Below are 44,507 nucleotides of genomic sequence, written 5' to 3' on the forward strand. Positions count from 1 at the left end.
CGTGATGGTGCCGCTCGCGGACCCTTGCGTGATCACCTGCCCGTAGGCGTCAGCGGCGGTGTCATACACACCCGACGGCCCACTGACCTGCTTCAGGGTGCCGCGGCCGGTGTAGGAGTACGAGATGCCGCCGCTCTGCCCGGTCAGCCGGTTGCGCTGGTCGTAGGTGAACGTCTTCGAACCGTTCTGGGTGCGGTTGCCGGACGCGTCGTAGGAGTAGTTCGTGGTCGTCGATCCGGTTGTCCACGTCTGGATCCGGTCCGCCCAGTCGTACGTGTACGTGTTGCTCGACGCGCCGGCGAACCCGGTCGTCACCTTCGACGTCAGGTTGCTGTTGTTGTCGTACCCGTACGCGATCGAACCCTGGATGATCGACCCGTCGAACGACGTCACCGTGTCCGTCTTCAGCCGGTGCAGCGTGTCGTACTCGAACGTCCGCTTCTTGTTGTTGATGCCGTACGTGATCGTCGCGGGCTGGTTCAGGGTGTTGTACGCGACGCTGAGGTCGATGTTCGTCGTCGCGTTCGACATCGTCTTCAGACGGCCGGCGGTGTCATAGGTGAAGTTCGTCGTGCCGGCCGCGTCGGCCCGCGACGTCAGGTTGCCGTCGCTGTTGTACGTGTACGACGTGTTGTCCGCCGGACCGGTGATGCTCAACGGCAGGCCACGGTCGTCGTAGCTGATCGTGTTCGTGCCGCCCGGCACCGACAGCGACGTGATCCGGCCGGCGTCGTCGTACCCGAACGTCCGCGCCGCCGTCGGCACGGCGGTGCCGCTGCCGGTCTGCCCAGTCACCTGGCCCAGGTCGTCGTAGGCGTAGTCGATCTGCACGCCGGACTGCAGCTGCTGGGACGTCAGCCGCCCGCCGAGGTCGTACACGTTCGTCGCCTTGCGGTCCGCCAACGCCGTGTGCGCGGTGGTGGACGGTTCGATCTGCGACTCGGGCAGACCCCACGTGTTGTAGGTGCTCCAGAACTGGTTGCCGCGCCCGTCGGTGAACCGGGTCCGGTTGCCGGCGGCGTCGTACCCGAATGACGTGTTGGTCGACAGCGTCGACGTCACCGGCTGCGACTCGCCCACGATCTGGTCGAGCGGGTTGTACGTGAACGTCGTCGTGTGCCCACGCGCGTCCGTCGCCGTGGCGAGGTTGCCGTTGTTGTCGTATGTCGCTGACCGGGTGGTCAGCACCGCACTGGTGGCGTCCAGCTGCTGGGTCTTGATCGATCGCCCGGCACCGTCGTATGTCGCCGTCGACTTCGTGTTGTCCGGGTTCGTGACGAGGACCGGGCGGCCGAGACCGTCGTAGGCGGTACTGGTGACGTTGCCTGCGCCGTCCTTCTGCGTCAGCACCTCACCGAGGGTGTTGTACGTCATCTCCGCCGTCACACCGCCCGGCGACGTGACCTTCCGCAGCCACGGGCCCGCCGCCGGATCGCCTCCGGCGTACACGCCGGTGCCGTAGTCGTACGTGGTCGTGTTGGCCACGGAGGTCGGCTGCCGCACGATCTGCGTTCTGGTCAGCTTCCGGCCGAGGTAGTCGTAGGTCGCGGTGGTCTTGGCGCCGGTCGGGTCGACCGCCTCGGTGACCTGCCCGACCGCGTTGTACTGCGCGGTGGTGATCTTCCCGGTCGGGCCGGTCACCTTCGTGACGTTGCCGAGCGTGTCGTATTCGTACGACGTCGTCTTGTTCCGCGGGTCCGTCGTCGACGTCGTGCGGCCCAGCTTGTCGTAGACGACGGTGCTGTTGGCATCGACGATCGGCGTCCCGCCCGGCGGCGTGTACGACGGCAGGATCGTCTTCCACACCCGACCAGCCGCGTCGTACCGGGCCTGTGTGACGTTGCCGAGCGGGTCCTGGTGCTCGACGGGCTCGCCGAACGCGTTGTAGCCCACGATCGTCGTCGGCCGGGTCTGGACCGCCGTCGTGTTGTACACCTCGGTGCTCACCGTCGGGGCGAGGGTCTTGGTGAGGTTGCCGGCCTCGTCGTACACGTACGAGGTGGTGTTGCCGTTCGGGTCGACCATGTCGGTGGTGAGGCCGCGCTGGTCGACGGTGTAGCTCGTCGTCAGTTCGGTGGAGGTGAGGACGGTGTTTGCGGTGCGGCCGTTGCCGGTGCTCCACAGTGTCGCGACGTCCGCGTCGGTCAGCGCACGCTGGTAGACCTGGACGTTGTCGATGGAGCCCTGGAAGTGGTCGACGAAGTCACCCCAGTGAGAGCCGCCGATCTCCAGACCGTTGACCGAGGCGAACGGGGTGGTGTTCGTGCCGTCGGTACCGCGGACGTTGTTGACGTAGAGCGACATCCGTTTCGTCGGCGCGTCGAAGACGCCCACCAGGTGCACCCAGGTGTTGGTCGCCAGCGCGTTGGAGGAGGTGGCGATGTTGTACGACACCGCGCCGGTCGTGTCGGCGGACGGTGACTGCAGCGCCCACTTGTTCCAGTCCTTGTTGTACTGCAGGAAGAACGCGCCACGGTTGGAGCCGGTCTGGGATACGGCGGTCTGGGTCGACGTGAAGTTGTTGACCTTGACCCATGCCGACATGGAGTACGACTTCGTCGTGTCGAGCACCGACGTCGTCGTCTGCATGTTCTCGTCGGTGAAGGTGGCGTACCCATTGCTCAGCGAGGGGTATGTGCCTCGGAACGCCTGCATCTTGTGATACGAACCGGACGAGTCGGCGAGGGGCTGAAACTGGCCGGACGGCACCTCACCGTCGAGGTTCCACCACCCGACCGGGCCGACGCCGGCGTCCAGCGCCACCCGCTCCGAAGTCAGTCGGTTCATCGCGTCGTAGGAGTTGCGGGCGTCGCGGAGGACGGTCTGCTCGCCGGACACCAGCGGGCGCGCAACGTTGCGGGTCTGTACCACCCGGTCGTCGACGTCATAGACGTAGTTCGTCGTCCGGACCAGGTCGCCGATAGCAACGGACTGCGAGATCAGCCGGCCGGCGTTGTCAACGTTGAAGGAGGTCTTGGTGGCGCCGTTGTTCTCGGTGGTGTCCTGCGGGTTGCCCGCCGAGTCATAGTACGTTTCCTTCAGGACGGTCGTCTTCACGCCGTCGGTACGGCTGATGCGTTTGACGGCGTTGTCGTCGAAGTATTCGTACTTAGTAGTCCAGTTCATCGCATCGGTGGTCGCGGCGAGTGCACCGTTGGCGTAGTAGGCGTTGGACGTCTCCTGGACGCTGGTACCGTCCTTGCCGGTGGTCGTGCTGGTGAGCAGGTGCCCTTCGGAGTCGAAGGTCTGGTTCACCACCTGCAGCCGGTCGCCGGTCGGGCAGGGCGAGCCGACGGCCGGATTGCTGTCGCAGGTCACCACGCTGTTCTGGCGGCCGTAGGCGTCGTAGCCGTACAGCGTGACGACACCCACCGGATCGACGCTCTTGACCAGCTGTCCGTAGGAGTTGTAGGCGCTGGTGACGGACCGCGGGCTGTCGCCGCCGGTCAGATCACTCACCGTTCGGGACGTGACGTTGCCGTCCGCGTCGAACTCATCGGTGGTCCGGGTGGTGTGTACCGCTCCCGTGACGGCGTTCGTGACTGCCGGCTCCGTGGTCTGGACCAGTGTGCCGTCGGCGTCGTACAGAGAGGTCGTCACGAGGCCGGCCGGATAGCCGGGGGCCAGCACTTTCTGCTGTGCGACCCGGCCGAGCCCGTCATAGGAGACCTCGGTGACCAGCCCGCCGGGGTCGGTCACACGCACCGCGTCACCGGCTGCGTTGTAGTCGGTGCGTTGCACCCGCCCGCCGGGGGACGTGACCGTGAGCGGCAGGCCGGCCGGTGTGAAGCCGCCACCGATGGCCGGCGTGGTCGCCGTCGTGTAGGTCGTGGTGGTGGTGCGGCCGTTCGGGTAGCCGGGCACCGACGGCGAGACCATGGTCAGCCGGTTGCCGGTCGAGCTGTACGTGAACGTCGTGACGGCCGTGTCAGTGGTACGGAACGACCCGGGATTCGCGGTGATCGTCAGAACCTGATCATTCCGGGCGTCCGGGGTCAGGACCGCGGTCGTCGAGTCGGGGAAGTAGGTGTACAGCGTGTCCTGGCACGGCGCCCACATCGTGGCGTTGGAGCACGTCGAGGTGCGCACGGTGTTGCCGCGCACGTCCTTGGCGGTCTCCATCTTCTGGCCGAGCGGGTCGTACACCACGCTGACGAAGCCGCCGACGTCATAGCCGTACGTCGTGGTGTTGCCGAGGGTGTCCGTGCTGGCGATCTGCCGGCTGCCGTTGACGACGTCGAACATCTTCTGCGACGGCTTGCCGCCGGGATCGGTGACCGTGACGGTCGTGACCGGGGTGATGATCGGGCCGGTGGCGCCGGGGGGCGGGGCCAGCGCGCTCTTCGACGCCTTGAAGTGGGCATCGACCTGCGCCTCCGTCAGGGCGTGGTCGTAGTAGGCGAACTCGGTGATGTTGCCCTTGAAGTAGCTGACGTCACTGGAGGCGCCCGGCCAGAACTTCGTCGTGCCGGCGCCGATGTAGGCAAGCGACGAGTCGACCCACACCACCTCGGCGGTCTTCGACCCGACAGGGACGTTGTCCAGGTACAACGTCTGCTTGTCGGTACCGATCGGATCCAGGTTGGTGGACAGCACGACATGGTGCCAGTTGCCGTCATTGACCGTCTTCGTCGAGGTCATCGGCGACACGCTGCCGGTCCACAACCCGCCGCGCAGCAGGCCGTCGTTGCCGACGTAGAGCGCTGGGGTCCACGACGGCGATGCCGGGTTGGATCCGTCGACGGGCTGAGTCTGATATGCGTAGAGCACGGCGCTGCTGGCATGACCGGCAGGCATCTTGAACCACATCTCGATGGCCGACGACGCGTACTGCGGCGCGACGATGAACGCATCGTCGTAGCGCACGTACGAGCTCGTGCCGTTGAAACCCGCGCCGTAGGAGTCGCTGAACGGACTCGTGGTGTTGGGTTGCGTGGTGTCGAACGTGACGTTGTTGTACCAGGCGTGCAGAGCGTCGGCGACCTGGTTCTTCGGCTGCGCCGGCAGACTGATGTCATTGAGCCGGAAGTACTCCCGCGGCTGGGAGCCGAGCACGGTGGAGGCGTAGACCTGACTGGAGCCGGACAGCGTCGGCTGACCGACCTGCCAGACACCGCCGACCTCGTCGGTGACCTGGTTGACCCGGCCGGAGACGGTGTCGTAGCCGATGACGGCGCGGACCCGACCGGCGTTGCTCGTCACCTTCGTCATCGCCGAGGACGGGTTCTTGCCGGAGGTGTACAGCGACGACACCAGCTGCGCGGTGAGTGGCTTGTTGAAGTAGGCCACGTCGGCGATGGAGCCGTTGAAGAACGTGGCCGTCGGGGTGGTGATCGTGTTGCCGGGCCACGCGTTGCTGAGGAAGCCGGCACCGATGTACAGCTTGTCCATGCCCGAGTTGTGCAGCTGGATGGTGCCCGTCACGGACACCGGGACCAGGGCGCCGTCGAGGTACAGCTGCTGGTTGCCGCCGTTGCCGACGAGCGCGGCGTGGTGCCATTGACCGTCGTTGACAGCATTGGCGGACGTGATGACGTTGCCGGTGCCACCGTTCCACAGCGAGCCGCGAAGCTTGCCGGCGTTGTCGATGTACAGCGCCGGGTTGTAGCTGGCGGTGGTGGTCGCGCCCTGCGTGACCAGGTCCTTCTGGTAGGAGAACAGCACGCCGGTCGTCGCGGTGGTCTTGAACCACATACTGATCGACTGGTAGGAGCTCTCGTTCGCAAGCTTCTCCGGCACCTTCACCGACGAGTTGGTGCCGTTGAACCCGGCGGACTTCGACGTCGAGTTCGGCAGCGCCGCGGGCTGTTCGAGCGTGACGTTGCTGTAGATGCCGTTGTCGATGCCGTCGTTGGACAGCACACCGCTGCGGGCCTGGGTTCCGCTGCCGACCGGGTCGTTGAACCGCCAGAACGAATACGGGCCGGTGTTGAGCACGGTTCCGTTGTGCTGGTTGACGGTCTGGTACTCGTACCTGGCGCAGTCGGTCGTAGTGCCCGGCGGGCACACCTTCGTCAGCTGGTCACCGGTGTACGTGTAGGTGTAGGTCAGCGTGCTGCCCGGCACGGCCGGGTCGGTCGGGTCGGTGACGACCGTCGCGACGTGCGCCACGGAGGCACCCGGCGGCGTCGACCAGGTCAGGTTGAGGGTCCGGTTCGACGCGAGCGACTTGATCTGATCGGCGCGGCCGTTGCCGTCGTAACGCACAGTCAGCGCGCGGCCGTTCGGGTCGCTGATCTTCGTCAGGCCGAACACGCCGGTGCCCGCGTTCTGGGTGAACTCGTAGACGGAGCTGTCCTTGTCGGTCAGCGAGTAGCCGCCGGTGATCGCCTTGAACCCCGCGTACCGCCCGGACGGCGGGGTCCAGCTGCCGTCATTGTTCCGCCCGAACGTGACCTCCTGCCCGTTCGGGTACCGGATCGCCGCGGTCTGCAGCGCGTTGTCGGCGTCCCTGCCCTCACGGACCTGCATGTCGACCAGCGACGACCAGCCCTGCCCGAACGCCGACTTGCGCAGGTCGAGACTGTTGTACTCCCTCGCGATCGACAACGCCGGACCCACGGTCGTCACCTGCGCGTCGACGTCACGAGTCGTGTAGTTGCCGACGGAGCCCTCGAAGCCCTTCCCGCCGTTCTGCGCCAACGAGGAGGACACCAACTGCTGCGGCACAGTCGTACTGAACACGAACGGCACCGGATTCACCGGCCCGATCGAGGACCGATCGTCGACCTGGACCTGGTACAGGTAGTTCTTGCCCCAGGTCAGCGTCCCGGCCGGGACCTTCCAGTAGCCGTCGGTCCACGGCGAGGACGGCGTCGTGGTCAGCGGGGCACCCTGGTCGTCATAGAGCAGGAACTTGTACCGCAGCCCATAATTCGGGTAGTTGTCCGGGTCGCTGCCCTTCGCCGACAGCTCCGGCGTCAGGGTGTTCACCGCGGTGTTGTTCGCCGGGTACCGGTAGTCCAGCTGCGGCGCCACGTTCGCCAAGTAGTTGACCTCGATGAACGGGTCGCACTCGGTGTTGCCGAAGTAGTTGGGGCAGATCAGGCTGGTGTCCGAGGAGGTGAACCGCTTCCACGCCGCGGTGTCCGTCTCTGACGCGGTCAGCGCCAGACCGTAGATGCCGCCGACGGTCGCCCAGTCCACCATGTACTGCGTGTTGAGCCACGGCGTCGACCACATGCCCTGGTTGCGTACCCCACCGGAGTTGGAGCAGGCCTGTGAGCTGCTCGGCGAGTCGGTGGCCATCAGCTTGTTGGTGTCGTAGCCGGGCATGTTGTTCCACGTCGCGGTGGCGGCGTTCCAGGCGGTCGTCACCGGGTATACGTTGTACGCCCTGGCCACACACGGGTTGCCATCGGCGTCGCCCTGGTAGGTCATGAACAGGTACAGCCGGGCCGAACCCAGTCTCTGCCCGGCCATCATCGCCGGGAATCCGTCGAAGTTGATGAACGAGCGGGCCTTCTCGGTGCCGTTCCACGAACCGACCGCGAGGCTCGTCTCCAGGTTGCGGGCGCTCGTCGGGGCGGTCGAGATCGCGTACGTGTCGTACTGGGTCACCACCCGGGTCTGCGGATCCAGCACCACCGGGAACTTCCGCTTGGGGTCCCGCAGCCAGGCACCGTCGATCGACACCTTCACCGCCGGGCCGCCGTCGACCTGCACCAGGTCATACCTGACACCGTTGGAGATCTCACCGGCGCCGGCGTGGCTGTTGGAGGCGTCCTCCATGTACCCGGCCGGCATCGTCAGCCCGACGGTGCCCGTCGCGGTCACGAACTCGACCTCGCCGGCCGCGGTCAGCCGCGGCGTCAGGCCCTTGAGCTTCAACGGGTACACGTACTCCGTCGGCACGTCCGCCGAGCGCAGCACCAGGTTCTCCTTGGTGCCGGACGCCTTCGCCCCCAGCTCCAGGTCGACGCCGGGATACACGTTGCGGTACCTCGCCACCGACCGGTCCACGGTCGCCTTGTTCAGCGACGCACCGACCAGCGAGTACGCGAGCTCCACCCCCGGCTCGAGCGTCATCCGGACCAGGTCCTCGGACACCGGGGCCGCCGCGCCTGCGGCGGACGGGATCTCCACGCCCTCCGCGTCGACCTTCTTCGCCGTGCCGGGCGCGAAACTCACCTTGAACGCGTTCGCCGTCGACTCCAGCCGCCGGTCGCCGCCCGCCCGCCCGCAGCTGACTGTCGATCGGCTTCCAGCTGCCGTCCGCAGCCTTGAAGTTCACCGGATTCCGGTACACCCGCCGCGTGTAGGAGCCGTCGGCGTTCTGGAACACGTCAGCCTTCGCGTCGCTCATCGACGCGACCCGCTTGCTGGTTCCGGCGTCGAAACCCTTCCGGGCCGGGCCGGTGCTCTTGTTCGTCACCGTCGGCTGGAACGCCTGGTACTTGCCCAGCTCGCCCTTGACCTTGTGCTTCGACTCGCTGTCGCGGGCCGTCGGCGCCTTGACGTAGTGCCCGTCGACGCCCATGCCACGCTGCTGCTGCGGCACCTTCGGGTCCTTCGCCCACGACGGCGCGGCCACCAGCCAGTCCCGCAACGCCGCCCAGCCCACGAGACCGTGACCGGACGGGACCAGCGCCGGCGGCAAGCCGACGCTGAGCGTCAGCATCACAACGGTGATGACACTCGTCCGGCGGATGAACCGACCGAATCCAGGAACAGCAGAACGACCGCGCACGGCCAGCCTCCCCCGTGATGCTGAGCTGCCAAGTCAGGTGCGAGCTAGTGTGCGGGGAGCGACCGTGCATGTACAAGGTGCAAGCGAACATCGGCGAACTTCATCGTCTAATGTCCACTTTGAGCGTCGGTGATCTTCCCCACCGATCTTCCATAGATCGATGCGAGGCGCTATGTTCGAGCCGCGAGCCTACGGGGAGGTGAGGCCGTGACCGCACCGATCATTGCCCGGATCAAGGAAACCGTCCGCTCATGGACCCGCAGTCAGCGCATCGCAGCGACGTCCGCCGTCCTGCTGGTGCTGATCGGCGCCACCTGGCTGCTGTGGCCGGACGATCCACCACCGCCCCCGCCCCGCGAGCGGCAGTACAAGGCGACCACCGCCTGCCTGCTCACCGACGACCACGGCCTCAACGGCGACCCGGCCAAGGCCGCCTGGGCCGGCATGCAGAAGGCCTCGGTCGAGACGCTCGTCAAAGTCCAGCACCTAGCTATCTCCGGCCCGCAGAACGCCGCCAACGGCGTCACGTACTACAACACCCTCGGCGTGCAGAAGTGCACCGTCATCATCGCCGCAGGCCCAGTCCCGGTAGCCGCCATGGTCGACGGACTCGGATCATTTCCGGACATCAAACACTTTGCCATCGCCGGCGACACCAAGGGCAAGCCCATCACCGCCGTCGACCCGACAACACCCGAGACCATCCAGGCGGGCACCCACACAGCCGTTGCAAGCGCCGCCTAAAGATCTTTCGGTATTTGAGTGATGGCGTCAGAGGCATGGGCCGGCATGGGTCAGGAAGTTGAAGCAGAGGTCGTAGCTGCTGCCGATACAGTGCAGCCCGGTGTGTGCGGTGTCGGCTTCGTCGATGTGTTCGGGGCAGAGGTTGACCAGTTCGGTGGCCTTGAGGTTGCCCCAGACCAGTTCGGTGGGATTGAGCTCAGGGGCGTAGGACGGCAGTGCTTCCACGCGCAGCCAATCTCGTTGGGTGGCCAGGAAGCGCAGCATGGCGCCGCTGTGGTGGGCGGCGAGGCTGTCCCAGACGAGCACGGTCGGCTCGCCGTGCAGGAAGCGGCGCAGCCGGGGCAGGACCTCGATCAGCGCCGCGGTGTTCCAACTGCCACGCCGCGCGTAGTAGGCCAGCCGGACCCGGCCCCGGTCGGGCCGGTAACAGATGCACGCCAGCAGACTCAGCCAGGTCCGCCGGGCCGGCGCCCGGACCGTCGGGGTCCGGCCCCGCGGCGCCCAGGTACGCCGGGCCGACGGGGTCAAGCAGATCCCGGACTCGTCGGCGAGCACGATCCATGCCCTACGCCGCCGGGCGTCGTTTCCGGATTCGGGGCCAGTCCACCTTCACCCATGGGCAATGCGGGCCTCGTCACGCTCAGCTGCCTGCCGGGCCGGACACTGCAATGTTTACCCCCGCCGGCGCAGCAGCCGCCACACCCCGGACTGCTCATACCGCACCCCGGTCAGGTCCTTGATCACCCGGGCGACACGCGGCCGTGTTATGTGCGTCCTTGGACCCGGCAGAACCCAAATGCCACCGGGCGGATGGAGCCGGGCGTGCCGGCGGCAGCGGCGCCGGGGTGAGCCAATCCCCGGTCCTTTGGCCGGCGGTCGTCGCGGCCGATCGAGACTGGTATGCCTGGCGCATCGGCGCGGTACCGCTTCGGGGCGTTGGTGTGGGCGGCGCGGCACGGAGGCTGACGGGGCGATCGTGCAGCGGTACAGCGCGGAGTTCGCCGAGCACGTCGGTCGGCAGCCGCGGCACGTGCATCCGCTGCGCCGCAGGCGCCGCGACGACGACAGCACGGGCAGGCCATGACGCGGAAGGGGCTCTCAGGGGCGCTGTTGCCGCGTGGGCAGGGCGGGGGCGGGCGGGTCCAGAGGCATGGCGTGTAGTAGGCCGGCGACGCCGAGCACTCGGAGCACGGGTGGGCTCGGCCGGATGATCATTGTGCGGTTCGCTGCTTGGGCGTCACGGTGGGTTCGCATCAGCGCGCCGACGCCGGTGGGGTCGATGAATGTCACGGCCGTGAGGTCGAGCACCAGCATGCGCGGCCCGGTGGACCAGCAGGCCGCAACGGCAGCGGCGAAGCCGGTGACGTCCGTGACGTCGGGCTCACCGGATACGGCCAGCACCGTCGATCCGTCGGCCTGCGGGTCGGTGTTCGTCGTCAGGTCTGCCACGTCACCCTCGCACTATCGGTGGTCTGTTGCCATTGTCGGACGCGACCGGCGCCGTGCGCGAGGCGATGGACGGCGTGAACCGGTCCCCGCGCGGTTCGCGTCGTCCGATGGATCGGCCGGGCGGGCGTCCGAAGCGGCGGCTGAACCGGCCGACCTGTTACGTCCCGCAGGCGGGGACAGGCTCCCCGTTGGGGTGGTTCGGTGCCCTACCGGCCTGTATGGGGATGACCGCCTGGCGGACCCGTCGGCCGGATCGCCCGGTCCCTGTGGAGTGGTCGCGGCGTTACGTTCAGGTGATGGACGACCTGTATGACGGTGCCGAGTTGCGGTGACCGCGTCGTTGTCCGGGGGCACGCTGCGCGTCGGTGTGGCTGGTGACGTCGGCCTGGAGAGCGCACCACGGCTCGAGGCGATGCTGGACTTGTCGCGGTTGGACGGGGTGTTCCGGCTGGAGTTGGATCTGTCCGGTGTGACGTTCTTCTCCTGTGCCGGGATCGCCGCGGTAAGTGACGTGCGCCGGGACGGCCTCCGCGTGCTGCTGGTGGCCGCTGCACCGTCGGTGAACCGGGTGCTGGCGTTGTTGCCGATGTCGGGTCGGCAGTGCCAGACGGCCTGACCGTTTGGCCGCTGCCAGAGGGTCAGTCTCAAGCCGCCGTCGGCATGCGGGTGCTGCATCGTGTACCTCGTTGGTGAAGACCCGTACCGGACGGGAGTACAGCTGTTGATATCGAGAGGGGTCCGGCAGGTCTGGCCGGTGGTTACGGATCTGCGGGGGCGAACCTGCCAGCGCGGCGGTGCGAGGTTACCGACGATGAGGTCGGTCAGCGCTTCGTCGTCGGCTCGGTCGGCGAGGCGGTTCGCGATCTCCTCGATCACTTCCGACCTGGGCCGGCGAGCGCGGGGCAGTCAGGTTGTCATCCGAACACCGGCCGGTCCGTCGTCGGCATTCGGGGATGCTCCTCACCCCGGAGTCTGCCTGAAGGGTGAGATGCCCACGGTCTCGCGATCGTCCATGGGGGTTACCGCTGCGGTGCGTCGGCACAATCCGACATGGCGCGGGTATGGTCGGCAACGCCGTGCGGATGCTCCCCGGCCGACAAGGAGATCCGGTGAGCCAGCCGCACCAGCCTCAGCTGACCCTGACCGAGCACACCGGCCTGAACGGCGTCGTCACGGTCTCCGCAGCCGGCGAGATCGACATGAGCACCGCGGGCCGGCTGACCGCTGTTCTGACCCGCGTGCTGACTGGCACCCGGCCGAGCCGGCTCGTCGTCGATCTGGCCGGCGTCCGGTTCATGGACTCCACCGGCATCGGCGCCCTCGTCCAAGCCCGCCGTCTGGCAACGACCACCGGCACTGCGCTGCGCGTGACCAACCCCAGCCCGATAGTCACCAAGGTTCTGCAGATCACCGGCCTGTTCGACGCGCTCACTGCCGACGATTGAGTGCAGGCCTCCGGGCCCCACCCGCTCGCACGGCGGCGGCGCGTGCGCCGCGATACGTGGTTGAGCCATCGACGCACTTCTACCGTGCGCTGTCGGTGTGGCCACGGGCGTTGTACCGTCGGCAACAGATTCCGGCCCGATTGATAAGCGCTACGGTCCGAGCTATTGCGCGCCGTCGGCGCCAGCTCGGTGATTGCTCGGCGCCGCTGCGGTGTGGACGCGGGCGAGCACCCTTTCACGTGCCTGTGTGTCAATGGGAAGGTCCGTCACGGATGACCGGCACCGACGCACCTCGTACTGCCGCCGCGTCCTGTGCGGGTGATCTCTATGGTTTCTACCGGTCCGCGGACCGCAGGATCCTCAAGAGCGCCGGACGTGGTCAGCACCACCACCGGGATGCTCGCCACCGCGGCGTCGCTCTTGATCTGCCGCAGCACCTCACGGCCGTCGACGCGGGGCAGGTTCAAGTCGAGCAGGATGAAGTCCGGCCGCGGCGCGTCGACGTGCTCGCCCCGCCGGTACAGGAAGTCCAAGGCCTGCTCGCCGTCGCGGGCGACGTGCAGATGGCTGTCGAGCGCGTCGTCGGCGAACGCCTCCCGCGCCATCAACTCATCACCGGCGTCATCCTCGACGAGCAGGATGGTCGCGGTCAGCGCACGGTCGGTCAACGCCACGGCAGAGTGTCCCTTCCGCCGAGTAAGCCGCTCGGCCCGGCCGACACCCCGGCCGGGATCGGTTGCCGGTAACTGTACGGCCCGACGGCGCCCACCGCGCTTGGGTCGACACCGCGGCCGACGGCAGCAAGCCGCCCTTCAGGTCGCAGCCGTCCCGAGCGCACCGCCGCGTCCCGGTCGCGGGCCCCCAGCGTCGTGCGTAGCGCTCGATCGGATCGAGCGCCGCTGCGCGACATGCGCTCAGGTCATGACTGTGATCCGGCGTCGGGTGGACGGATCGGTCAACTGGTGCGCGGCCTGAAGCCCGCCGCTATTGACGATGCGGGTCTGGGTTGTGGAGTGTCATTGTGCGGGTGACGCTGGCCCCTTGGAATTGCACGTCCACCCGGAGGTGGGTGATGGGTTCGCGGGACGGGCGTTGAAACGTCGCGTACCGAATCAATGCTGTGTCGGTGCCGCCGCCGCCGTTGGCGGTGCTTCGACATTCCGTCCAGCGTTCCCCCGACAGTCGGGCGGCCAATGCGACGGTCGGCCTGGCTGCCGGGGTTGTCAAGCTGAGCAGGTCGGCGCCTTCGACCATCAGGGACACGAGCATCGTGTCCCCCAGGGCACTGACCGGAGAAATCCACACTCGCATCTCGTCATCGGCGATGAGGAGATCGGCCTCGCCGTATGTGTCAGTGTCTGCCATGGCCTCGCGTCCCTGGGCCGTTGCGGGCTAGCTGATGTCGCAGTTTACGGTCGTTGTGGCGCTGACTGCAGGGTAGGGACTCAGGTGCACCCCGCTGGCCGTCCCCCAAGAACGTCACCCGGCTCAGGTCGACCTCGACCGGACCGTTCGTGGCGGTCGCCGCGTGCCGCAACGCGTCCCGGAACGCAGGAGCCGTCGCCGGTAACCGCCACAGCTGCACACCTCAGGAAACCTCAGCGCTACCCTCACGGTAGATCTTCGCTGATGCGATGTGCCCGTCGCGCAGCTGGTAGAACCCCGCAATGAAGAAGATCCGCTCTTCGCCGGCCACCGTCAGCGTCTCGGTCATCTGACAGGCAGCCCGGTCGCCGTCGGCGATCAGGTCCTGGACCACCAACGTCGGCAGCAACCCCGTCATCGCACCAGCGAAAAGTTCGGCCAGCTCACCACGCCCTCGGGCTATGGAAGTGCCAGTGATCCACAACGCATCCTCGGTGAAACCGGCCATCAGTGCGTCAAGGTCACGGGCGTTGAAGGCATCCACGTGCCTGCGCACGACAGCGATTGCATCCACTTCGATCACCATCGGAGTCTGGCAGACCCCCACCGATCCCGCCCTGGACTCGGTCCGCATCTCGCCGACCAGCCGGACCTCCTGCGGCTGCGGGATGCTGAGTGGTTGGACGGAGTGCTGTGCCGGTCCGGTGTTGCCGCCGCTGCGGGTCGGATGGCGGGTAGCGGATGGGGTGCGGGCGATGACGGCGTATCCGGCGGCTTTCGCGGGTTCGGCGAGGTTGTTGCCGTCGGTGTTGAGGTCGGGCCGCCAGTGGCTGATCGGGACGAGGCCGGGTGGGACGAGGTCGAGTCCGTCGACGATCGCGCCGACCTCATCGGAGGTGCGGGCGTGGAAGGTTCCGTGCTGGTTGGGAGGTAGCGCTTCGAGCTTGGCGCGGAGCTCGGCTGGCAGGGGGTCGAAGGTGGTGTGGGAGATCGCGACGTAGCTGCCGGGCGGTAGCCCGTCCAGCAGGGCGCGGACGAGGTCGGCTGGGTGCTGGTCGTCGGGGATGAAGTGCAGGACAGCCAGGATCAGCAGGCCGGCGGGTTGGTTGTGGTCGAGGCTGCGGATGGCTGGGCTGGTGAGGATGCTGTGGGGGTTGCGGAGGTCGGCTTGGAGGTAGTCGATGGGTGCGCAGCCCGCGCTGGGGGTGAGCAGGGCGCGGGCGTGGGCCATCACGATCGGGTCGTGGTCGAGGTAGACGATGCGGGTGTCCGGCGCGTGCTGGTGGGCGATGTCGTGGACGTTCGGCGGTTTGGGGATCCCGACGCCGACGTCGACGAGTTGACGGACGTCGGCCTCGGCGACCAGGTAGCGCACGGCGCGGTGCATGAACCGGCGCAGTTCCTGCACGGCGGTGCCGATGTCCGGGAACGCCGCGGCGAGCGCTTCGCCGGATGCGCGATCGCTGTGGAGGTGGTCTTTGCCGCCGAGGAGGAAGTCGTATCGGGCCGCGGTCCGGGGGCCGTCCGGCAGCACGAACCTCCCGGCAGAGTGGTCTGGGGTTGGATGGGTCATGGTGTGTCCTGGACGGCGGCGAAGGCGGCGAAGTCGGCGGTGTGGGCGGGGATGCCGCTGATCGCCACGGCGATGGGGACGTCGATGTGTTCGTGCTGGTCACGGCAGGGGTCGGTGGCGTGGTAGGTGGTGCGGTGGTGGTCGCTGCGGTGGATGAGGTCGCGGTTGGCGCGCTGCCAGCGCTGCTCGCGGGCGTCGGCGTCGGCCTCGGGGTTGGTGTTGTGGGTGCCGTAGGTGGTGACGGCACGTGCGAACGTGGCGGCGGCGTCCTCGTGCTGGTGGCAGTCCCCCAGGAGATGCATCAGGTTGATGCCGGCGAGCAACCCGGTGAGCCGCTGGTCCGGGTCGGCTGGATCGAGGTGTTCCAGGGTGTCGTGCCAGGCTGCGGTGGCGTGCTGGCGGGCTTCGGCGCAGTGCCCGGCGGCGTGCACCGTGTTGGCGTACTCGAACTGGGCGGTGAGCGTGGCGGGGATGTCGCCGCGGTCGGTGCAGTGCTCGCTGGCCTCGGCTGCGGCCTCGATCGCCTCGGTGTACGCGCCGTACAGCGTGGCGGCCCGCACGAACATGGAGGTCAGGGCGGCCCAGCCGTTGCCCCGGTCGGGGTCGAGGACGTCGGCGGCGCGTCGGGCGTAGCGGCCCCACGGTAGGACGGTCTCGTCCCGTTGGTCCGGGAAGTGTTCGACGGCGTTGGTGAGGTGGCAGAGTGCGATCTGGGCGAGGCCCTGTGAGGGTGGGCTGGTCTCGGGATCGTGCCGGGCGAGGTGCTGCCGGGTCGCTGCCACGGCGTCGTCGAACCGGTGCGCCTCGTACAGGTACAGGATGTGGTGCAGGGCGCGTTGGTGCGGGATGTCGGCTGCGGCGGTCAGGCGCTTCGCGCACTCCTCGTGGGCGCAGGACGTGTCGGCGTGGAACGTGCGAGCGTGTTCGAGCATCGACAGCCGCGACTCTTCGAAGGTCACGAGCCAGTCGGTCACGACGTCGGGCTGGTCGTTGAAGTACGCGCCGTCGAACGGAGCGCTGAGGCCGAGCGTGTCGATGTCGTCGTGGCGGTGGCAGCCGTCGAACATGGCGGCCACGGTGAAGTAGTGCGTGACGCCGGTGGCGTCGCGGCTGGTGCTGACCGCGTCGTAGGCGGTGAGCGCGGCGGCGGCTTCGGCGAGCGCGTCGTCGCAGCGCCCTGCGCGGTGCAGCCGCTGCGCCAGTTCCAGCCGTGCGTTGGTCACTGCGCCGACGTCGGCGCGGCCGGTGAGCGCGGTGACCGCGGCGCGGCTCGCGTCGATCCCAGCCTGCCGGTCGACGTGCCGGTCGGCGACGGCGAGGGCGAGCTTCGTGGCTACGGTGATGTCCTCGGTGCTGCTGGCGGGATGGGTGAGTGTGGCGCGGTGGGCGTATTCGGCCCACGCCGCCGTGTCGGCCGTGTCCTGCTGGTCGGTGTCGGGGAACAGCACGAAGCGGGACGCGACCCTGATCAACGCGACGTCAGGGTCGGCGGTTGCCGGGTGGTAGCCGGACAGGGCGGCGCTGTAGAACCTGACGCCGACCGCGCCGTCGTGCGCGAGCGGGCAGTCCTGCTGTGCGCAGGGTTCGCCGTGGTGGTGCTGTGCGGTGTGCGTTTGGAAGGCGGGTGACAGGACGGTGAGCAGGTCGTCGTTCTCCGGTTCGAACGCGAAGGTTGCCGCGAGGGCCAGGCCGATCGGGTGCCGGCCGAGCCGCGCCGCGAGCTGGGTTGCGGCGTCGTGGCGGTGGCATGACTCCAGGCTCATGAAGATCCCGACGGCGGCGCTGATGTCGTGCAGCGTGGCTGGCGGGTCGGCGGCGAAGATCGGTTCGAGTGCGGTGAGACCTTCGTCGGCGGCTTCGTCGCACCGGCCGATCGCATGCAGGTCCGAGGCGAGGTATGCGTGCCGCTTTTGGGCGCCGGCGGTATCGCGTCGCGCGGCGGCGATCTGGATCGACTCGCGGCGCACCAGGATGGCTTCCTCGTGCTGGCCGGCTCGCAGCAGCGCATGGTTGAGCGTGTCCACGGTGCTCTGCAGCAGGTCCAGGTCAGGGTGCGCGGCGTGCAGGCGATGGGCGGCGGTGCGGGCCCAGCGGGACCATGCGAGGGGGTCCGGGACGGCTGCGGGGTCGGCGTCGATCGCCTGCACGTACCAGCCGACCGCGTCGATGCGGTCCTCGTCCGGTGCTGCGGTCTGCGGGTTGTGGCCGCGCAGGTAGGTCTTCACCATCAGCCGTGCGGCCTCGGCCGCACGGCCGTCGCCGATCAAGCGCTCAGCGCGGATCAGGGGGCGGCGGCCGGTCAGCTGCAGCCGCACGGGGCGGCGGGCGCGGCCCATCAGCACACCCCGCGCAGTCCGGACGCGGCCGTTGCCGTGGAGTTCTGGCGGGCGCAGACCGGTCGATGATGGACCAGCATGGCGGGCACCGTAACGATGAACGCGTCGTAGCCAGCTTTGATCGGATCTTCGCTGGTCGGCAGCTCGAATTTGGCGAAACTCCGCAGAGCTTGGGCTTCATCGATCCGGTGGCAGGCGATGATCATGCTGACGAACTGCAGCATGATCCACCGCAATTCGGGGCCGGTCGGGTCGTAACGGTTGATCCAGTCCCGCCACGTCGCCTCGGCCTGCCGCACCGCCTCGTCGCAGCAGCCCTGGGCATGAAGCTGCTCGGCCAGTTCCATCCGCTGGATCAGGTGCGCATCGATGTCGCCGTGGTCAAGGTGGATCTGGATCAGCTCGCGCCCGTAGCGTGCGCGCGCCGCCCGGTCCGCGTACTCGGCCCAGGCGACCTCGTCTGGCACCAGGTCCGGAGTCGGTTCGACGAGGCGGGAGTACAGCATCGCCGCCTCGATGACCTGCTCGTCCGGCAGCTCGGTGGCCGGGTCGAGCCCGCGAAGGACCCCTGCCAGGACAGCGGCAGCCGGTCCGTCCTCATCGATCTCGGCGAGCAGTCCGGCAAAGTTGATGCTGACGTTCCAGTGAGGCCCCGCACCGGTCGTCATGCGCGTGCTCCTTCGTACGCGCCGGCCGGGCGGAAGGTCGGCACGCCGGACGGGATGCCGCACCCGGCGGACGGCGGGAAGCCGCTGCGACGTACCGCACTGACGAACATGACCCGCGACGGTGGCGGGCAGTCGCACCGGTTCCGGCGCAGGATCAGCGTGGTGGTGCTGGACTGCAGCGCGGCTGGTCCCTCGAGCCGGTAGCCGAGGATTTCGCCGGTGTCCTGGTCGGTGATCACGTCGATCGGGTCGCCGCGGCCGTCGGAGAACCGGAGCTGCAACCCGACGCCGGTACCACGGCCGGGCACCCACGCGATGAGCTCGACGCCGGGCAGCATCGCCAGGACCCGGATGACGGCGACGCGTTCGGCGAGGTTGAGGGTGCGGATGCTGGTCAGGTCGAGCAGGACAGCAACGACGGCGGTTGAGCCGCTGCCGGGCGGGGTGGCCGTGGTGACGGCGTCGTTGAGCCGGACCGGGTCAGTCGGGATCGGCTCGTCGATCGGGCTGTGCAGCTCACCTGCGGCGAAGCGCGTCGTGGTGGCCGCGGTGGGCTGGGGCGCGTTGGTCTGCTGGTAGAGCACGCCGGAACCGTCCGGGTTGACGTGCCGGATCGACTCGGTCTCGATGACAGGACGGCCGGGGTAGCGGTCCCAGCGGATCAGGTGCAGGCAGCTTGAGGTCCCAGTCTGCTGGTCGCTGGCGGTCGGCTGCGCGTGCTGCGCGATGCTGATGAGCAAGCCCTGCGCTGTGACCCCCGCAGGTGACCCCGGCAGGTTCGTGGCCGCGCCGCGCTCGGCTGCTGGCCTCGGGTCTGTCGTGCTGTGTGCGGTCGGAGACGCGATGCGGGCCGGGGGGACGAGCGTTGTGGCGATGCCGAGCGCCGCGGCGGTGGCCCAGAAGCCTACGCGGGTGGCGACGGACATGTTCGAGTCTCCCAACAGGTATGCGAGCAGTGATCAGAGCGGAGATCGGGCGGAACGACGGTGTCCTGCGCTTGCCGGTGACGGTCGCGGGTGCATTGCTATCGCTGCTCGGGACGAGGGTGCCGGTCTTCGGAATGCGCTAGTAAGGGCGGTCGCGCCGCTGTGCTATCCGGCTCGGGTGCTGGTCACGGGGACGCATCCGGCTGGCGGGGCATTACTCGTGGGCGTGTACGTGCTGGTGAGGTACAGCCGGTACGTGTTGTCGAACGACGCCCGCAACGCGATGTACGTGTCTCGCTGTGCTGGCCCGGTGCTGGCCGGCGGGCTGGTGACCCGGTAGGAGCTGGCGAGCAGGACGCCGGTATCCGGGGCGAACGTCAGGGTGTGCTCGATCGGGATGTTCGCCTCGGCGAGAAAGGGCAGGATGACGTCGATCCCCGTTCTGCTGGCCCGGTCGGTGACCGGTTGCCGGACCAGCAGTTCAGGGATGTTGGCGAGCAGCCGCAGCATCGCCGCCCGGACCGGTCGGCGCAGCGGGTGCTGCAGAACGCTGGACCGAGGAGCAGCGTCCTCCATCCGCGCAGCCGGTGTCACAGCCCCGCGACAGCACAACCACCCTGAATCCGAACTGCACGAGCCTTCCGCTGCGAGCAGAATTGACCCGCGAGGGCTTGACCACGGCGAGCGTTGGAGGAATGTCGCTCCTCGTCCAGCGCTGCGGGGCGGCACCTGTAGCCCATCGGCGTCCGCACGGACGTCCGCGTGCCACTGAACATCGATAGACCTATTGCTTCTCGAATTAGGCTTGCGCCCCCGCGCAGAGCCAGGGCTCGCCGGGCCGCCAAATCCGCTGAACTCCGAACCCGGGCGACCACCCCACCAACAGCAGCGAGATGATCCGGAGAGCTCGGACCACCATCGAGAGGCATTTCCTGTTCAAGCGAATCGGCAACTTTCCAGAAATCCAGGACTCGATGGCGCACTACGTGCTGCGACAACCAAGCGATGTCCTTCGAGAAGTTCGCCTCGCGCTGATCACAGCAGTCGTCCCACCCATGCCGATCCCCGCTGACTCGACAAAGACAGTCTCGACGCGGGTTGGCTCGGCGGCGGGAGGCCGGAGCGTTCGCCTCAAGGCAGCTGGCGGCACAGTTGACTAACGCGGCTGCTGGCCACGATCTGGTCCAGCGATACGTCAACCTGCGTGCATTGGCCAGCGGAATCACGGGGTCCAAAACGGGGGCATGCCTTCAACCATTTACTCACCGACGCCTTCCAGCGCGATGGCATCGACGCGGAATGCGACGCCCGCGACCCACGGAGCGAAGCGGATGTCGCCTTCGCTACGACGGCATCTGGCACCTGTCTAAGACGGAGTCGGAAGCCGACCCGATCAACGCTGACCCGGTCTGCAAGCTCCACGACGTACTCCACGAGCGGCCATTTCGTCGGCATCGGGTACCGACATTCAATCTCTACTGGCGAACGTTTCCGCAGCTTGCCGCCGAAGCCCTCTGCTGCGACAGTCAGGTTGAGATCCTCGCCAGCGGCTGACCGTTCGGCGCTGGTCGCTGGACGAGCCGGGCGGTCATGGTGCCGTCGGTGTTGTTGAGATCCTCGCGGGCGCTGGTTCTTTAACGTTGGGATTCTGTCAGCGCTCATGGAATGTTCCCGTCGGGGTCTGATTCGCTCACGTAATTGACCCAGCCGGCGCTCGTCGTGCCTGGTCAGTCGCTCGTGATGTTCGCGAAGGATCTGACGAGCGTTCGGCTGTAGTTTTCAAGATCCTTTCTCTTCCTCGTTCATGATCATCGTCCGACGGCCCTGGTGGCTGGGGAGCGGATGGCGAGGAGGACGTTCCACGTGATCGATATAACCGAGATCCTGGCGCACTGGTATGCGGGCCGGTCTCAGCACGATGTTGCGGGCTCGTTGGGCGTGGCTCGCGGAACGATCCGGCGGTATTTCGAGCCGGCGATCGCGGCGGGGTTCGTGCCTGGCGGGACGCCGCCGATGACGCAGGCGGATTGGGCGCCGCTGGTCAAGCAGTGGTTCCCGCACCTGACTGATACCCGGCTGCGGCAGGTGACCTGGCCGGACTTCGACAAGCACCGCGACTACATCGTGGAGATGCTGCGGGCGGGGGTCACCAAGGCGACGATCCATCAGCGGCTGCGCGACGAGCACGGTGTTTCAGCTTCGGTGGCGTCGTTCAAGCGTTATGTCGCGGCGAATCTGGCCGAGGACGCGGTGCGTGAGAAGGTGACGGTGCTGCGCGCCGACCCCGATCCGGGGCTGGAAGGGCAGATCGACTACGGGATGCTGGGTTCCTGGACGGACCCGCGCACCGGACGTTCGCAGCGGATCTGGGCGTTCGTCATGGTGTTGTCGCACTCCCGGCACATGTTCGTGCGGCCGGTGATCAGCATGGACCAGGCGTCGTGGACAGCCAGTCATGTCGAGGCGTTCGCGTTCTTCGGCGGTTGCCCTGCCCGGTTGGTGCCGGACAACCTGAAGACCGGGGTGGACAAGCCAGACCTCTACGACCCGCAGCTGAACCGGGCCTATGCCGAGCTCGCGGCGCACTACGGCGTCCTGGTCGACCCGGCGCGGGTCCGCAAACCCAAGGACAAGCCCAGGGTCGAACGGCAGATGCCGTATATCCGTGACTCCTGGTGGAAGGGCCGCGAGTTCACGTCCCTGGTCGAGATGCAGGCCTCGGCGCTGCACTGGTGCCGTGAGGTCGCCGGGCAACGCAAGCACCGTGGTCTGGACGGGCGCACCCCTGCGGAAGTGTTCGACGAGGCCGAGGCGGGGACGCTGACTCCATTGCCGGCCACGGCATTCACCCTGGCCGAATGGTCGCGGGCCAGGGTCGCCCCGGACGTCCACGTCAAGTCCGGCAAAGCGCTCTACTCGGTGCCGTGGAAGCTGATCGGGCAGCTCGTCGACATCCGCGCCACCGCGACGATGGTGCAGATCTTCCACCACGGCGAACTGGCCAAAACACACGTCCGCAAGGACCGGGGCCGGATCACGGACGTCGCGGACTACCCACCGGAGAAGATCGCTTTCCACCTGCGCACCCCACAGTGGTGCCGCGACCGGGCCGAGCAGACCGGACCCGCGACCGCCGCAGCCATCACCGAACTCCTCGAAGGCCAAGCGCTGCACCGACTGCGTTCAGCGCAGGCGATCCTCAACCTGGCGGGCAAGTACTCCGATACCCGCCTCGAGGCGGCCTGCCGCAAGGCCACCGCGGCCGGCGACCCGTCCTACCGCACCATCCGCAACATCCTGGCCGCCGGCCTCGAGGACATCGAACACGACCGGTCCACCGGCGACGCCGGCGCACCCGCGTTCCTGCACGGCCCCGCCGGCCTGTTCGCCGACATCATTGCGTTCCCCGGCCCGACCGCGGTCGCCGTGATTACGGCCGGCACGACGAACGCGGCCGAGTCCGACCGTCGTGACCACGCCGGTGACGACGAGCCGCAAGACGCCGCGTCATGAGCCGCGCCCAGCTCACCCCCCGGCCCACCCCGACCGAACCGACGAACGCCCAGATGAAGGCCGAGACGACACGATGACGATCCTGCGCCCCGCACTGTCCGACAGCCTCCGCGCACTGAAACTGTCCGGGATGCTCGAAACCCTCGACGCCCGCCTCGCCCAGGCCCAAGGCGGCGACCTCGGCTACCTGGAGTTCCTGCAGATCCTCTGCGACGACGAGATCACCCGCCGCGAGCAGACCGCCATGAGCCGCCGGCTGCGCCGGGCCCACTTCGACACCGAAACCACCCTCGAAGGCTTCGACTTCTCCACCAACACGAAACTCCCCGCCGCCCAGATCCGCGACCTCGCCGCCCTGCGCTGGCTCCAAGCCGGAGAATCGATCATCCTCTACGGCGCCGTCGGCGTCGGGAAGACCCATGTCGCCCAGGCCATGGGACACCTCGCCATCCGCGCCGGCGCCGAGGTCCGCTTCCACAAAACCAGCCGCATCCTCGCCGACCTCGCCGGCGGGCACGCCGACCGCACCTTCGACAAACGCCTCGCCGCACACGTCAAAGCCGACCTGCTCATCCTCGACGACTTCGCGATGCGCGAGTTCACCCCCGGCCAAGCCGACGACCTCTACGAACTGATCTCCCAACGCATCGCCGAAGGCCGCTCCAACGCCATCACCGCCAACCGCGCACCCCAGGACTGGTATCCGCTGTTCCCCAACCCCGTCGTCGCTGAATCACTGCTCGACCGGCTCATCAACACCAGCCACCAAGTCTTCATGAACGGCCCCTCCTACCGGCCGAACAAGCGACCGAAGGCCTCGTCCACCAGCAAATAGCCGACCAAAACACCACGGCAGTCGACGCGCTTCCCCCCGGAGAGACCATGGCCGACCCGGCACACCGCCCCGAGTTTCCCGCCCGAGCCGAACGCGAGGCACTCAACGCCGCGTCGCTCGCCACCGGCGCCGAAACCGGCTTCTGGGACGACCTCGGCCACCCCGCGCCGTGGCCAGACGACATCGACGAATGGACACCCGATACGGACCGAGCCGCCCCTCTACCCGGGCGACCGGACTTCTAGCCAGCACAAACTCGACAGAACAACCGTTACAAACCCGTCCGACACAACGACCTCGTCTCAGTTGATTTCAAGGTCGCCCGACCCGCCGCCCAGCACCTGCGACAACACAGCAATCGTGTCGCGCGCCTCAGCGGCGTCGGTATCGGTCGTCCAACCCTGCTGCCAAGGGCCTTGAGGACCAGCAACGAACAGCAGAACCTCAAGCGCGACAGCCGCCAACTCCGGTGCGGGCGCGGTCAGCCGAACGTCGCGAGAAAGATCATCCTCCAACGCTAGCAGGCTCTCGTCGAACTGATGCCCGCCGGGCAGACTCGCCGCAACGACCGCCGCTGCTGCCACAACTTCGTCCGGGAAGAACTCCCGCCAGAGCAGGTCGGGCTTTTCCTTCACGAACACAAACATGTGCTCCAACGCTGCCGCCCGCCGCTCAGGAGGCCGCTCGGCAAGTTGCGACAGGAAGTCCATGGCCCCATCGCTGGAGAACGGACCAGTCCCGAACGTTCCCATACTCGCTGCCTCCACCACGCAAGACGGCTGCCACCCTGAAGCTACAAGATCACAGCGATCGAGTGCGGATCGTAATCACTTCCGCGGCTCGAGGCTGAGAGGACCGGACCAATAACGTGAGCCGACCCCGGGTCAATTACGTGAGCGTCCACAATTCCGCGTTCGATGCTGTTGAGATCTCGCCGGCGGCGGACCGTCGGCGCTGGCGGCCACTCCGGCCAGGTGTTGCGCTCGACGATCGAGGTGTTGAGATCCTCGCCGGCGGCGGGCCCTCGGCGCTGGGCTTCCAGTCGGCGATGACCAGCTCGGCCGCGGTGTTGAGATCCTCGCCGGCGGCGGACCGTCGGCGCTGGCTGCGTCTGGTCACCGTTCGTGCGGCCCTGACCGCTCGTTGAGATCCACGCCGGCAAGGTGTTGAGATCCTCGCCGGCGGCGGACCGTCGGCGCTGGACCCTCGACCACGACGCGGACACCGACGAGTGGGTGCTGTTGAGATCCTCGCCGGCGGCGGACCGTCGGCGCTGGCACCACCCCGGCGCAGGTCCGGCTACTGCTGATCGACCCGTTGAGATCCTCGCCGGCGGCGGACCGTCGGCGCTGGCTCAGGCCGACATCAACCAGGCGCTGGAGGACGGGTTGAGATCCTCGCCGGCGGCGGACCGTCGGCGCGGGCGGCACGTCCAGCGGCTGGGTGATGCGCCGCCAGTTGAGATCCTCGCCGGCGGCGGACCGTCGGCGCTGGATCTCATCGCTGCTGTCGGGCCCGAAGTCCTCCCAGCTGTTGAGATCCTCGCCGGCGGACCGTCGGCGCTGGCCGGCGCCCGCAGACGTTCACGGTCACCAGGTCCGTGTTGAGATCCTCGCCGGCGGCGGACCGTCGGCGCTGGGGCCAGGGCCGGGTAGACGTACCAGCCGTCCGCGATGTTGAGATCCTCGCCGGCGGCGGACCGTCGGCGCTGGTCGTTGTGCTGCGGTTGCGAGCCGGTCCTGGTGCTCGGCGTTGAGATCCTCGCCGGCGGCGGACCGTCGGCGCTGGCCGCGGTGACGATCCACACCATGGCGAGCCGATAGGCGTTGAGATCCTCGCCGGCGGCGGACCGTCGGCGCTGGACACGAGCGGACGCAGCAGGCCGCGCGACAGCACACCGTTGAGATCCTCGCCGGCGGCGGACCGTCGGCGCTGGTGTGGCCAACGAGTACGCCATCCTCGACGAGCTCAGGGTTGAGATCCTCGCCGGCGCCGGACCGTCGGCGCTGGCATTGTCGTCGACGCCCCGGTCGTTGACGACCCGGTTGAGATCCTCGCCGGCGGCGGACCGTCGGCGCTGGGCTCAACTTCGCGTTGACCACTCTGGACCTGCGGGTTGAGATCCTCGCCGGCGGCGGACCGTCGGCGCTGGCTGGACCGCAGCTTGCCGGTCAGGACGAGGTCGGAGATGTTGAGATCCTCGCCGGCGGCGGACCGTCGGCGCTGGGATCAGCCGCGGCGACTTCGACGCCATCGTCCGCGAGGTTGAGATCCTCGCCGGCGGCGGACCGTCGGCGCTGGGCCCGCTACATCGGGCCGGTCGAGTCGGGCCGGTTCCTGTTGAGATCCTCGCCGGCGGCGGACCGTCGGCGCTGGCTGGATCGTATGTGCGGACTTCGGTGTCTAGCACGGGTTGAGATCCTCGCCGGCGGCGGACCGTCGGCGCTGGGCGGCGTGATCAAGAAGGTGACCGTAGGGGCGGTCAAGTTGAGATCCTCGCCGGCGGCAGACCGTCGGCGCTGGACGGCCTCGCACGACACCCAGGTCCCATCACGGAGAGGTTGAGATCCTCGCCGGCGGCGGACCGTCGGCGCTGGCCCGAGGGGACGCCGGCAAGGCCCCGGCCGCGATCCAGTTGAGATCCTCGCCGGCGGCGGACCGTCGGCGCTGGGCCAGCGTGGTCGCCGCCGCGGCGTCGGTCTCCGTCGGTTGAGATCCTCGCCGGCGGCGGACCGTCGGCGCTGGCCGTCCAGTACCAGCAGGCGATGGGCATCGAGGACCTGTTGAGATCCTCGCCGGCGGCGGACCGTCGGCGCTGGCCACTCGATCGCCGCCGACACCCGGGTCGTCGTGTGGTTGAGATCCTCGCCGGCGGCGGACCGTCGGCGCTGGTACCTGCCGTCATGCGGCTGCCCCGATCCGAACGTGTTGAGATCCTCGCCGGCGGCGGACCGTCGGCGCTGGTCCTCAGTCGGTCGCGGGCGGCAGCAGTTCGGCGTTGAGATCCTCGCCGGCGGCGGACCGTCGGCGCTGGCGGCGACCTGCAAGCCGATCAGGACGAGGCAAGCAAGTTGAGATCCTCGCCGGCGGCGGACCGTCGGCGCTGGGGTTGTTGGGTGGGGGTTTCAGCCGTACCCCCTCGCAGTTGAGATCCTCGCCGGCGGCGGACCGTCGGCGCTGGGCGATCGCCACCGAGCCACGCGTTCACCCGCCGTTGTTGAGATCCTCGCCGGCGGCGGACCGTCGGCGCTGGTTCGTGATCGTGGCCAGCTCGGACGCCGAGGAGAAGTTGAGATCCTCGCTGGCGGCGGACCGTCGGCGCTGGTTGCGTGCCGGGCAGCGGGCAGGCGTCGAGGATCTCGGTGTTGAGATCCTCGCCGGCGGCGGACCGTCGGCGCTGGCTTGACCAGCAGGAGCAGCAGCGACAGCAGGCAGGTGTTGAGATCCTCGCCGGCGGCGGACCGTCGGCGCTGGAGGCGTAGGTGCTCAAGGTGGCTCCTCATGCGCGCGAAGTTGAGATCCTCGCCGGCGGCGGACCTTCGGCGCTGGTCGATCTGCGCCGGCATGGGCGTGACCGTCATCGGTTGAGATCCTCGCCGGCGGCGGACCGTCGGCGCTGGTCGCGAGGCTCACCGCAGCGAACGCCCGGCTCGTCGAGTTGAGATCCTCGCCGGCGGCGGACCGTCGGCGCTGGCGGCCTAGGACCCGAGCAGGCGCGCCTTCTGGGCGGCGTTGAGATCCTCGCCGGCGGCGGACCGTCGGCGCTGGACGACGTTGACGGTGCCGGTCGGTGAGGTGAGCAGCGCGTTGAGATCCTCGCCGGCGGCGGACCGTCGGCGCTGGCGAAGATGAGCGTGTCGAGGATCGTCGACTCCTTGCGGTTGAGATCCTCGCCGGCGGCGGACCGTCGGCGCTGGGAGGGGACGACGATGCCGTCCTGGTCGGTGACCATGTTGTTGAGATCCTCGCCGGCGGCGGACCGTCGGCGCTGGGTCGAGGGTCGGGCCGCGTCGCCCCTCGGTGTCGCGCCAGTTGAGATCCTCGCCGGCGGCGGACCGTCGGCGCTGGTACATCAGCGGCGCCTACACCATTCGGCGCACCTGGTTGAGATCCTCGCCGGCGGCGGACCGTCGGCGCTGGCTCCGCCGCGACGCCCATCGCGGTCACGCCCTCGATGTTGAGATCCTCGCCGGCGGCGGACCGTCGGCGCTGGCGCTGGGCTGACTTGCCCAACGTTCGAACCCGGCAAGTTGAGATCCTCGCCGGCGGCGGACCGTCGGCGCTGGCATGTCCCGCACCGACGTACACGCCCCGTACTGGGTGTTGAGATCCTCGCCGGCGGCGGACCGTCGGCGCTGGCTCGTACGGCTCGCCGTCCGTGGCGCCGGTGCCGTCGACGTTGAGATCCTCGCCGGCGGCGGACCGTCGGCGCTGGACGATCAACTCGGCGAAGTTGCTCCTGGCTTTCTTCTGGTTGAGATCCTCGCCGGCGGCGGACCGTCGGCGCTGGCCGACGCCATTACCAGCATCCTGGCCGACTACCACCTGTTGAGATCCTCGCCGGCGGCGGACCGTCGGCGCTGGTCCTCGACGAGCTTCTCCGCGTACCGCGCGGCGAGGTTGAGATCCTCGCCGGCGGCGGACCGTCGGCGCTGGTCACATGTGGACCTCATCGTTCTGGCGCAACGCCGGTGTTGAGATCCTCGCCGGCGGCGGACCGTCGGCGCTGGCTGGTCGCAATCGGGCTCTCGGCGTCCCACGACCGGTTGAGATCCTCGCCGGCGGCGGACCGTCGGCGCTGGCGGGGAGCGGGAAGTAGGGCGCCTGGTTGCCCGTGCTGTTGAGATCCTCGCCGGCGGCGGACCGTCGGCGCTGGACGACTTCCCCTCGGAGCGCAGCTCGGTGGCGTAACCGTTGAGATCCTCGCCGGCGGCGGACCGTCGGCGCTGGCCTATACAACTGGCTGCTGCCGGTGGCCGCAAGCTTGTTGAGATCCTCGCCGGCGGCGGACCGTCGGCGCTGGGTTGCTAGAACAACACATGATTGGACCGACGACGATGTTGAGATCCTCGCCGGCGGCGGACCGTCGGCGCTGGGCCAAGGAGGTCCGCGCCTACGTGCAGGCCAACGCCAAGTTGAGATCCTCGCCGGCGGCGGACCGTCGGCGCTGGCCAGTACGCGTTCTTCATGTGCGCCGTCTCCAGCGCGTTGAGATCCTCGCCGGCGGCGGACCGTCGGCGCTGGGAGCTGCAGCGTCTGGCGGACGCGTGGAAGGAGCCGCTGTTGAGATCCTCGCCGGCGGCGGACCGTCGGCGCTGGCTGCTCGCGTTCTAGGAGGGTCGCCGGTGAAACCGCAGTTGAGATCCTCGCCGGCGGCGGACCGTCGGCGCTGGACTCCGGCGCCGTCGACTTCGCGAAGGCCGTCACCGCGTTGAGATCCTCGCCGGCGGCGGACCGTCGGCGCTGGCGGCAAGCCGCCCGTGCACGAGTGCGACGAACCGGAGTTGAGATCCTCGCCGGCGGCGGACCGTCGGCGCTGGTGGGCGTAGTTCATGGTGGCGACCGCTGCGGCGATCAGGTTGAGATCCTCGCCGGCGGCGGACCGTCGGCGCTGGTGTGTCGGCTTCTCCGGATCCGGCTTCCCCGGATCCGGTTGAGATCCTCGCCGGCGGCGGACCGTCGGCGCTGGCTGTCCGTGGAGAACATCGAGGTGTCCGGGCGGGGTTGAGATCCTCGCCGGCGGCGGACCGTCGGCGCTGGGCGTCCACCGGTGCTGACCATGACGCCCCCTCCCGGGTTGAGATCCTCGCCGGCGGCGGACCGTCGGCGCTGGCTGCGAGGGACTTGAACCCCCACCGTGTCCCCGTCCTGTTGAGATCCTCGCCGGCGGCGGACCGTCGGCGCTGGACGACGGGGTGAACGCCGTCGCCGACTGCTCGGGGTTGAGATCCTCGCCGGCGGCGGACCGTCGGCGCTGGACGAACCCGGAGCTTGAGTTCGAGCACTTCCTGGCGGAGTTGAGATCCTCGCCGGCGGCGGACCGTCGGCGCTGGTTGGCTGCGGCAGAAATTCCTGCTGCGCACCGACCTGTTGAGATCCTCGCCGGCGGCGGACCGTCGGCGCTGGGCCAGACACCGACTGGAAGCGCGAGTACCACTCGTTGAGATCCTCGCCGGCGGCGGACCGTCGGCGCTGGTTCAGGAGATGCCCGGCTACTCGTGGGATGACGAGTTGAGATCCTCGCCGGCGGCGGACCGTCGGCGCTGGCCGCCGTTTCGTGCCGCACCGCGCGATCGAGCATTAAGTTGAGATCCTCGCCGGCGGCGGACCGTCGGCGCTGGGCGCATCGAGCCGAGGCCGCGGGCCTACCACCCCGGTTGAGATCCTCGCCGGCGGCGGACCGTCGGCGCTGGGCCGCGCGGGGCGTGAAGACGCGGCGGAAGTTGTAGTTGAGATCCTCGCCGGCGGCGGACCGTCGGCGCTGGCGTGGCCCCGAACCCGAGCTGCCGAACGTGGCATTCGGTTGAGATCCTCGCCGGCGGCGGACCGTCGGCGCTGGTCGACGCGGCGCGCGAGCGGGCCGAGGCCTGGTCAGGGTTGAGATCCTCGCCGGCGGCGGACCGTCGGCGCTGGTCGAAGATCATCGAGTCGAGGATCACCGACTCCTTGCGGTTGAGATCCTCGCCGGCGGCGGACCGTCGGCGCTGGTCATCCCCACCCAGTCCCGCGTGAAGTTTTACGCGAGTTGAGATCCTCGCCGGCGGCGGACCGTCGGGGCTGGGGCGTCGGCCGCGGTGGCGGTGTCGGCGGTGTCTCGGGTTGAGATCCTCGCCGGCGGCGGACCGTCGGCGCTGGCGCGCAGCACACCATCAGCCGCCGAACAGAAAGAGGTTGAGATCCTCGCCGGCGGCGGACCGTCGGCGCTGGCCTCCGTGGCGTCGCTGCTCGGCGTGCCCGACCTGCTGGTTGAGATCCTCGCCGGCGGCGGACCGTCGGCGCTGGGGCCGTGAGGCGGACAGCCTGATCGAGATGCTGCTGTTGAGATCCTCGCCGGCGGCGGACCGTCGGCGCTGGTCTTGGGTGTCAGGGCGACACCCCGCCGCCCCAACAGTTGAGATCCTCGCCGGCGGCGGACCGTCGGCGCTGGGGCGGCGCGGCGGACGTCGTCGAGCGGCATGTATTCGGTGTTGAGATCCTCGCCGGCGGCGGACCGTCGGCGCTGGGTCGACGTGGAACGCCACGGTCGCGCTCAAGACGGGTTGAGATCCTCGCCGGCGGCGGACCGTCGGCGCTGGTTGGGGTCCGATGGTGATGAGCAACAGTGCGCTGGAGTTGAGATCCTCGCCGGCGGCGGACCGTCGGCGCTGGCCGGATCCGCCGACCTCCTCCCAGCCGTTCGACCGGTTGAGATCCTCGCCGGCGGCGGACCGTCGGCGCTGGACAGCTCGTCTTCGCGGCCCTGCTCGCTGAGGTCGGCGTTGAGATCCTCGCCGGCGGCGGACCGTCGGCGCTGGATGCCGGCCTCGTCGCCGAGCTCGCGGAACGCGGCGATGTTGAGATCCTCGCCGGCGGCGGACCGTCGGCGCTGGCCTCGGCGGGCTCGACGACCTCGACCGGGTCGTGGTTGAGATCCTCGCCGGCGGCGGACCGTCGGCGCTGGGCGTCCGTCACCCAAGGCATCCTCACCATCACCAGCCCGTTGAGATCCTCGCCGGCGGCGGACCGTCGGCGCTGGTGGTGTCGAGTGCGCGCTGCTGCTCGTCGGCCGTGTTGAGATCCTCGCCGGCGGCGGACCGTCGGCGCTGGTCGCGCATGTAGTGCGCGAGCCGGAACGCGGCGTCGGTGTTGAGATCCTCGCCGGCGGCGGACCGTCGGCGCTGGCAGGCCCTGACGCAAGGCGCACCAATGCGAATTGTTGTTGAGATCCTCGCCGGCGGCGGACCGTCGGCGCTGGCTGCCCACCGGTGCTGACCATGACGCCCCCCTCGGGGTTGAGATCCTCGCCGGCGGCGGACCGTCGGCGCTGGCCGCGACGGGCCTGTTCGGTCCGTACGACAACGCCGCGTTGAGATCCTCGCCGGCGGCGGACCGTCGGCGCTGGCCGGACCGCGACCGGCACCGGCTCCGCGACGAACCCGTTGAGATCCTCGCCGGCGGCGGACCGTCGGCGCTGGGACGAGCAGTTCCTCGTGCACGGTGTCCATGACGATGTTGAGATCCTCGCCGGCGGCGGACCGTCGGCGCTGGTCGATCCGACCGGCGACACCGTCCAGATGGCGTTCCTGTTGAGATCCTCGCCGGCGGCGGACCGTCGGCGCTGGGAGACCGGCGAACAGGCGCGGCGGCCCAGCTGGGAGGTTGAGATCCTCGCCGGCGGCGGACCGTCGGCGCTGGGCACCATCCACGCGTCCAGGACCCGACGCCCCGACCCGTTGAGATCCTCGCCGGCGGCGGACCGTCGGCGCTGGCCAGGACATGCCGACGTAGGTGAGGGCGCCGAGGTTGTTGAGATCCTCGCCGGCGGCGGACCGTCGGCGCTGGCGCGGGTGCCGGCCGGGACCGTGACCCGTAGCTGCGCCGAGGTTGTTGAGATCCTCGCCGGCGGCGGACCGTCGGCGCTGGCCCCGGTACCAGTGCAGGGCGTGTTCGTGGACGCGGCGGTTGAGATCCTCGCCGGCGGCGGACCGTCGGCGCTGGCTCCCGTAGCCATCCGGGGCCGGGAGCACGAAGCGTTGAGATCCTCGCCGGCGGCGGACCGTCGGCGCTGGGAGCACGCCGCGGAGCCCGCCGACGGGATCGCCCGATGGTTGAGATCCTCGCCGGCGGCGGACCGTCGGCGCTGGCAGGCCGCCTGCAACTGCCTGTGCGCTCAGCACCGGGTTGAGATCCTCGCCGGCGGCGGACCGTCGGCGCTGGCCAAGACCGCGTTCGACCTGCTCACGGTCAGCATGCAGTTGAGATCCTCGCCGGCGGCGGACCGTCGGCGCTGGGCTTTGCGAGCAGTGAGAATGGGGATCGCCGTATCGCCAGGCAATCATCTCCGTGCAAAAATTGTCCGTTTCACCCAGTTCTGCCCCTAGGAACCGAGCGCATAAGATCGTCGCGCTCGAGGTTCCTAGATCATTTAAAGGATGTGATCGCCGTGGTGTGGCGCGAGTTGCGCGACGCCGAGTCGCTCGACGGCTTGGAGGGTGCCTGTGGTGAGGCGGTACATCCGGATGTTGTCGACAGTGTGGTCAATGACATCGGACAGTAGTTGGCGTAGTGCCGGTAGTTGCGCGGCGGTGCACGCTACTTCGAAAACCGACTTCTGGACCCTGATGCCGTGACCTTCGCAGATCTTCGCGACGCGGCGGAGCCGCTGCGCGCCCGCTGGCGTTGTGGTGTCGACGTCGTAGGTGACGAGGTACTCCATCAGGCCGGACTCCATGGGATGTAGTGCGGTGTGTCTCCGCGCAGGTGCCGGGCGAGCAGCCGGGCCTGGATGAGTGGTAGCACGGCGGCGGGGAGGTCGCGTCCGAGGTGTCGGTGTGGCCATGGGCGTGACCGTGCTTCGCTCCATAGCGCGAGGTAGGCGCGTCTGCCGTCGTCGTTGAGTTCGCATGCTTTGCCGGGGTGGTCAACGAAGTGCTGCGGGAGGAGTTGACGGCGGTTGAAGGCGGTGAACACCAATCGGTCGACCAGGAGTTGCCGCATTTCCTCCATCAGGTCCAGCGCGAGCGCGGGCTTGCCGGGTCGGATGCCGTGCAGGTACCCGATGTAGGGGTCCAGTCCGACGTGCTCGAGGGCGCCGTGGACCGCGATGCGCAGCATGCCGTAGCCGAAGGAGAGCGCTGCGTTGACCGGGTCGGTGGGCGGCCGGCTGACCCGGTGCGTCGGTGCACCGACCTGGGAGTGTTCCGTGAGGAGGTGACGCCACATACCGACGTATCGTTTGGCGGCTTGGCCTTCGATGCCGAGCACGACGTTGATGTTGTCGGTCGGTGGTAGTCCGCCCAGGTCCAGTGCGATGGCGTTCGCGGCGGTGCGGAGTGCCTGTTGCCGGGTGCCTTTGGCGTCGGCTGCGGCTCGGAGCAGCACCTGTCGGGTGTTCTGGAGTTTGCCCGCGACAAAGCCGCGTGCGATGTCGAGCCGGCGCTCGTGGTCGCGAAGCGCATCGTGCTGGGCTACCCGCAGTAGCGGGTTGCCGCCTTGCGGTCCGATCACGCGGGCCCGGAATCGGCCGTTGCCGGACAGCCAGGTCACCGAGCGTTGGTCGGCGGCGCAGCGGTGCAGGAAGTCGTCGGTCACGGTGACACCGCCGAATGCTACGACGTGGTCGATCCGGATGAGCGGGAGCCGTTTGGCGCCGTTGTCGGGGTGGTAGACCCGCACGGCGTCGGCGTCGAGGTGGACGCTGCTGCCAGGGGTCATCACGTAGAGGGTGTTCTTGATCAGTTCAGGCATGCCAGTCACCGAGGGGTCGGGGTGTGTAGAGGTCGACCGGGCCGGCCAGTGCGTGAGGCAGGCAGTCGTCCAGTAGTGAGCAGCGACGGCACCGCCGGTCGGCGACGGGTCTGGGAAGGTTCGGTGCGGTGAGCACGGCACGCAGTGCTGTGACGGTGTCGGTCACTGCGGCGAGCAGTTCTCTGGTGAGGTCAACGCGGTGGCGGCGGCGGTCGGCGTGCGTGAAGACCTCTCCGTGCGGGACGTCGAGGTCGAGCATTTCGCGGAGGCAGTGCGCCTGCGCGGCGACCTGAACGTCGGCTGGCCCGCCGGGCTGATACCGGCCAATTTTGTGCTCGACGGGCACGGCCCGCCCGTGGCCGATCTCCACCACGTCGCATCGGCCGTACACGCCGAGCGCGGCGCTCCAGACTGGGACGGCGTAGTGCTGCCGGTATCCGGGCGCTGCGGTCGCCCGGACACCGGGCCGGTCGACCCGTTCGTGGGCGAGGTTGCCGCGAACGGTGTTGACGTCGTCGGTGAACACGCCTTCGACGTGGATGAGGGCGGCCTGGCGGGGGCAGTAGGCGTAGTGTTCCAGTGCTGACAGCGGGATGCGGCCAGCGTTGTCGTCCCCGTCAGGCCACCAGGTCATGGTCGTGCTCCTCAGCCGGCCAGGGCTTCGAAGGTGATCCCGGGCGGGAGTGCATCGACATCTTCGGTGATCTTGTAGTCGGTGAAGGCGCGCGGGTTTTCGACGCCGGTCAGCCGCTGCACCCGTACCCGTTCGAGGAGGGGCTGGGCCGCGGCGTTGCCGAACGCGTCAGCATGGCTGAACACGTAGAGCCCGCGCAGGGTCATGATGCCCCGGGTTGCGGTCCGGTCGTGGTCGAGCATGAGTTGCAGAGTCCGGTACAGCGCGGTCAGATCCTCACCGCTGACCCCGGTCTTCGCGGCGATCGCCGCGGAGTAGTGGAACTGGACGCGGTACAGGCCGTAGGGCACCGTCCATTTGCTGCCCATCTCCGTCCGCTCACCATTGTCGATATCTGCTTGTCGGGTCTGGGTGACCCGGGTGATGGCGTGCGATACCGGCAGTACGGGGTCGATGGAGCGGGCCATGCCGAACTGCAGTGGGCCGCGGATCTGGCCCAGGGCTTTAGTGTCGCCGGTGGACAGCACCGCGCCGAAGAGGCGTACGTCGACGTATCGGCTGCTCATCCACTGTCGTGCAGCCTCTGCCTGTTCCGGCGTGATCTTGCGCGACTTCAGTTCGATGCCGGTGGCGGTGTAGGACTCGGCGGTGCGGGTGTTGAGTGCGTGGCCAGCCTCGACGAACACCTGGTACCGGTCGGTGGGGTAGCCCAGGTGTTCGGCGGTGAGCCCGATGGTGTCACGGATCTTGCGTTTGATGGCGACGTCGGTGACCAGGCCGTGGCCGGTTGCCTCGTCGATCCGGGGGCGGTTGCCGCCGTCGGGGTCGCCGTTGGGGTTGCCGTCGGTGACGTCGAAGAACATGACCGCGTCGTGGCGGACTCGTGGATCGGTCGTCTCGGGCTTCACTGCTCGTCGTTCCCTTCATTGGAGGCATCGGCCGGTTCGTCGGCGTCGGTGGTGGGCATCTGGTCAACCGGTACTTCGGGAGCTTTGCCGGCCTTGGCCATGCGGACGTCGTGGGCCTGCTGATGGAAATAGCCGAGGATGAACCATGACTGGCTCTGCGCGTCGGCGAGCGGATCGACCGGAGCGTCGAGCCGGTCCTGCAGTTCGCGCACTCGGACCCGGTAGCGGGTGGCGGCACGGCGGGCCTTCTCGGCCCGATCCCGGACGCCTGGTTCTGTACTGGGGGTGCTGGCGGTGCTGTCCAGCTTCTTGATCCAGGCCGGGAACAGTTGCAGGCCCTGGACCAGCGCGACCCGCGGATTGGCCACGGCGCCGGCGAAGTAGCGGTGGAAGAACGTGGTGTTGGGCTGTTCATCCTTGGGGTAGGCGCTGTACTGCAGCGACTCGAGCACCGCGAAGAGGCGGCCGCAGAGGTAGGCGGGGTGGTCCTGTTTCTCGTCGAGCACGGCCGTGGGCCCTTCTCCTGTTCGTTGCGGATGACGAGTGAGCGCGACCCGCAACAGCGCGATGCGCGGACCGTCGATCTTCAGGTCGGTACGAACACGGCGAACCATGTGCGCCAGCACGTGCGGCGGCAGGGCTTCACCGTGCAGGCCTGCCTGCAGCAGCATCCGGGCCAAGTCGTCGGGGCGATCGGCCGCCTTGTCGGTGAGCGGGATGTACCGGCCGCCGCGCTCGGAGCGGTCCGGCAGCCACTGCCCAGCGCACCGGATGAGCAGCCAGATCGGGTACCCGACCGGCTGGTCCCGGCCACGCGGAGCGATCTGGTGATCGACGAACCATGTCTTGACGTTGCGTTCCGCGTCGTCGAGCGGCATTTCAATCCAGTGGTGGATCACGAGTCGCGCCACGTTGCCCGATAACGTCACCGAGCAGAAGGTATGCCGCCCAGGGCTGCGGCGCTGCTGTCCGGTGACCAGCGAGTGCAGGTATTCGCTGATCCGATCGAGGGTGCCGTCGAGCATCGCGATGGTGTCGCTGCTGGCTCCGTCGCTGACCCACCACGCCATCCGGGTGCGCTGACGGGGGTAGACGAAGTTGCCGCGAACGTCGGACAGGATGGCGTACAGGTTGGCCACTGCTGCTTGGCCGCAGCCGACACAGATCGGTGACCCGGCGAGCCCCTCGTCGAAGTCGTAGGTGTGGATGCGTTTGTTCGCCGAGAGCAGGGCGATCTCCTGATCGGCGCCAGGGATCAGCGCCTTCGGCAGCGCCTGTGGCATCCGGCCCAGCAACGGTCGGTCCGGCAGCCCGCAGACCAGGCACAGCCCGCGTCGTCCGCCGCCGTCGGACCCGGCACCGCCCTTGCGCTCCTGGACCACTGTTTCCCATACGGCCCACACCGAGTCGCAGTCGGTGACACGCCGGCCGTCGACGGCGACGATCACCAGATCACGGGAGGTCCACTTCATGCCACTCGGCGGTGCGGGTGGCGTGCCACGGTCGTAGAACGCCGACAGGGCTTGCGCCGCCCGGTCGCCGGGGTGTTCCCGCGCCCATCGGCGGGACAGCTCGACAAACGCCCGGTGCGCCTCGGCGACCCGTTCGGGCTTCGACTTGTCATCGACCCAGCCAAGGACGTACTGCGCATCATCGACGCCGATCGTCGGCGCGATACCCGAGGTGCGTCCCGCGTTCGGAACTAGGATCGGTCGGCCGAACTTCGTCGACCGCTGCGAAGTGTCAGCGAGGGGTACCAGGCCGGTATAGTTGCCGTCCCCGTCGAGGTTCAGCTCCCACCCGACAACGCGGACGCGGCTGTACGGGCGATGCCTCTCCTCATCGTCATCGTCGACGGGGCGTCGGTAGCCCACCAATCGGCGTAGCAACATCAGACCACCCCGGACGGCGATGGCACACTGCCTGCAATGCCCTGTGCCGGGATGTTCAGCACGCCGCGCTCCAATCGTGCGGTGAACCAGTCGAACCGGGCCGGCGGTCCATAATGGATCCGGTGCAGCATGATCCCCAGATCCTCGGTGACATCGATCGGCGCCCGGTCGTCCGGCGGGAAGAAGTCAGCGGGGAACTCTTTCGCTCCCATGAACGGCTGCTGGAAACACGCTCCTCGGTTGACCCGCCGCCGGAACTGCTCCCGATACGCCGCATCGGTCTTGTCGGCGTGTGCGAGTAACTCCACCTGTGCGTGGATGCGGTACTCGACATCACGCAGGCACAATGCGCTTCGCTGATCGCGGCTGGCCACCGTGTCGACCCGCCGCCCGTTGCCGACCGCGTCGGCGAGGCTGGGCAGGTCATGGGTTTCGTTGCGGCGCAAGGTGAACTGCCTGATCGGTCGAAGCACCTCGATCCGCACCGGTACCCATCGGAATTCCGGCTTCCAGAAGATGGCGTCCAGCACACCGGTCGCCGCAGTCGGGGTCATCACCGGGTAGGTGACCCGTTCGACCCGTAGTTCCGGGCGGGTGAACAACGCACCCTCAGCACGGACTTGCACCACCACCGGGGGCTGACGTTGTTGTCGCGGGGAGTCGATCACAGCAGATAGTCCTCCTTCAACGAGGTGACGAGGTGCCGCCACCTCACGGCCGCTACCAGTCCTACAGCAGGACTGCCGGGATACGCCTGGCTCCAGCGGACGCGCACCAGGCGCGCCCGCTGGATGATCCGACAAGGGTCTACTTCCCTCGTTCTTTGGTGATTGAGACCCTCGGGGCTGCCTTCGCTGCCCCGCTGCTGTCGCCTCGACGGGACGTCGTGGATGCTACCCCATTCCATCAAAGAACCAGTAGACACGACCATCAATAGTTGGTTAGCCTCGACCCGCAAGGCGCAACTACCGCAGCGGCGGTTGAACGACTGGGAGTCGCCGCAGAGAGGCAACTGGCGCCGGTCGTCGCGCAGGGAGCCGCCCCAACGGCCAGTCAAGTACCAGCCAAGAGGAGCCGTCAGTGGGCGCACAGCGGCAATCCCATGTACCGTCGCACGGTCCCGGCCACGGAGGCTCCGCCTCGCTGCGAGCTGTATGGGTAGCCATAACCCTCGTTGTCGCGGCGATCGCTGGACTGCTGACTGGCCTACTGGCCTGGCTGGGTGGCGCGAATATCGCCAACGCCATCCTCAGCGGCGGGGCGGCATTTGGCGTGACGACCCTGCTGATCTTGGCGGTGATCGAGTTCCTCGATCGCGGGAGTGCTTGACCGACATTTCCAGGGGGGACCAGCCGCAGCGTTGTATGCAATGTCAGGTGATGACTCCGACGCCGGCCTGTCATAGCAGGTAGTCCCCCTCTCTGGGTTCGAGCACGATGCCGAATCCGTCGTCGTATTCGCCGCGCCATTGCTGCAAGTCCCCGATCACCGGATCGAGGTTCGCGGCGATCTCGGCGCGCTGCGCAGTTCGGCGACGCAGAGCGGTGATGTACGGCTGGAGTTGCCGCAGCGCTCGCATGTCCGGCTGGGACCCGCGCAGGTTGTCCAGGCACTCTCGGACAGCCTCTTGCGTGGCCTGGTCGCCGTACGGCACGAGCACGGGTACGGTGTCGTCGGTGATCATCCGGAAGGCGAGCTCACGGTCCCGTTGCACGCCGCCCGGGGACTTCAGCGGCCCGTCAGTAACGGCGACGAAGTCCCACTTACGCCGGTTCCCAGCGATGACCTTCGCAGGACTGCCCCGGTCCTCGATGCCGAGCGTCCGATAGAGATCCGGAAAGTATGCGGCCAGCGCCGCCTGATCCTCAGGTTCGGCTTTGTCCCGGCCGAAGTAGACCCGCGCCTTGTGGATCTGGGTGGGGTAGGACGGCGGGAGTCCACCATCGGCGGGGTCGAAGATGACGACCAGACCCCCACGGCTCCCGAGATTGCCCTCGCGGTTGCACCGTCCGGCGACCTGGGCCAACGATTCGGGCGGCCCGACGGCCCGGAAGGCCACCGGAAAGTCCAGGTCAACACCCGCCTCGACCAGGGAGGTACTGACCAGCAGAACCGGCTGACCGTGTCGAAGCAGCTCCCGGACGGTGCGGAGCACACGGTGCCGGTGGGCGGGGCACATGCCGGTGGACAGGTGCAGCACCGACGATCCATGCGAGTCGTCCTTGCGCGCCTGCTCGAAGGCCGTCCGCGCGTCGCGGACAGTGTTGACCACCAGGAGTGCCTGCGCATGGTCGGCGGCCTCCTGCACCATCTCCGCCAACGCGGGCCTCGGATCCAGCCGCCAGTCGAACTCGACCCGCTGGCACTCGGCGAAGAACGCCGCCGGTGAGGGCACTATCTCGTACGCGTGCAGGTCCTTCAGCGGTCCCAGCGCATGCACTGCCGGCTGCGTCGCCGACGACAACACTACGGTCACACCGAACCGCTGCGACAAGATGCGCAGTGCGTCTGCGATCTGCGGCAGCAGGCGATGCGGCAGCGCTTGGACCTCGTCCAGCACAAGCACCGAGTTTGCGATCCGGTGCACCTTGCGCATCCGCGACTGTGTCCGGCCGAACAGCGACTCGAACAACTGCACGGTGGTGGTGACCACGAACGGCGCATCCCAATTCTCCGCAGCCAGACGCCGCCACGAATGGTGTCGCTCACCCGAATCCGGGTCGTCCATCTCGACGTGGCTGTGATGCTCAAGGACGACCCGTTCGGCCTCTGGGTCCTCCGGGTCAAGCAGCTTCCGGTACACCGCCGCGTTCTGCTCAGTGATCGTGATGAACGGCACCGCGACAATCACCCGCCGCTTGCCATGCATCGCGGCATGCTTGAGCGCGAAGCCGGCAGCCGCGATCGTCTTCGCCGTGCCGGTGGGAGCCGTCAGCCGGAAGATCCCCGGAGCCTGCTCAGCGGCAGCCATCGCGGCGCTGAAGACCCGCTCCCGCCGGTCGTCCATCTGCCCCGGTGACCGCCTGGTAAGAAAGTCCGAACGACGTGCCAGAAACCGTTCGAGCAGGTACTGAGCATCCAGGTCCTGGCCCACTCTCGGGGCCCCGTTCTCCCGGTGCGCCTGCGTGTCGAGCACGTCGGCATCCACGAGGCAGGAGAACAGGAATCGCAGGAGAAACTCCTGGGTCATCGTGTCGCCGTCCGGGCCGAGGTCCGAAGACAGTCTGGGCACCTGGGTGAACATCTCCGGCACCGCGACGCGCAACAGTCGCTCGGCGTCGGCCCACCGGCCGCGCCGCAACCGCCGCTCGTGCTCGTCGTCCTCACCGAACAGCTCGTCGACCTTGCTCTGATTGGTCAGGCCGCCGTGGTGCCCGGCCACTGCGAACTCGACCGGCCGCAACCCGTGACGGCGAGCGAGTTGCACTCCGAACGACTTGTGGTCCAGCCCGACTCTGCCGTTCGTCGGCTCCACCAGCAGTAGCCTGTCTTGCCACTCCTGCCAGCACTTACCGCCGTCGTGGATCAGCCCGGCCCACCACGCCAACTCACCCAACCCAAAAGGCGACGCGAATACGCGTGCCAGACCCGCCGTTCCGCGGAGATGGTCCTCAATGCGATGTCGGTGGCCGAACCGGTTTTTGCTGTGTGCCCACACGGCGGTCTCCTCGGGTGCGCTGACACCCGACACAGAACCACAGGGGTACGACAGAAACCGACGGCATTCACGTCGTTGCCAACCAACGGAGCCATGGGGACGGCACATGTCTAACCGATCGGCACAACCGCTCGATCTGACCGGACACCCCGATTCCCCGATCAAGCACCTCGCCCCAACCGTGCAGCCACCGACGGCGCCGAACCAGAGCCCGACGCCGGGGTCAGGCTCTGCGTCGGTGGATAGCCTCGACGAAGAAGATGCCGAGCTGCCCGAGCTCATCGATTGGCTACACCGCAACGAGAAGGAGCGGCGGGAACTGCGCAACAAGCACGCCGGACTTATGCGTGCGATCGTCCGCAAGCCTGGCGGCCGGGCTCAGGCCGGCGAACTGGTCGCCTCGACACGAAGACCACCCGGGTCCGCGAGCGGGCCGCCGGCCTCGCGCTGGTGGTCTACCGCGGCTCGAACACTGAGAAGGTCGACGAAGACGGCCGGCTGTACGGCGAGACCGGTCAAGGACGAGGGCACCCAGTGGGAGGCCGACCGCAAGTGGTTCCTACTCGCTCGGGGCAAGTACGACCGCTACATGGGGTCGGATGCACCCCTGGACCAACCGCGCGCGTCGCCGCATACATCGAGGCATTGCTGGCCAGATACCCGGACCTCACCACCGATGCAGGAGAAGACAGCCCCTGGTCCACCGGGCCGCCAATCAATCCTCGCGGCCGAGCTGCTCGCCGCCGCGCTGGTCGGGGCGGCGGGTTACGCCTCCGTGGTGTACCCGCTGGCCAAGTTGGCCACTCCTTGCACCCGCAGACGCCGGATCCGCAACCGATCTGGAACGTGGATCACGCACTGATGTGAAGGGCCGCACGGCCAACTGGCAGTCCGCAGGCACAACCCCACCAGGTGGGCACCCGGGACGCATCCACGCTCTGCCCGGCATGGACCTGTTCGGCATCGCTTGCGCCGGGCATCGCCTCCTGAACTGGCTGAGCGCCCGCGCCGATGCCGAGCCCGCGATGCTGACATCAGGAGCACCCGGTCCGCGCTGGAGCCGTACTACTGCGCCGCCGGCCTGATCATGGTGGAGCAGCCACGGCTGCGTTCGGGACCGCTACAGATCGGCAGCACAACCTACTGCCATCGCCTACCGCCTGCTGGATGGCCACGCCAGTTCTGGTGGCAAGGTTGTGGAATCGCAACTGGCCGCGACCTATCGGCGGGCAGTGAGGTAACGTGACGTGCTCCAGCCGCCAGCGCAATCACTGTCGGTGAACCCCGGAAAGCAAACGGGACACAGCATCGATCAAAGATCTCCGAGTGTTGCCCGTTGCCGCTCGCCGGCACGCGCCCATCGTGATCACCGCAAGGAAAGCGGCTAGCACGCGAAGCCAGGGTTAGCTTCGCAGGCATGCTGAGCAAATGCTGGGCCAATCAGATGATCGCGGAAGTTTTCGCAGCTCAGAGCTTGTTTGGCCTGAGATCACCCAGATCTACGAGGGCACGAATCAAGTGCAACGGATCGTGATGGCGAGGCAGCTGCTCAACGGCTGACTTAGCGCGTTTTCGCAGTTCAAAGCCGGTGCTGCGGAGCGTAGCGATCGAGATTCGCGAGCCCGGCTGCACCGAGCGCTCGTGATTTACGAGCAACACGTTAACGATGATCGAGATGCGTTTTTCCGCACTTCAGAGCGATTGTGGCCATCGCAGCCATTGTCGGCTCGGAGAACGGCATCCTGGGGAAATCCTGGGTTGCAAGCCCGGAATTGCGAATGCATCGACGGCGCGCACGGTGGATGAGGGGCACTGCCGCTCGATCTGACCGAAGGCTGGACAGCGGCGCCGGTCCATCTCAGCGAGGCCGTGCTGATGCTGCAATGTGCGCTACATATGATACACTTTGCAGCATGTCCTCGGTAGGCATGCTGACTCGTCTGGCGACAGAGCTCGCCGAGGATCAGTGGGGGCTGTTAACCCGCGCCCAGGCTCTCGCGATGGGGGTGCCTCGAGCGACCTTTGCTCGTCTGGTTGCGGCTGGGGCACTAGTGCGCGTGGCGCACGGTGTGTACCGGGTCGCCGGGGGGCCGGATGCCGGTCATCTTGATCTGCGGGCCGCGTGGCTGCAGTTCGATCCACTCACGCCAGCGTGGCAGCGGGTGCAGTCCGACCGTGTGGCAGTCGTGTCCCATCGATCCGCAGCCGAGTTGTACGGTCTCGGAGACCTGATTGCCGACATTCACGAGTTTGCCGTTCCGGTACGAACGCAGACGCGACGGCAGGACGTACGGCTGTATGTACGTCAGGTTCCGCCGGAAGACCGGGACCTGACCGGCGGGTTGCCAGTGACGCGGGCGCACCGGATCGTGGCAGATCTGCTGGATGTACACGAGGACGGGAGCGCGGTGGCCACGATCGCGGTGGAGGCCGTCCGGCGCGGACTGACGACCGTGAACAAGATTGCTGAGTCGGTGGCACCGTTCGCCCGCAGATACCAGGCGGACGACGGCACGGCGCTGGCGAACCAGTTGCTGAGCAATGCCGCATGACGGAGTCATTCCCGTACGGGTCGCCTGCAGCGTTGCGGGCGGCGTTGACGGATCGGTTGAAGAAGTTGGCGCGCGCGTCCGCGTTCACGGTGACCGATTTGCAGCGCCAGTTCGCCTATGACCGGCTGCTGTCCCGGGTCTTCAGCGCGCCGGATGCTGATCGGTGGGTGCTCAAGGGTGCCGCCGCGCTGCTGGCACGCTTGGAGGTGGCTCGCCACAGTAAGGACATCGACCTGTCCTGGCAGTCCGCGGCTGACCTCGATGAGGCAGAGCAGGCGTTGCGGGCCGCCGCTGGGCGGAACCTGGGTGACTTCTTCGTGTTCGAAATCGGGCCACCGACCCCGCTCGTCGGCGACAAGGGGCGGCGGTTCGCTGTCGTGGCCGGACTGGGTGGGCGGCCGTTCGCGTCATTCTCGGTGGATCTGGTCGCGGGGCATTCGATGACCCACCCGCCGGAGGTCGTATCGCCCTTGGTCTCGGTGGAGATTCCCGGGCTGGCGCGGGTGAACTACCGGGCCTACCCGCTCGTCGACCACATCGCGGACAAGGTGACGGCGTGCCTGGAAACGCATGCTCGCAGCGATGGGGCGGTGTCAGTGTCGAGTCGCTACAAGGATCTGGTCGACCTGGTGCTGATCGCTCGTACTCAGCAGCCCGTCGCTGCCGACTTGCGGCGCGCCTTGCTGTCGGAGACCGCGCGTCGCGGGGTCGGGCTGCCGACGGACTTCATGGTGCCGGGATCGCTGTGGCCGGCCGGGTACGAGACGAAAGCCGCCGAACTGTCGCCGATTTTTGAAAATTGACCCCGTTTGGGTTCGGGAATTTTGACCCCTCCCGTGGTTGGTCAGTTGTGGTTGGTGCGGTCTTTGTTGAG

General features: G+C 68.1%; 27 protein-coding genes, 1 pseudogene and 1 CRISPR repeat array. Of the genes and pseudogenes, 9 read left to right on the forward strand and 19 right to left on the reverse strand.

All coding sequences use genetic code 11. The features are described 5' to 3' along the window. Positions 1 to 8,130: LamG-like jellyroll fold domain-containing protein (locus AB0I21_RS49035; RefSeq protein ID WP_360571616.1), on the reverse strand; the 8,130-nt coding region annotated here is incomplete at its 3' end. Between the two features lie 766 nt (positions 8,131 to 8,896). On the opposite strand from AB0I21_RS49035, the gene AB0I21_RS49040 reads away from it, so the two are divergent. Beyond that, positions 8,897 to 9,433, forward strand: coding sequence for a hypothetical protein (locus AB0I21_RS49040; protein WP_360571618.1), 537 nt, complete (start codon positions 8,897 to 8,899; stop codon positions 9,431 to 9,433). A 27-nt stretch (positions 9,434 to 9,460) separates the two neighbouring features. On the opposite strand, the gene AB0I21_RS49045 is transcribed toward AB0I21_RS49040, so the two are convergent. From AB0I21_RS49045 to AB0I21_RS49055, 3 genes are all read right to left on the reverse strand, one after another. Further along, positions 9,461 to 9,988, reverse strand: coding sequence for a transposase (locus tag AB0I21_RS49045; RefSeq protein WP_360571620.1), 528 nt, complete (start codon positions 9,986 to 9,988; stop codon positions 9,461 to 9,463). Positions 9,989 to 10,105: 117 nt separating this feature from the next. Further along, entirely contained in the window at positions 10,106 to 10,504 is a 399-nt protein-coding gene (locus tag AB0I21_RS49050) for a winged helix-turn-helix domain-containing protein (protein ID WP_360571622.1), read from the reverse strand. 27 nt (positions 10,505 to 10,531) lie between these two features. Then, positions 10,532 to 10,882, reverse strand: a complete 351-nt coding sequence (locus AB0I21_RS49055; RefSeq protein WP_360571623.1) for an STAS domain-containing protein — start codon at positions 10,880 to 10,882, stop codon at positions 10,532 to 10,534. A gap of 328 nt (positions 10,883 to 11,210) precedes the next feature. Here AB0I21_RS49055 and AB0I21_RS49060 point away from each other — a divergent pair, with 328 nt between their 5' ends. Further along, on the forward strand, positions 11,211 to 11,498 hold the full coding sequence (locus tag AB0I21_RS49060) for an STAS domain-containing protein (protein WP_360571625.1): 288 nt from the start codon (positions 11,211 to 11,213) through the stop codon (positions 11,496 to 11,498). A 493-nt stretch (positions 11,499 to 11,991) separates the two neighbouring features. Continuing rightward, entirely contained in the window at positions 11,992 to 12,327 is a 336-nt protein-coding gene (locus AB0I21_RS49065; protein WP_360571627.1) for an STAS domain-containing protein, read from the forward strand. 266 nt (positions 12,328 to 12,593) lie between these two features. On the opposite strand, the gene AB0I21_RS49070 is transcribed toward AB0I21_RS49065, so the two are convergent. From AB0I21_RS49070 to AB0I21_RS49100, 7 genes are all read right to left on the reverse strand, one after another. Then, complete coding sequence (locus AB0I21_RS49070; protein WP_360571629.1) at positions 12,594 to 13,001, reverse strand: response regulator; 408 nt, start codon at positions 12,999 to 13,001, stop codon at positions 12,594 to 12,596. Positions 13,002 to 13,311: 310 nt separating this feature from the next. Next, entirely contained in the window at positions 13,312 to 13,692 is a 381-nt protein-coding gene (locus AB0I21_RS49075; RefSeq protein WP_360571631.1) for a hypothetical protein, read from the reverse strand. A gap of 223 nt (positions 13,693 to 13,915) precedes the next feature. Then, entirely contained in the window at positions 13,916 to 15,226 is a 1,311-nt protein-coding gene (locus AB0I21_RS49080) for an SAM-dependent methyltransferase (protein ID WP_360571633.1), read from the reverse strand. A gap of 35 nt (positions 15,227 to 15,261) precedes the next feature. Beyond that, positions 15,262 to 17,601 carry a hypothetical protein gene (locus tag AB0I21_RS49085; protein ID WP_360571635.1) on the reverse strand — a complete coding sequence of 780 codons (2,340 nt, stop codon included), beginning with the start codon at positions 17,599 to 17,601 and terminating at the stop codon, positions 15,262 to 15,264. Next, positions 17,601 to 18,269, reverse strand: a complete 669-nt coding sequence (locus AB0I21_RS49090; protein WP_360571637.1) for a hypothetical protein — start codon at positions 18,267 to 18,269, stop codon at positions 17,601 to 17,603. The genes AB0I21_RS49085 and AB0I21_RS49090 overlap by 1 nt, the downstream gene beginning before the upstream one ends. Beyond that, positions 18,266 to 19,009, reverse strand: a complete 744-nt coding sequence (locus AB0I21_RS49095) for a hypothetical protein (RefSeq protein WP_360571639.1) — start codon at positions 19,007 to 19,009, stop codon at positions 18,266 to 18,268. The genes AB0I21_RS49090 and AB0I21_RS49095 overlap by 4 nt, the downstream gene beginning before the upstream one ends. 351 nt (positions 19,010 to 19,360) lie before the next feature. Next, complete coding sequence (locus AB0I21_RS49100; RefSeq protein WP_360571641.1) at positions 19,361 to 19,771, reverse strand: hypothetical protein; 411 nt, start codon at positions 19,769 to 19,771, stop codon at positions 19,361 to 19,363. Positions 19,772 to 21,058: 1,287 nt separating this feature from the next. Here AB0I21_RS49100 and istA point away from each other — a divergent pair. From istA to AB0I21_RS49115, 3 genes and pseudogenes are all read left to right on the forward strand, one after another. Further along, a pseudogene (gene istA, locus AB0I21_RS49105) lies at positions 21,059 to 22,570 on the forward strand (IS21 family transposase); the annotation flags it as partial. Positions 22,571 to 22,781: 211 nt separating this feature from the next. Then, complete coding sequence (gene istB / locus AB0I21_RS49110; protein WP_360571643.1) at positions 22,782 to 23,543, forward strand: IS21-like element helper ATPase IstB; 762 nt, start codon at positions 22,782 to 22,784, stop codon at positions 23,541 to 23,543. Positions 23,544 to 23,590: 47 nt separating this feature from the next. Continuing rightward, positions 23,591 to 23,788, forward strand: coding sequence for a hypothetical protein (locus tag AB0I21_RS49115; RefSeq protein ID WP_360571645.1), 198 nt, complete (start codon positions 23,591 to 23,593; stop codon positions 23,786 to 23,788). Between the two features lie 57 nt (positions 23,789 to 23,845). On the opposite strand, the gene AB0I21_RS49120 is transcribed toward AB0I21_RS49115, so the two are convergent. The 7 genes from AB0I21_RS49120 to cas5c form a co-directional block, all read right to left on the reverse strand. After that, positions 23,846 to 24,295, reverse strand: a complete 450-nt coding sequence (locus AB0I21_RS49120; RefSeq protein ID WP_360571646.1) for a DUF4259 domain-containing protein — start codon at positions 24,293 to 24,295, stop codon at positions 23,846 to 23,848. A 169-nt stretch (positions 24,296 to 24,464) separates the two neighbouring features. Further along, positions 24,465 to 32,533: a CRISPR direct-repeat array (repeat unit 37 nt; unit sequence GTTGAGATCCTCGCCGGCGGCGGACCGTCGGCGCTGG). Between the two features lie 134 nt (positions 32,534 to 32,667). Then, a complete protein-coding gene (gene cas2, locus AB0I21_RS49125; protein ID WP_360571648.1) occupies positions 32,668 to 32,958 on the reverse strand; it encodes a CRISPR-associated endonuclease Cas2 in 291 nt (96 codons plus the stop codon). Beyond that, positions 32,958 to 33,989, reverse strand: coding sequence for a type I-C CRISPR-associated endonuclease Cas1c (cas1c, locus tag AB0I21_RS49130; RefSeq protein ID WP_360571650.1), 1,032 nt, complete (start codon positions 33,987 to 33,989; stop codon positions 32,958 to 32,960). Before cas1c ends, cas2 begins: the two co-directional genes overlap by 1 nt. Then, positions 33,982 to 34,623, reverse strand: a complete 642-nt coding sequence (cas4, locus tag AB0I21_RS49135) for a CRISPR-associated protein Cas4 (protein WP_360571652.1) — start codon at positions 34,621 to 34,623, stop codon at positions 33,982 to 33,984. Before cas4 ends, cas1c begins: the two co-directional genes overlap by 8 nt. An 11-nt stretch (positions 34,624 to 34,634) precedes the next feature. Then, on the reverse strand, positions 34,635 to 35,531 hold the full coding sequence (cas7c, locus tag AB0I21_RS49140) for a type I-C CRISPR-associated protein Cas7/Csd2 (protein WP_360571654.1): 897 nt from the start codon (positions 35,529 to 35,531) through the stop codon (positions 34,635 to 34,637). Then, positions 35,528 to 37,423, reverse strand: a complete 1,896-nt coding sequence (locus AB0I21_RS49145) for a type I-C CRISPR-associated protein Cas8c/Csd1 (RefSeq protein WP_360571656.1) — start codon at positions 37,421 to 37,423, stop codon at positions 35,528 to 35,530. Before AB0I21_RS49145 ends, cas7c begins: the two co-directional genes overlap by 4 nt. Then, on the reverse strand, positions 37,423 to 38,091 hold the full coding sequence (cas5c, locus tag AB0I21_RS49150; protein ID WP_360571658.1) for a type I-C CRISPR-associated protein Cas5c: 669 nt from the start codon (positions 38,089 to 38,091) through the stop codon (positions 37,423 to 37,425). The genes AB0I21_RS49145 and cas5c overlap by 1 nt, the downstream gene beginning before the upstream one ends. 412 nt (positions 38,092 to 38,503) lie before the next feature. Between cas5c and AB0I21_RS49155 the strand changes: the two genes are divergently transcribed. Then, a complete protein-coding gene (locus AB0I21_RS49155; protein ID WP_360571660.1) occupies positions 38,504 to 38,752 on the forward strand; it encodes a hypothetical protein in 249 nt (82 codons plus the stop codon). Between the two features lie 70 nt (positions 38,753 to 38,822). Here the strand turns inward: AB0I21_RS49155 and cas3 are convergent, their stop codons facing one another. Further along, positions 38,823 to 41,081 (reverse strand): CRISPR-associated helicase Cas3', encoded by a 2,259-nt coding sequence (gene cas3 / locus AB0I21_RS49160; RefSeq protein WP_360571662.1) that lies wholly within the window; start codon positions 41,079 to 41,081, stop codon positions 38,823 to 38,825. Positions 41,082 to 42,994: 1,913 nt separating this feature from the next. On the opposite strand from cas3, the gene AB0I21_RS49165 reads away from it, so the two are divergent. Both AB0I21_RS49165 and AB0I21_RS49170 read left to right on the forward strand, forming a co-directional pair. Further along, positions 42,995 to 43,633, forward strand: coding sequence for a type IV toxin-antitoxin system AbiEi family antitoxin domain-containing protein (locus AB0I21_RS49165; RefSeq protein WP_360571664.1), 639 nt, complete (start codon positions 42,995 to 42,997; stop codon positions 43,631 to 43,633). Next, the gene (locus AB0I21_RS49170; protein WP_360571666.1) at positions 43,630 to 44,436 is read left to right on the forward strand and encodes a nucleotidyl transferase AbiEii/AbiGii toxin family protein; all 807 of its coding nucleotides are present in this window, start codon (positions 43,630 to 43,632) and stop codon (positions 44,434 to 44,436) included. The genes AB0I21_RS49165 and AB0I21_RS49170 overlap by 4 nt, the downstream gene beginning before the upstream one ends. Positions 44,437 to 44,507 lie beyond the last annotated feature (71 nt).

It is taken from the genome of Dactylosporangium sp. NPDC050588, from assembly GCF_040654975.1.
Taxonomy (GTDB): Bacteria; Actinomycetota; Actinomycetes; order Mycobacteriales; family Micromonosporaceae; genus Dactylosporangium; species Dactylosporangium maewongense.

Excerpts from the sequence above, each read along its gene's own strand:
- AB0I21_RS49145 (WP_360571656.1), bottom strand. The coding sequence starts at position 37,423 with ATGTTGCTACGCCGATTGGTGGGCTACCGACGCCCCGTCGACGATGAC.
- cas1c (WP_360571650.1), bottom strand. The coding sequence starts at position 33,989 with ATGCCTGAACTGATCAAGAACACCCTCTACGTGATGACCCCTGGCAGC.
- AB0I21_RS49075 (WP_360571631.1), bottom strand. The coding sequence starts at position 13,692 with ATGGCAGACACTGACACATACGGCGAGGCCGATCTCCTCATCGCCGAT.
- cas4 (WP_360571652.1), bottom strand. The coding sequence starts at position 34,623 with ATGACCTGGTGGCCTGACGGGGACGACAACGCTGGCCGCATCCCGCTG.
- AB0I21_RS49170 (WP_360571666.1), top strand. The coding sequence starts at position 43,630 with ATGACGGAGTCATTCCCGTACGGGTCGCCTGCAGCGTTGCGGGCGGCG.
- AB0I21_RS49165 (WP_360571664.1), top strand. The coding sequence starts at position 42,995 with ATGTCCTCGGTAGGCATGCTGACTCGTCTGGCGACAGAGCTCGCCGAG.
- AB0I21_RS49100 (WP_360571641.1), bottom strand. The coding sequence starts at position 19,771 with ATGGAGGACGCTGCTCCTCGGTCCAGCGTTCTGCAGCACCCGCTGCGC.
- istB (WP_360571643.1), top strand. The coding sequence starts at position 22,782 with ATGACGATCCTGCGCCCCGCACTGTCCGACAGCCTCCGCGCACTGAAA.
- cas2 (WP_360571648.1), bottom strand. The coding sequence starts at position 32,958 with ATGGAGTACCTCGTCACCTACGACGTCGACACCACAACGCCAGCGGGC.
- AB0I21_RS49115 (WP_360571645.1), top strand. The coding sequence starts at position 23,591 with ATGGCCGACCCGGCACACCGCCCCGAGTTTCCCGCCCGAGCCGAACGC.
- AB0I21_RS49090 (WP_360571637.1), bottom strand. The coding sequence starts at position 18,269 with ATGACGACCGGTGCGGGGCCTCACTGGAACGTCAGCATCAACTTTGCC.
- AB0I21_RS49120 (WP_360571646.1), bottom strand. The coding sequence starts at position 24,295 with ATGGGAACGTTCGGGACTGGTCCGTTCTCCAGCGATGGGGCCATGGAC.
- AB0I21_RS49085 (WP_360571635.1), bottom strand. The coding sequence starts at position 17,601 with ATGGGCCGCGCCCGCCGCCCCGTGCGGCTGCAGCTGACCGGCCGCCGC.